Source organism: Mucilaginibacter sp. CAU 1740, assembly GCF_039839285.1.
GTDB lineage: Bacteria > Bacteroidota > Bacteroidia > Sphingobacteriales > Sphingobacteriaceae > Mucilaginibacter.
The window spans coordinates 1-57671 of record NZ_JBDOQS010000007.1 but is presented as its reverse complement, the minus strand read 5'-3'; the positions used below and the strand labels follow the sequence as shown (position 1 = coordinate 57671).

At 43.9% G+C, this 57671-nt stretch carries 36 protein-coding genes and 1 tRNA gene (1 of these 37 running past the window's edge); 11 read left to right on the top strand and 26 right to left on the bottom strand.

Translation table 11 applies throughout. The features are described from left to right. The 3 genes from AAFN85_RS16115 to AAFN85_RS16105 form a co-directional block, all read right to left on the bottom strand. Positions 1-1886, bottom strand: partial view of a glycosyl hydrolase gene (locus AAFN85_RS16115; RefSeq protein ID WP_347528628.1) — the 5' portion only. The gene continues 1396 nt to the left of window position 1, outside the view; only the first 1886 of its 3282 coding nucleotides appear in the window; it begins with the start codon at positions 1884-1886; its stop codon lies off the left edge, out of view. 191 nt (positions 1887-2077) lie between these two features. Then, positions 2078-2248 (bottom strand): hypothetical protein, encoded by a 171-nt coding sequence (locus tag AAFN85_RS16110; RefSeq protein WP_347528887.1) that lies wholly within the window; start codon positions 2246-2248, stop codon positions 2078-2080. A gap of 5 nt (positions 2249-2253) precedes the next feature. Continuing rightward, the gene (locus tag AAFN85_RS16105; RefSeq protein WP_347528627.1) at positions 2254-2640 is read right to left on the bottom strand and encodes an IPT/TIG domain-containing protein; all 387 of its coding nucleotides are present in this window, start codon (positions 2638-2640) and stop codon (positions 2254-2256) included. 317 nt (positions 2641-2957) lie between these two features. On the opposite strand from AAFN85_RS16105, the gene AAFN85_RS16100 reads away from it, so the two are divergent. Then, positions 2958-3221, top strand: a complete 264-nt coding sequence (locus AAFN85_RS16100) for a hypothetical protein (RefSeq protein ID WP_347528626.1) — start codon at positions 2958-2960, stop codon at positions 3219-3221. Between the two features lie 421 nt (positions 3222-3642). On the opposite strand, the gene AAFN85_RS16095 is transcribed toward AAFN85_RS16100, so the two are convergent. Together AAFN85_RS16095 and AAFN85_RS16090 are read right to left on the bottom strand one after the other, a co-directional pair. Further along, positions 3643-5076 carry an arabinose isomerase gene (locus AAFN85_RS16095; protein WP_347528625.1) on the bottom strand — a complete coding sequence of 478 codons (1434 nt, stop codon included), beginning with the start codon at positions 5074-5076 and terminating at the stop codon, positions 3643-3645. Positions 5077-5097: 21 nt separating this feature from the next. Continuing rightward, a complete protein-coding gene (locus tag AAFN85_RS16090; protein WP_347528624.1) occupies positions 5098-8076 on the bottom strand; it encodes a glycosyl hydrolase in 2979 nt (992 codons plus the stop codon). A gap of 794 nt (positions 8077-8870) precedes the next feature. Between AAFN85_RS16090 and AAFN85_RS16085 the strand changes: the two genes are divergently transcribed. Next, positions 8871-9755 carry an AraC family transcriptional regulator gene (locus AAFN85_RS16085; protein WP_347528623.1) on the top strand — a complete coding sequence of 295 codons (885 nt, stop codon included), beginning with the start codon at positions 8871-8873 and terminating at the stop codon, positions 9753-9755. 67 nt (positions 9756-9822) lie between these two features. Here AAFN85_RS16085 and AAFN85_RS16080 read toward each other — a convergent pair whose 3' ends face one another. The 3 genes from AAFN85_RS16080 to AAFN85_RS16070 are packed head-to-tail and all read right to left on the bottom strand — an operon-like array spanning position 9823 to position 15606. Beyond that, positions 9823-10893, bottom strand: a complete 1071-nt coding sequence (locus AAFN85_RS16080; RefSeq protein ID WP_347528622.1) for a hypothetical protein — start codon at positions 10891-10893, stop codon at positions 9823-9825. 58 nt (positions 10894-10951) lie between these two features. Continuing rightward, on the bottom strand, positions 10952-12496 hold the full coding sequence (locus AAFN85_RS16075) for a RagB/SusD family nutrient uptake outer membrane protein (protein WP_347528621.1): 1545 nt from the start codon (positions 12494-12496) through the stop codon (positions 10952-10954). Between the two features lie 26 nt (positions 12497-12522). Then, the gene (locus tag AAFN85_RS16070; protein WP_347528620.1) at positions 12523-15606 is read right to left on the bottom strand and encodes a TonB-dependent receptor; all 3084 of its coding nucleotides are present in this window, start codon (positions 15604-15606) and stop codon (positions 12523-12525) included. 644 nt (positions 15607-16250) lie between these two features. Between AAFN85_RS16070 and AAFN85_RS16065 the strand changes: the two genes are divergently transcribed. The 3 genes from AAFN85_RS16065 to AAFN85_RS16055 all read left to right on the top strand — a co-directional run bounded on the left by AAFN85_RS16065 (position 16251) and on the right by AAFN85_RS16055 (position 20458). Next, positions 16251-17063, top strand: coding sequence for a phytanoyl-CoA dioxygenase family protein (locus AAFN85_RS16065; RefSeq protein WP_347528619.1), 813 nt, complete (start codon positions 16251-16253; stop codon positions 17061-17063). A 63-nt stretch (positions 17064-17126) separates the two neighbouring features. Next, positions 17127-19622, top strand: coding sequence for a hypothetical protein (locus AAFN85_RS16060; protein WP_347528618.1), 2496 nt, complete (start codon positions 17127-17129; stop codon positions 19620-19622). Positions 19623-19636: 14 nt separating this feature from the next. Beyond that, the gene (locus tag AAFN85_RS16055; protein ID WP_347528617.1) at positions 19637-20458 is read left to right on the top strand and encodes a sugar phosphate isomerase/epimerase; all 822 of its coding nucleotides are present in this window, start codon (positions 19637-19639) and stop codon (positions 20456-20458) included. On the opposite strand, the gene AAFN85_RS16050 is transcribed toward AAFN85_RS16055, so the two are convergent. After that, the gene (locus AAFN85_RS16050; protein WP_347528616.1) at positions 20430-21338 is read right to left on the bottom strand and encodes an AraC family transcriptional regulator; all 909 of its coding nucleotides are present in this window, start codon (positions 21336-21338) and stop codon (positions 20430-20432) included. The two genes, AAFN85_RS16055 and AAFN85_RS16050, sit on opposite strands and share 29 nt — an antisense overlap. An 849-nt stretch (positions 21339-22187) precedes the next feature. On the opposite strand from AAFN85_RS16050, the gene AAFN85_RS16045 reads away from it, so the two are divergent. From AAFN85_RS16045 to AAFN85_RS16030, 4 genes are all read left to right on the top strand, one after another. Continuing rightward, a complete protein-coding gene (locus AAFN85_RS16045) occupies positions 22188-22871 on the top strand; it encodes a TlpA disulfide reductase family protein (protein ID WP_347528615.1) in 684 nt (227 codons plus the stop codon). 105 nt (positions 22872-22976) lie between these two features. After that, positions 22977-23570: a hypothetical protein gene (locus AAFN85_RS16040; RefSeq protein ID WP_347528614.1), complete on the top strand. Its 594-nt coding sequence runs from the start codon at positions 22977-22979 to the stop codon at positions 23568-23570. Between the two features lie 220 nt (positions 23571-23790). Beyond that, complete coding sequence (locus AAFN85_RS16035) at positions 23791-23937, top strand: hypothetical protein (protein ID WP_347528613.1); 147 nt, start codon at positions 23791-23793, stop codon at positions 23935-23937. A 5-nt stretch (positions 23938-23942) separates the two neighbouring features. Continuing rightward, positions 23943-26255, top strand: a complete 2313-nt coding sequence (locus AAFN85_RS16030) for a DUF5703 domain-containing protein (RefSeq protein WP_347528612.1) — start codon at positions 23943-23945, stop codon at positions 26253-26255. 240 nt (positions 26256-26495) lie between these two features. Here the strand turns inward: AAFN85_RS16030 and AAFN85_RS16025 are convergent, their stop codons facing one another. After that, positions 26496-27509, bottom strand: a complete 1014-nt coding sequence (locus tag AAFN85_RS16025; RefSeq protein ID WP_347528611.1) for a zinc-binding alcohol dehydrogenase family protein — start codon at positions 27507-27509, stop codon at positions 26496-26498. A 37-nt stretch (positions 27510-27546) separates the two neighbouring features. Further along, positions 27547-29055 (bottom strand): tagaturonate reductase, encoded by a 1509-nt coding sequence (locus AAFN85_RS16020; RefSeq protein WP_347528610.1) that lies wholly within the window; start codon positions 29053-29055, stop codon positions 27547-27549. 470 nt (positions 29056-29525) lie between these two features. On the opposite strand from AAFN85_RS16020, the gene AAFN85_RS16015 reads away from it, so the two are divergent. Beyond that, positions 29526-30536: a LacI family DNA-binding transcriptional regulator gene (locus AAFN85_RS16015; RefSeq protein ID WP_347528609.1), complete on the top strand. Its 1011-nt coding sequence runs from the start codon at positions 29526-29528 to the stop codon at positions 30534-30536. Positions 30537-30668: 132 nt separating this feature from the next. Then, the gene (locus AAFN85_RS16010; protein WP_347528608.1) at positions 30669-34352 is read left to right on the top strand and encodes an ABC transporter permease; all 3684 of its coding nucleotides are present in this window, start codon (positions 30669-30671) and stop codon (positions 34350-34352) included. Positions 34353-34953: 601 nt separating this feature from the next. On the opposite strand, the gene AAFN85_RS16005 is transcribed toward AAFN85_RS16010, so the two are convergent. The 15 genes from AAFN85_RS16005 to AAFN85_RS15935 all read right to left on the bottom strand — a co-directional run bounded on the left by AAFN85_RS16005 (position 34954) and on the right by AAFN85_RS15935 (position 56474). Further along, positions 34954-36306 (bottom strand): ectonucleotide pyrophosphatase/phosphodiesterase, encoded by a 1353-nt coding sequence (locus AAFN85_RS16005; RefSeq protein ID WP_347528607.1) that lies wholly within the window; start codon positions 36304-36306, stop codon positions 34954-34956. Positions 36307-36339: 33 nt separating this feature from the next. Next, entirely contained in the window at positions 36340-37371 is a 1032-nt protein-coding gene (locus AAFN85_RS16000; RefSeq protein WP_347528606.1) for a metallophosphoesterase, read from the bottom strand. Between the two features lie 54 nt (positions 37372-37425). Continuing rightward, positions 37426-38967, bottom strand: a complete 1542-nt coding sequence (locus tag AAFN85_RS15995; RefSeq protein WP_347528605.1) for a RagB/SusD family nutrient uptake outer membrane protein — start codon at positions 38965-38967, stop codon at positions 37426-37428. 18 nt (positions 38968-38985) lie between these two features. Then, positions 38986-42339 (bottom strand): TonB-dependent receptor, encoded by a 3354-nt coding sequence (locus AAFN85_RS15990; RefSeq protein ID WP_347528604.1) that lies wholly within the window; start codon positions 42337-42339, stop codon positions 38986-38988. 107 nt (positions 42340-42446) lie between these two features. Continuing rightward, complete coding sequence (locus AAFN85_RS15985) at positions 42447-43382, bottom strand: FecR domain-containing protein (RefSeq protein ID WP_347528603.1); 936 nt, start codon at positions 43380-43382, stop codon at positions 42447-42449. Positions 43383-43453: 71 nt separating this feature from the next. Then, positions 43454-44047 (bottom strand): sigma-70 family RNA polymerase sigma factor, encoded by a 594-nt coding sequence (locus AAFN85_RS15980; RefSeq protein ID WP_347528602.1) that lies wholly within the window; start codon positions 44045-44047, stop codon positions 43454-43456. A 229-nt stretch (positions 44048-44276) separates the two neighbouring features. Then, complete coding sequence (gene soxC, locus AAFN85_RS15975) at positions 44277-45512, bottom strand: sulfite dehydrogenase (RefSeq protein ID WP_347528601.1); 1236 nt, start codon at positions 45510-45512, stop codon at positions 44277-44279. A gap of 2 nt (positions 45513-45514) precedes the next feature. Continuing rightward, positions 45515-46099, bottom strand: coding sequence for a cytochrome c (locus AAFN85_RS15970; protein ID WP_347528600.1), 585 nt, complete (start codon positions 46097-46099; stop codon positions 45515-45517). A gap of 11 nt (positions 46100-46110) precedes the next feature. Further along, the gene (locus AAFN85_RS15965) at positions 46111-47367 is read right to left on the bottom strand and encodes a putative sulfate exporter family transporter (RefSeq protein WP_347528599.1); all 1257 of its coding nucleotides are present in this window, start codon (positions 47365-47367) and stop codon (positions 46111-46113) included. A gap of 30 nt (positions 47368-47397) precedes the next feature. After that, complete coding sequence (locus AAFN85_RS15960; RefSeq protein ID WP_347528598.1) at positions 47398-48843, bottom strand: NAD(P)/FAD-dependent oxidoreductase; 1446 nt, start codon at positions 48841-48843, stop codon at positions 47398-47400. Between the two features lie 14 nt (positions 48844-48857). After that, positions 48858-50471 carry a hypothetical protein gene (locus AAFN85_RS15955; protein ID WP_347528597.1) on the bottom strand — a complete coding sequence of 538 codons (1614 nt, stop codon included), beginning with the start codon at positions 50469-50471 and terminating at the stop codon, positions 48858-48860. Between the two features lie 25 nt (positions 50472-50496). Then, on the bottom strand, positions 50497-51858 hold the full coding sequence (locus tag AAFN85_RS15950; protein ID WP_347528596.1) for a DoxX family protein: 1362 nt from the start codon (positions 51856-51858) through the stop codon (positions 50497-50499). Between the two features lie 34 nt (positions 51859-51892). Next, positions 51893-51962, bottom strand: a tRNA-Phe gene (locus AAFN85_RS15945). 10 nt (positions 51963-51972) lie between these two features. Continuing rightward, complete coding sequence (locus AAFN85_RS15940) at positions 51973-53328, bottom strand: RagB/SusD family nutrient uptake outer membrane protein (protein WP_347528595.1); 1356 nt, start codon at positions 53326-53328, stop codon at positions 51973-51975. Between the two features lie 14 nt (positions 53329-53342). After that, on the bottom strand, positions 53343-56474 hold the full coding sequence (locus tag AAFN85_RS15935) for a TonB-dependent receptor (protein WP_347528594.1): 3132 nt from the start codon (positions 56472-56474) through the stop codon (positions 53343-53345). Positions 56475-57671: the final 1197 nt, after the last annotated feature.

The window sequence follows — 57671 nt, the reverse complement described above, 5'->3', positions numbered from 1 at the left end:
TCGGCCATGTTCACGTTGGCAACTTCTTTAAGCATTTGCCATTGCTCATCATAAGTGAGATCGAACGAAGTAAACGCCTCGGCTGCCACGCGCGGTTTACCGTAAAGCCTGGCTGCCGAAGCACAAGGCTTGATCGGCTTAAAGTTTAAAGAACCTACAAAACCGGGAGTTATTGGCTGCCAGAACTCGCACATGGGCACATCGGCAAATTTGTAGTATTCCATAATATCACCGGGGAATACATCGCCGGCAGATGTTTCGTAAGATACGGACAGGTTATTTTTCTTTGCGAGGGCCGTCATCCGGCCATAAAAATTATTAGTGAACAGATCATTGATCACGCCTTTCCAATCGCGCAGAAAGCGGAAAGTAGTTTCCTGGTCGGTTAATACATAACCCATCAAAGCAGGCAGCCATTTACGGAGCGAGTATTGGGTTCTTTGCTGAAATTCGGTTTCCATATTGGCGGTCCAGGTTTGTGATCCGCATTCCCAGCTATCCATGATCATACCGGTCAACAAACCGTTTTTTAACGGCCCTTCGCTACCCGACAGGCGACCAATATAACCTGCGAACTGCGCGTTTGCTCCATTGGCCGATAGTTTATCGCACTCCCAGCCGGTACCTTCGGGCGGAGCCGGACCGTTCTTTTTACCCGCATTAACATGTCCTACGCGGAGGATCGTCCACTGTCCCGGTGGCGCTGTCCATTCAAGCACGCCTTCGTCATTAACAAAACTGCTGATATCCCGCACTGTAATCGGGTCTACATAAGCTTTTTTATTCTGGCTGTATTGCTCATTGCTTGGCCCTACAGACCTTAACACCCAGGCAGCTTCTGTTTCCCAGTTATTTTCTTTTGCTGCCGATGAGAAATTGATAAAACTAAGGTTCATCCTATATTTATTATTAATGATAACCTTAAATTTTTTCGCCCGGATATCTTTTGAACACGCCAAAGAGAGCGGTACGTCATCCTGAAAATTACTTTGCGGCAAGTCTTTATTCAATATTTCCACCGATTTTCCATCCGGTGTTATCGCTTGTACTTTGATATTGATGGCCGGTTCATATGCCCATGTCGTGTTTAGGCTGTTTACGCTTGGCAATTGGATAGTGCGGATAACAACATCTTTAGCAAAAGCTACTTCAAACCAGTTAGGATGTTGTTTGGTAAAAGGGTTAAGTGCTACTGCTTTTTTTGATTTTCCAAGCAATAGATCTTCCAGCGAGGCGTCCCCGTTCCTTTTTACCGAAGCTAATTTTAAAGTATCATCACCCAGCGGCCTGGGGAAAGCCAGTACAGCAATATTTTTGTAATCGCGCCATTCTTCGTTGGATGGCTGCGGCATGGGTAGCTGCATTTTTATTTTGCCTTTAGTGGCTGTAATATCCTTGCGTGACCAAACAAGTTCTCGCATCGCGTTTTCTGGTTTGATCCATGGCCCTCCTGACATTGCCCAACCGGGACAATTCTCCATAGAAAACTTTAAACCCAGGCGTTTGGCCTCGGTTGCAGCATGTTTAACAGCATCTTCCCAAAGCGGACTAAGGCAGGTGATCTGCGGATCAACACCCGGCCATTTCCCGCCAAATTGGCCATGAAAAAGCGTAATGCTTGAAGTTCCTGCGCCGGCTATAGCTTCCAGATCGGCAGTAATACCCTCTTTCGCAACGTTACCTCCAATAAAATGGAACCAGGTTTCCGGATAGTAAACCTTTGCCGGCGTCATGAAGGCTATTTTATCCTGAGCACCAAAAGCTTCATTAAGCTGCTTTGACGACGGTGTGAAAGGTGCCACCTGCGCTGCCGATGGCAAAACACCTAACGAGATAAATGCAGAAGCAGCCAGTAAAAATTGGCAAAACTGTTTTTTGTTATACATACGCGTCATTCTTTTTGTTGATGAATGAATTGTTTAAAATTGGTATTCCAGGCTTGCTATTTAAATAACCCAGGTTGTAAGGATGGACAGCCATTTATTAAATCTTTTAAAGTTATCCTTCTCATTTTACTGTGCAACCCTTACCGTCCCCGTAGGTTTAATATCGCCCTGTGATGAGCTAATTAATAAGGTTAGTCAGGTTCATGATATCCAGAGTTAATATCCTGGTACTTGAAGCTTTGCCCGGTAACATCCTTACCATTAACGGCAACCTTTACCGCGCCTGTGCCCACATTGGCGGGTATCCCAACAACCAAAAGGGTATCCGTAGCGCTTGCTATTTGTGTGGTTTTCCCATTAATGGTAACTACAGCCGGACCGGCAGCACTGCTAAACCCGAACCCGATATACGTATATGCGCGCCTGCAGAACCGTTGGTAGGGCTTATTTTGCTAATGCTCAGATCCTGGTAGGTGTATTTGCCCACGGTTAGCGATGCATTGTCCAATTTAAGGGCTATATCGCCGCTGCTGCCTCCTTTAGGTGCACGGATCACCATTTCGGTAGCTGCACTGCTTACCACATCCACGATTATACCCGCAAAGGTAGCTGATATGCTGCCGCTAAACCTGCTGCCTGCCACTGTAACCAAAGTACCTTCGCCCCCGCTGTTAGGGTAATACTCGGTAACTTTAGGTTGTGGCGTTACGCCTTTATCCTTGTCTTTTTTACAGGCACCCAACAGCATTACCATAAGGCAACACACTATGCTGAAAAGCCTGATACTATATTTTTTCGTGTTGTTGATTTTTTAAATTCCTGGTTTAAAAAGTATATCGTGCACCCAGCTGTACTTGCGTTCTGGAGCCGTAATAATCAATACTGTAAAGCTTGCCCGCGTGGTGAACTGGTGTAGCGGGTAGCCGCCAGCGTTTTGCTGCGGAGGAAATTCCTGGCTATATCCGGGTAGCGCCGGATTTTGTTATAAAAGAATTAACAGACCCGGCCCAACGCACCGGTATCCCAAACAAACAGGAACTGGAATATACCGCAGATTGGGTAAAAAATCATATGACAGGACTTGATCCTGTACCATGCCATACTTCTACCTGCCTCATCGCTTTAAGTACCATTAAGAACAAGGAACTTGTGCTCGATTTTGCACCACCTTATGTGCCCAATAACAAAAATATTGTTATATACGGTACGGGATGGGCAGCAAAATTCATCCCGTTACTTGGACATATCCTGGCAGATATGGCCATTGATGGCAAAACCGATTATGATATCAGCCCATTTGCGCTCGGATATAAATATTTCAAGTCGCTTATGTAAATACGTTGGCCCGGGCTTCGCATGGTAGCGATCACATTCCAGCCTTTAGTTTGAAATAACTAAGCGGTAGCTTTGCCCAAACTGACCGAGGCACGGGTAATTGATATCGTTTTGTTCATCCATCAAAAGTCGGCCAAAGCATGGGAGAAGATGTTGCCTAATCGTGCTTTCTTGTAGCCGGATTACCGGATCAGGATCTTTCATTTTGGCTAAATCTTCAGCCGGTATGGCTACTCGCCCGCCCCGTTCCCGGCGACGGGCGCGACATAGACATCGAAAAAGCACGCCAGATGAATGTGAGCAACAGCGCGGTCACGGCGACGTGTGCCAAATAACACGGAGACCCGGACGACAGCTATAAAGGATATCAGCAAAACAATCTTTTTTTACAGCCCCCCAACGCTCAGGCAAGTTAACTTTATTAGCAGATCTTGATTGTTTCGACCTTTAAAATATCACCGAGTTTTTTAATTCTGGACGCCATGTGGCCCCGCCCGATGGCGCAATGATGAGCAGACCCCTGTTCATTCCAGGCTTCGGTGAAAGCGCGTGCTCCTATCTGGAATTTATAGCGGCTATTGGTGTTACCTATCTCCAAAATCGCTCCCGGAACGGACTCCCCTTCGGCAACTAAAAATTTCAATTTGCCATCGCCTGCTTCAACCACCGAAAAAAGTGTTACAGGTCCGTGGCTTACCGACATCTCTACTGATAGTCCGTTGCCTACTTTTCCATGATATACCTGTAAAGGTTTTACTTTGATCTTCCCTTCGGCTATGCGCGGATGGCAAGGGCCGTCATGCCCCATCAGCACCACATCATCGTTATAATCCATGGCGTAATACTCGGTAAACGAGCCGCCGGCACCGAAGCTATCCATAATCTTCATCGCCTGCGCGTTTTTGATCTCGTACTCGCCGGCAACGGGTACGTTTTTACCTGTTAACAACGAGTTACCTAAAATTACTGATGTAACCGTATTTTCATTAGCAGGGTTACCGCTACCTTTATGGTAATAAGCAAGTGAGCCTAATTGATGCTTATCAATCAATTTATCTAAAGCTACCGCGGTTTGTGCCGCACGATGCAGTTCGGCCGATGAGCAATCTTCCTGCACATCAAATTCCTGTTCAATTTCCTGTAATTTATCAGCTATTTCCTGTTCTGTAACTGTTGTGCGCAGACCGGAAAGTTCATCAACCTCTATCACTTCAATATGCCCGCCGAATGTTGAGCATTGCAGGGTAAGATCGGTGTAAATATCCATCATACCGCTGTAGTAATTCCCCATTACCCCCAATCGATTGTAGTACATAGTACGGGCAACACGTGCCGCGTCCAACCACTCTTCAACTTCGTTCCAAACATGCGAATCATTGTTAAGCATGCCTGTTACCTGGTAAAAGGCAATTTTATTGCGGTTGAAAACGTTGGCTATTTCAGGTACCGAACATGATGAGCAATGCGCCAGCCATTCGCCCGTCATGGCGGTGCGGTTACTTAAATTGTTAAATTTTTTGTAATCGATACTGGCCTCAGGCGATAAGTTGAGTACTATAACCGGCACATTGGCCTTTTTAACAACAGGTAATACCGTGGCCGATAAGGCATAGGTAGATACGTAAAGAAAAATAATATCCACGTCTTCGCGCTTAAATACCGCTCCCGAGTCAAAAGCCAATTGCGGGGTATCCACCAGGCCAACGTTTACAATTTCGGCATCAAAAGCGGCCAAGTGTTGGGCTACTGTATCAAGGTAACCGGTAAGGCGCTCCTTCAATCCATCAAACTGTTCCCAGTAAGCTTGTAACCCTATTCCGAATAAGCCGGCTTTTACCGTATTTTTTTTATACATCTGTTTAGTTGTGTTTCTGTTTTATTCTGTAACGATAGTAACCGGCCCTAACAAACCCGACTCAAACAATGGCGAATTAGCATTGTACTGCCGTGTTGTAGTAAAAGTATATCTACCGCTTGTGCGCGGTTGCCCCTTAAGCAGCCATGTGGGCCATTCATCGTTAACTATCCCGTCGTAAGGTTTCTTTTCATCGCCGATGAGGCGGTTGGGCCATAGGTTGGCAACTTCTATTTTTAGATCATTGCTGCCGGTTTTTAAAGCTGACGAGATCTCTATTCGCCATGGAGCTGTCCAAACTACACCGAGTTCCTGCCCATTTAGGGTGACCCTTGCCATGTTCTTTACCTTTCCCAGATCAAGGTAGACCTGACCGGTCACATTTTTAGCCACATCAAACTTTTGATGATAAGTGGCTATACCCGAGTAGTATTTTATTCCCTCCTCAGCGTTTTGAGTCCAGTCGGTTAATTTTTCAAATACAGTGTGAGCAGGGCCTCCGAATTTAGGATCGAAGCTTACATCCCATGGGGCACTCAAGGTCAACAAGGTTTTCGCTGTCGTCTTATTACTACCAGATGGCGCATGTTGATCATCTTTCGAAAAAACAACAAAACAGCTTTGATATGGGCTTAAATGAAGCGGAACGGATGTAGTATTTTTAACTTTTGCAAACTGCTTAACCTCTTTATTTTCTCCGGTAATTGCATCCCATAATTGCGGCGAGCCTTTTTGGGTACGGAACGTGGCCGAAACATCAAGATCCTGACTCGTTGTATTCGACACAAAATAAATATCCCAGTTAGCATCTGTACGATGGGTGTAGCGTAGCGGGCCTTCTGCCGTAAAATCTTCAGCTATATTTTTTGCTTGGAGGACGCTGGAGGTAACATCATACGAAGGATAAAGGTGATCTACCGATGTAGTAATATCTCCGCCCCATACGATGGTGCCATTACCGTAACGCCTGTATGTTTCTTTAGCAGGCGGCGTATTCGCTCCCCATAGGAGCTTCGCCAATGCTTTCACCTTAACATCGCAGTATGGAAAACCGACTAAACTTGGTGACCGTAACGGCGGATTACCCACAACGGTAGCCCCAAGTTTAACAAGCTGAGCTATTTTTTGAAGTAATTGCGGGGTTATGGCTTCGTATGCGGGCAGTACCAATATTTCATACGATGCCCCGCTCGGAAATACAACTTTACTGTTCTTAACTGTGGCCAGCATCAACTGGCCCGGTGCGCATCCGTCAAAATTATAACCTTTTCTGTCGCCTATGGTATCACCTTTAATAGCTGATGACGGCGGTACAAAAACATGCGGTGAACCTTCGGGCGTGAGGTAAAGTACATCTGCAACGGTACGGCCTTGCTGTAAAAGATATTGGCAGCGGGATACATAATCATGATAACCGCTAACCATTGGCCACCAGGTTTGGCTACGGTCCCAATGTACACCGTAAGGTCCCATGGTAGCGCCGGGCTTTAATGAATCGGGCAGGAACTGGTTTTGGAATGTATGATACACAAAACGGTTAATGCCCGCCGCAAAGGCCCAGTCGCCCTGGTTTTTCATAGATGTAGGGTGCTGTTTCCAGCCCTCGTTATCCTGCGCGGTAAATGCTTCCGCAGGCATAAGCGAGCGGCCCATTACGTGTGCTACCGATGTTGCCTCGATAACACTATAGGTTGAATTGAAGCCGAAATTTTTACTCCAAAACTCGGCCATTGGTACATCGGCTACACTACCCAGCTCCAGATCGGCAAGTGGGGTCATATCATACGGTTCGATAGAGAGGTTAAGATGGTTCTGCTTGGCATAGGCCTTAACATGTTGGGCGTGGTTTTCTAAAACCAATTCCTGCGATGTCTGGCGCAGGTCCCATAAAAAGCGTTCGCTCTCGGCCGGGCTACCCACTACCTCACCGGCGTATACCGGGTAGTATTTAAGCGGGTCGTAGCCCCGGCGTTTGATGAACTCTTTACGGAAATTGCCTGTCCAGTTTTGTGCACCCATTTCCCAGCTATCCATATGTAACCGTTTAAGTCCGCCTTCGATTTTAGGGTCAACCCCTCCTATCTTTTTCAGGATGCGGCCTACGTAATGATCCAGGTGGTAGTTTAAAGCGGTGGTATCAAACTTATCCGATTCGAAACCCAAACCGGGCACGGGTGCGGGGCGGGTAATAGCGCCGTTATTACGGCTACCGAAGCGCATTACCGTCCATTTACCCGCAGACGGCGACCAGCTCAATGTTCCATCTGCCTGTAATTTACCGGTCAGGTTTAAGATCCGGTCTTTTTTAATGGCCGATTTACTATCTGATTTTGCCGATGGCGATGGTAGATACGATTTCACCACGCCCGAACTAAACGGTGCGCGGTAATACAGTGCCTTTTCATCGTTATCGGCTATTTTCGGTGTAGCCTCATCTGCCGGGAAGGCCAACACTGCTACATCTTTATAATAAGCGTTCCATTCTTTTTTAAATTCGGTGGTCAGGTTGTCTTCGCCAAAAAAAGGTTTTTTAGGCGGCGGAATAGGCAATACTATTTTTTTATGATCGGCAGCATTAACGGTTACACTACTTGCTACCAAATGCTGCATAGATTGTTCTGCTTTTACCCAGGGGCCTCCACTACCCGTCCAACCCGGACCAATGCCTAAAGTTATCTCTATCCCCAATCGCCTTGCTTCCTTTTCGGCATGGGCAAAAAGATCCATCCATTCGTCACTTAAAAAATCAACTTTCCCGCGCGGAACGCCGACGTTTACTTCCAGGAATATCAGGTTACCTATCCCGGCCTGCTTCATCGATTCCAGATCCTTAGTAATGGTTTCGGCCGACATGTTGCCATCCATAAAGTACCAGTAAACACCGGGTTTGTAGCTATTGCCGGGATGAGCAAAGTTTGCTTTTAACTGTGCAACCTGCGCGTTGGCCGTTATAACAAACCATAAAAAGCAAATAAAGGCAGCAGGAGTTTTCTTAAGCATATTATCGATTACAGATTTAATTGTTGCATACCGGGTTCAGGTTCATTTCAAATGCGGAGATCTGCATAGCGCAAGTTATTAAGCACGATTGAATTTACGTCAAAACTCTGAACTTCAATAACTTCATTATTAATAACTAAACCTTTGATCAGTATTAAAATCATTGCTGCGCGTTAGTGTTTTTAAGGTTTACTTTTTAACAAGCCCGTTTTGCCCCCCTTAATAGAGTAATAGCCCATTATTAGACATAATACAAAATTATTGCCCACATATTTACTCACCCCGACTTCGCTACGCTCGTCACCCCTCTCTACGCTGCGCGTAAAGAGGGGATTTTTAGTTTTTTATTTTTCTTACCCTCTTTGCGGCTTGCCGCAGAGAGGGTGGTCCAGCGTAGCGTAGACCGGGTGAGTAATTGTTCGGCATGCCATCCAGCCATTTTTAGCCGCGTGTCAATTCATGGGCTATTACCCTTAATAGCGGGGCTTTGTATTGTTCCCGGAAAACAGGTCATATCAGTAAAACAAATTTATCTGTCCGCCCTATGCCATTAAATGGATGTTTTGATAAATGAAATACAGTTTTTGACTTAGCCGGGAGAGGTCGATTAAAAGAAAATTGACAGGTGATAACTAATTTGATATTTCATTTATATTTTTTGACATAACCGCAATATCGAGGATATTGATACTTTTTTATCATTAAATTAGTTGTTTGGTTAAACAAACCTGCGTTTTTATAAATTACCAATTAGCTGCCGGGCGCACCGGTTTGCTTATCATACCCGATAGGCCATGAACAATTTTTATAAATATTTACCCGTTAGCAAGGAAGATGAGAGTTGGGGACTAACCGTGTTAAACGCGGGTTGTACGCACATAGAAGCCACCAACACTTACCCTTTAAAGGGCCACCCTGCTCATCATAATTTTAACTGGAACAGTTGGCGCATACTACAGGAATACCAGGTGATTTACATCACCAACGGGCAGGGAATTTTTGAATCCGAAAACTTTAAACAAACAGAAGTTAAGGCCGGCACGGTGATTTTTCTGTTCCCTAATGAAAGGCACCGTTATAAACCCGACAGCCGCACCGGTTGGGATGAATACTGGGTAGGTATTAAAGGCCATATTGCTGATAACCTGTTACTATCCGGTTACCTCAAACCCGAAAACCCATGCCTGTACATTGGGTTTAATGAAAGTATTTTTAGCTTGTTCAATTGCATTATCGATAAAACAAAAACAGAAAAACCCGGCTACCAGCCTCTTATTTCCGGCGCGGTACTGCATCTGATAGGGAGCTGCCATGCCACATTAAAGCAAACTGCCGTTGAGAACAAGGAAGAGGAAGTGATCATTAACAAAGCGCGGTTGTTGTTCCGGGCAAATATCAGTAACCCCTACTCGCCCGAGCAGGCCTCACAGGAGCTAAATGTGGGATACTCATGGTTCCGTAAACTATTTAAAAACTACAGCGGTTTATCGCCAGGGCAATATTATTTGCAACTTAAGATAGATAAAGCCAGAGAACTTTTGAGTAACAGTAATATCCCGGTTAAAGAAATCGCTATCGAGCTTAATTTTGATTCGAGCTTTTATTTTTCGAAGATCTTTAAGGAAAAAACGGGTTTAACTCCCACTGATTACAGGAAAAGGAGTCAACATATTTTTTAACCTTGCGGATTTAAACCCGCTTTTAAATCTATTGAACTTCGTTTAACCTTCATCCTATTCAGCCTGCCTATTTTGTTACCTTCAACGGCAAATCTATCCAGGCTAAAGCAATATCCCTTCCCATATGACTGATGCTGTTACCACCGGCAGCGTCATAAAGCAAGGCGAGTTTGTTACCCGCTTTTATAACTGTTGGCATACCTATAGCGCCCTTGGCCCATTTGCAATTTTTACTGTCAAGAACTATCGCCTTGTTTTCATTATTCCACTTTTCAAGGTCTTTCGACCAGTAAACCCAGATTGCATCCGTATATTCTGTACCCTGAGCATTAATACCAATGTGATTGGTGAACAAATACCAGGTTTTACCAGCCTCGTCAAAAAACAAAGATGAATTTTCTACCTGCTCAGTTATCGGGAACAGCGGGGTATCAGTTATAAACCAGGAACCGTTCAGATTTTTAGTTTTGGCAAGGCCTAATGTGCGCTTGGTAGCTCCGCTACTATCTTGCGTAGATGCACTGAAAAACTGTAAGTAATAGCCCTTAAATTTCACAATATATCCCGGACTGGATGTAACCGTATAGTAGCTTCCTTTTTTTTCGGGAAACGGCACAACATCATACTGCTTTTGCCAGGGACCTTCAATTGATCTTGATCTGGCCTTCATGGTTAGGTATGGGAATGCAGGGATCCTGTTGGGTGCAGGTGTTGTATTGGGCGTACCCAGATAAAACATATGCCATTCATCTCCTTCTTTAACGATCCATGGTGATGAAGCACTTTTCGAGTCGGATCTTGTGCTATCGCCTAATACCAAGGAGGCTCCTTTTTTTGTCCATTTTTTTAAATCCTTACTTTCTGCAAGGCAGGCCAGCCATCCTGCTTTGCCGGCACCGTCATAAAAAAGGTAATAGGTATTACCTACCCTATTTACAATCGCCTCCCTTGCACCATACGTGTCACAACTGTCTGCACCATCCCCATGCCGCAACACCACGCCCTCATCAGTACATCCCATCAATCTATATTTTGCTACAGGTCTGCCGTCTATATAGTGTTGCTGTGCTTTGCCATTTTTTTGCAGTACCAATAACACGGTAATGATTAGTAATAAGTAGAGATATTTCGCTTTCATATGTTAACAGATAAAAAGACCAAGGCCGGTAAAATTTCCGGCCTTGGTCTTTTAAATATCAATAACCCGGATTTTGGGTAAGTTTATTATTTATTTGCAATTCGCGGAATGGGATAGCATATATAAGCCTGTTCTGCGTAACATTAAAGGTGCTTGGAAGCAGCCAGCCGTATAGCGCTTTCATTCTTACACCTTTTGCATTAAGAACATCTATAGCCATGTTGTTACGTACAAGATCCGTCCAGCGGTGATTCTCAAAAGCGAGTTCATGCCTCATCTCATCCGATACATTTTGCTTGGTTGCAGTTGTCAGCGCAGATAATCCGGCACGTTGTCTTACCTGATTTATATATGGCAATGCTTCCGCGGCCTTACCTTCAGCCACCAGGCATTCGGCAAGTAATAACAATGCGCCCGAATAACGAAATACAGGCCAGTTATCGTCCGTGTTATATTCAACCTGGTATGGCGGGTGAAGGTATTTTTTAATAAAGTAATTGTAGCCTACGCCTGTAGTTGGCTTATAATCAACAGGGCTTTTAACCGCGGTTATGGTCATTACTTCATTGTTGATGGTACCTTCTGCCACGGCAATTGAGGCAGGTAACCTTAGATCGCCTTTTTCATACGAATCTACCATTTCCTGCGTAGGCACATTCCAACCGCCGCTGGCTAAGCCACCACGGGCATTGGTTCCCCTCAAACCCAGAATAAATTCGGAATTGGTTGTTTTGGGTATAAAACGCCAGATAAAATCGCTCTGCTGGCCATCGTTACCTATCTTGTATTGTACTTCAAAAATTGATTCTTTACTGTTTTTGTTGGTAAGGTCAAATACCGCCGCATAATCGCTCAACAAGCCATAGTTCATTTTAGTTATATCGAGTAAAGCGGTTTCAGCCTTGGCATATTCTTTTGTCTGTTTGGACATATAACAATAGGCCAGAAGCATTTTCGCGGCACCCTGTGTTGCCCTTCCTGTTTGCGGAAACGTTTTGGCAACGGGTAATACCGGGATAGCGGCATTGAGATCGGCAATGATCTGGTTATAAACTTCATCTGCCGAGCTTCTTGGCAAAAATGCTCCGGCTACATCTGTTACTTCGGTAAGCTGCAGCGGCACACCACCGTAGTGCTGAACAAGGTCGTAATAATAAAACGCCCTCAAAAACAAGGCTTCTCCCGAAATCTGGTCCTTATCGGCCTGGGCCAGCGTTGATTTTTCAAGCCTTGTAAGTATAGTGTTTACTTTAGAGATGCCTGAATAATCATTACCGTACCTGTTACCGGGGTTATTAGGTTCCTGGCTCGAAATATTGTTGTCGATAAACTCGGCCATAGCTTCGGCGCTGGTAGATGTTCCCCTATCGGCCGAATAGATAGTAAAAAACGTATTATCAGACCTCATCTCGTCCATATAGATCCCTATAAATGCTACTGAACGAAGGTTGGTGTAAGCGCCTGTTAGTGCCTGGTTATATTGCGCCGCGTCTTTAAAAAAGGATGCCGAACTCAGGCTTGTTTGAGGAACAAGGTTAAGCGTTTCCTTTTTACAGGATACCATTCCTAATGCCCCTAATATGATGATTGCTAATTTTTTCATTTTGTGTATTTGCTAAATATTCGATACTAAAAACTTGCGTTTAAGCCTGCAGATAGAGTTCTCGGAATTGGGTAACCGGTAAAATCACGGCCCTGGTTAAGCCCGTTTAACCCGGCCAGGCCAGCCTCCGGGTTCATCCCCGGATATTTGCTGAAAATAAAGGCGTTTTGTGCGCTCAGCGTTATCCGGAAGCTTTTAAAGTATTTGTTATTTTTAACCGGTACGGTATAGCCTAATGTTATATTTTTAGCGGCTATATAGTCGGCTTTAAATACCTGCCTGCTGGTAAAATTCCTGAAATCGGCAGTGGTTCCGGCCCTTGTTCTTGGGTAGATACCGTCGCCCGGATCCTGCTCTGACCTCCAGCGGTTGGCCACGCCTTTTCGCACGTTAAACACCCCATCCAGGTTTTCGGTAGATTGGAATGAATCGTCGGCTATATCATTTCCTACAGATCCGGCCAGTACAATGCTCAGATCAAAGTTTTTGTAGGAGAAACTGTTGGTGATGCCGTAAACGAAGGTTGGATTAGGATTGCCAATATATGTACGGTCATAGCTGTCAATTTTTCCATCGGGTTTACCATCAGGACCGCTCACGTCTTTAAAACGGGCAGTACCCACCATAGCGGTCGCATCATGCGGTTGGGTGTCAAATTCCTGCTGGGTCATGTAAACACCGGTGTTGATATACCCGTAAAACATGCCTATGGGATGACCAACTGCGGTTCTGTTATCGTCCCAGTATTCGCCGTAGCCACCTATCGGCGCGTTGTTAGTACCCAGGCTTTTTACAATGTTGCGATCAAAAGAAATGTTGAAATTGGTATTCCATTTAAAAGCGCCGGTGAGATTTTTTGAACCGATGGTAAACTCATGCCCCCAGAAATCAAATCTGCCCACGTTGGATGTGATGCTTGAATAACCTGATTGAACAGGAATATCAATACCATACAACAAACCATCAGTTTTTTTCCAATAGTAATCATAAGTAAAAGAGATGCGGCTGTTAAATAATTCAAGGTCTAAACCAAGATCATAACCCGTAGTAGTTTCCCAGGTTAAGCTGTTGTTACCTATGCCGCTTAACACTTTACCAGGTGTTACCTGATTACTGAACACATAATTACTGGTATTAACAGATGCAAGGTAACTGTAGTCGCCAATGTTGTTGTTGCCTACCTTACCCCAGTTTGCCCTGATCTTTAAAAAACTGATGGGTGCAATTTTCTTAACAAAAGCTTCATCTGATGCTACCCAACCGGCAGATACCGATGGAAAGTTCCCATATTTATTATTAGGCCCGAATTTAGACGAACCATCACGGCTTAGTGCAAACTCAACAAGGTATTTTGAATCGTAATTATATTTAAGACGGCCAATGTAACGGATGAGCGACCATTGCGTGGCCCCTACATCGCCCAGTTTGGTAGTGGCAGCGCTTATCCATTGTACATTATCATCTGGAAATTGCGTTGCGTTTATAACACTGTTCTCGTACGAATATTTTTGCGCAGTATAACCTGCCAGGAAATCGATGTTATGTTTGCCACCCAGCGTTTTCTGATAGTTTAACGTATTTTCACTTAGCCAGGTAACAAAGCTGCTGGTGTTATAACTGCCGGTAGCTGGTTGTGGCGGCGCACTTCCCAAACCGCCCTGCGCTGTTGATGGCGTAAACTGACGGTTAATGCTATTATCAGTATTTACGTTGATGGTTGTTTTAAGTTTAAGTCCGTCAATCACCTTAAACTCGGCCCAACCGTTTGCAAGCACCCTTGCTGCCTTGGTTTTATTTACCCGCTGTGTAACTACCAGGTAATAGTTAGGATTTGGGAACATCCCCGGCTGTGAAAATGATATTGGGTAAGTACCGTCAGCATTTTTGTAATTTAACGTAGGGTCCATCAGGTAAGCGTTTTGGATAATGTTACGTCCGTTATCCAAACCGGGAACTACCTGGTTGTTACCATAACTCAATTCAAGATTAGCACCGAGGGTTAACCTGTCTGAAGCGGTGTAAACATTGTTGGTTCTCGCCGTAAATCTTTCATCCTGCGAGTTTAATATCACCCCCTGCTGTTTATTGTAGTTCAGGTTTACAGTGGTTTTGAGATCCTTGGTACCTGAACTGTAAGCCAGGTTATAATTTTGCGTTACCGCATTGCGCAGCAAAACATTAAACCAATTAGTACCTGTTTGTCCTATATACTGGGATGGATTTTGATAAACCTGCGGAACGCCGCCGGTATAACCTTCGTATTTTGCAGCATCTTCATACCACTCCTTTTTATACTGCGCAAATTCCTGGGCATTCATTAAGTCAGGCTTTCCTCGGTCTGGTACCGACTGAACCCCGGTGTAGGAACTGAAATCAAGACTTTTCTGACCATTTTTTGCTTGCTTGGTAGTAACTAAGATCACACCATTTGCTGCACGTGAACCGTATAGTGAGGCCGAGGATGCATCTTTTAATACGGAGATCGATTCGATCTCGTCGGGGCTTAAACTTTGCAGGCCGCTTACTGATGGAAAACCATCAATAACGATCAAAGGATTATTGCCTGCATTAATGGAGGCTGCGCCGCGGATCCTGAATGTCATTTCAGAGCCCGGAGTGCCCGAGTTTTGGTTGATTTGAACGCCTGCAAGTTTGCCCTGCAATTTTTGCCCGATATTGGCAACCGGCATATCTTTTACCTCGCTTGCCTTTATCGAACTAATTGCGCCTGTAACCTCACGCCTGTTTTGTGTGCCGTAACTTACAACAACTACTTCTTTAAGGTTTTGCGAAAGTGAAGCCAAACTAACGTCAATTGCTCCGGCATTCTGAACGGTAACAGCCTGTTCTTTGTAGCCAATATACCGGAACACCAGTACACCGCCAACAGGTGCGCTGATCTTGAATTTTCCGTTGATATCTGTCTGGGTACCCGTTGTGGTGCCCTTTAATGATACAGAAACACCAATTAAAGGCGCGGAGTTCACCGAATCCTTCACCGAGCCGGTTATTGCCACCTGTGCCCGGGAGAGCTGCGGGATACAAAACAGCCCCAACATAAAAAGGGCTACGTATCTCCATGATTTAAAAAGTAAACATTTTTTTTTCATAATTCTGAGTTGATTTGGTACTATTTAGATTGAAATAAAAGGCATAAGAGCGCCAGGCTATACGGTGACAGCTATCAAAAGCAGGAAATCAAATAAATACAGGAGGGGCTTCTTCTCTGCTAAAGACTAATATTTGCTCCTGGATAATTGGCTAAAACAAAACATCAGGGACTATTTGATTTATCTTCCAGAGCGTAAACCATTGCTTTAAAGTACATGCCCTGATAAAAGCCACGAGGTAACACGTTTTTATAAACAGGTATAAATTTTGTCATAGCAGAAAGATTAAAAGCCTGGTAGCTAAGGCTAATTTTGTTAATTACCCAAAAGCAGGTAATGGTGTATAATTGTTATTTCAAAACTATACCGACGAAGTAGCTTTTCAAATGCACAATTTGCACTTTAGTTTGTACTTTTTGACAAATCCGTCATTGCAGCAAAAAAGAGTTGGGGTATTAAACTGCTTTTGACGTTAAAACAAGCGGCGTAATGCCATTAATTGAGCAACCTGAGTTTATTGATGCTATAATATGGCCTGATAAGATTTTTGCCAGAAAGTACAAAAAAAACCGGATTGTGTATTAAACTGTCTATTTCAAATTGCGATAATTTTGAGGCCATAAACCAAAAAACACTAAAACTTTATGAGAAATGAATTATCGCCGCAAGACATTGCACAGTACCGCCGTGAAGGTTTTATAGTGATTGAAGATTTTCTATCGCCGGAAGAACTCGAACTTTGGCGAACCGCCCTTGATGAAGCTGTAGCTAAAAGAAACGGGAACAAAATGCCCGACCGCAAAGAAGTATATGGCAAAGGCGACGATGCGGATAAATCATACTACGACAACGTTTTTGATCAGCTGATAAACCTTTGGCAGGATAATGAAAAAATAAAAAAGATAATGCTTGACGAGCGCATAGGTAAAATGGCGGCCGAACTTTCAGGCTGCGACGGTATAAGGATCTGGCATGATCAGGCGCTTATCAAAAAGCCCTGGGCGAATCCTACTTCCTGGCATCTCGACACACCATACTGGTCGTTCAGTGATCGCAGGGCACTTTCCATTTGGGTTGCACTTGACGATGCCACTTACGAAAACGGGTGCCTGTTTTTTATTCCCGGCTCCTATAATCAAACAACTTTCGAAAACCCAGGCATAGGTAAAAACATGGGCGCGATATTCACCACCTATCCCGAATTTAAAACAAGCAAATCTGTCGCTGCACCAATGAAAGCCGGCAGTTGCTCTTTCCATAACGGATTAACCATTCACGGTGCACATGCCAACATGACGCCGGGTTATCGCCGGGCTATGACCTGCGCTTACATGCCGGATGGAAATACATTTAATGGCACCCCCAACATCCTGTCGGACGATGTGCTTAGCCGGCTTAAAGTTGGCGATTTACTGAATGACGACACGCTTAACCCGCTAATTTACAGCGCAACCTAAAAGCCGGATCAACTCATCATCATTTGCGCATTATTTATTAAATTCATTCCAAACACAGCCTGCATGTACCGAAAGTTAACCATAGCTGCTCTTATTATATTCCTGTTGCCAGGTATTTTGTACGCCAATACCAGCAATGGCATAAAGTATGATCCTGTTACCAAAACAATTACCATTACCGTACCAGATAAAAAGCTATCTCTCACGATCGATTGTGCGTCCGGCTGTATAATTAGGCGCCTATCTGTCAACGGTCGCAATACATTGTCGGCCAATGGCATCCAAACCGGTATTCAAACTAAAAATGGCGAATACTTATCGGGCGATAACAACCCCGATATAAAGGTAACAGAACGTGCGGGGCATTTCGTTATCACCGGCATAGGCTATGGTAACAACACTATTCATGTTACAGAAACCTGGGATTTTGAGCTAAAGAATAATAAGGTTTACTGGGGCATCACCCGGCAATATAACAACGCCGCGCTACTGGAGGATATGGCTTTCCCAAAATGGAGTTTCGCCGATTTATCGGTATGGAAAGGCGGGATTTTAGATAACGGCGGGATGGTATGGTGTAAATATCTAAGAAAAGTAAATGATACTTATGGCGTGCATACCGGCGGCGTAACCTTTTGGAATGATCAATCAGGAGATGGCCTGCGCATAAAACCGGTATTGCAGCCAGGCAGTTCAGTTGCCTCCAAATATTCCCACAGCGCTAAAAACGAATTTACCTGCGCGCAGATCATAACCGACAGCACATTGCAGCAGCGTTATAATTTAAGCCGGTTTGTATCGCAAAAAGCCGATGTGTTTGCCCCTTTTGAAGTAAGAAAGGGTGAAGTAACAGTTAGGTATGAATTGGAATATATAGATTATTTTACTAAATACTCGAGGGGAACGCTTACCGGCATCGATGCAAAATCGGTGCGGGAACTGCTTAACACTACCGGCAGGTATGGCGTAGTAGATAACAATATCGCTGGAGGCAATGGCTGGCTTACCAACTGGAAATGTATGCATGAGCCATTTTTTGCCCAGATTGGAATGGCATTGGATGATAAAAACTATACCCGCAACTTTTCAGCAACGCTCGATCAGGAACGCGACCAGGCCATGCTTCCGGATGGGCGGGTATTGTCGCGCTGGCACAATGAAGCTGGCGATGAAATTCCGGGCACTTACAATGCTAAAACAGGCTACTATGAAGCAATGTGGGGCTACACTGTTGACTCACAAACCGGCTATGTAATAAATGCCAGCGAACAATTTGATCTAAATGGGGATTTGAAATGGCTAAGATCCCACCAGGAAAGTTGTGAACGCGCTTTAGCCTGGCTGATAAAACGTGATGCGAACAAAAATGGCATCTTTGAGATGGTAAACAATAACATAGCCGAAAAGAAGGCCAGCGATTGGCTGGATATTGTTTGGGCCAGCTATGAAAACGCGTTTGTAAACGCCCAGATGTACGAAGCGTTGAAACTATGGGCCAATTGCGAAAAAACTTTAAATAACCCGGAAAAAGCTGCCTATTATACAGCAGTAGCGGAACGCCTTAAAACTGCATTTAACAAACCTATAGGGCAAGGTGGCTTTTGGTCGGCGGCTAAAAAACAATATGTTTACTGGCGCGACAATGATGGCTCGGTTCATGGAGATAACCTGGTAACACCCGTTAATTTCGCTGCAATAGCTTTCGGATTATGTGATGACAAAACGCGTATAGCACAGATCCTTGACCAGATAGAACAACGAACAACAAACGAACACTTATTTCACTGGCCGCTTTGTTTCGATTCATTTAAAAAAGAAGAAGTATCACCTGGTAACTGGCCGTTTCCAAAATATGAGAACGGCGATATTTTTCCTACATGGGGGTACCTTGGTGTACGTGCTTATACCGGATACAACAAAGATATCGCCTTAAAATATGTACGCAACATTCTTGCGCAATATCAAAAGGACGGACTTTCATCGCAACGATACAGCAGGATAACGCAACTTGGGCTTGGAGAAGATATTCTGGCTGGTATTTGCACAACAATTACAGGTTTATACCGCGATATTTATGGTATCCGCCCTAAATGGAACAGAATGGGGCTTGAACCAAACCTTACTGAGGCACTAAATGGTACCCAATTTTCTTACACTTTACGCGATACTATTTATCAAATAAAATTAAAGGTGAATAATTACACTGTCGGCACCAAGGCATTTTCTGTGAGCAGCAAGGAAAGTTTTGGAGTATCCGGAAGCGGGAATAAGCTAATTTATTACCATAACAATCAGGAGGATAAAACTTTACAAATAAATTCAAAATCATCGAAGCCTATAAAGATCAACGTTAATCTATGGGATCCGAAGCTAATTTCATGGACCGTATCATCTATAGACAGCTACAACTTTAAACTGAATGGGTTACTTGCCGGGGAAGATTACCAATTATCGATAAATAAGCAAGTTCGGCATATCAAAGCCAATAAAGATGGCTTTATCGATATAAAGCAAACCTGTACAAAACCAGTAAAAATCATGATCAAGAGGATCCACTAACCCTTTATTAACCAATGAAGGTAAAAATATTAAGCCCGTTGTGGGGTCATGAATACCTCCCGATAAGCGAGTTTCTTGATAAGATCAGAAATGAGGGATATGATGGTGTGGATACATGGATCCCGGAAAATAAAGTTGACAAGCGAGCTTTATTTGATTACCTGCAAAAACATAGCATGTATGTCGTAAGTCATCAGCACCGTGCTGAAGGCAGTACGTTTAAAGAATTTAAAGCATCGTATATCAAAAACCTCAACGAATGTGCAGAACCAGGTCCTTTACTTATCAATTCACATACCGGCAAAGATTATTTTTCATTTGAACAGAACCTTGAACTGATTGACGCGGCGCTCGAATTTTCGGCAAAAACAGGGATCAAGGTTGTTCATGAAACACACAGGGGTCGCTTAGGATATTCACCTCAGATGATAAGCGCGTTTTTTGCCGCCCGGCCAGCGTTCCGGATAACTGCAGATTTCTCGCATTGGGTCTGCGTAACTGAAAGTATGCTCGAAAATTTCTCAGATGCGCTTATCGAAGCCATCGACCGCAGTTGCCACATCCATGCGCGCGTAGGTTTTGAGCAAGGCCCTCAGGTGCCAGATCCACGTGCGCCGGAATGGGAATACGCGCTCAATAATTTTCTGAACTGGTGGGACCGCATAGTTCTGACGAATAACCAAAACGACAACAAGATATTGCCCATAACTACCGAATTTGGCCCCGAGCCATATATGCCCAAAATACCTTTTAGCGATAAGCCAATGGCAAAACAGTTTGAAATTAACTGCTATATGAAAGATTTACTTATTGATCGATATCATCCTTTTCGATAAAAGCTTCCCTGTTTTCCCGGTAATGCTTAGGCGATACACCATTCTTTTTTTTAAATAACTTTGAAAAATAGAACACCGATTCAAAGCCGGTTTGTTCAGCTACTTCATTAATATTCAAAATGGTAGTATCGAGCAGGTTTTTAGCTCTTTGTAAACGCAGGTTAAGGTGATGTTGATTGGGAGATTCGCCGGTTATCCGTTTAAAAGATTTACGAAAAGATGAATACCCCATAGGCAGTTGTTTCGCCAGTTTTTCCATATCCAAATTATCTTCGAACGACTCCTGGATAATAAATTTGGCCTTTGCTATCAATTTACCAACCGGATCATGAACATACTCATGATGTTGCACAACGTTGCTTATCAAGCCCAGTATCTGCATTGTAATTCCGGCAATTTGCTGCGGATAACCAGGTAATGAAGCCTGAATCAACTCTATCAACTGCCTAAAAAGGATTAGGATATCTTTGTTAGGCCCTAAAAAAACCAACGGGGATTGTTTGTCGAAGATATCCTGGGTCATTAACTTTTCGATATAATAACCGTTGAAACCTACCCAATATTCTTCCCAACCTACATTTGGATCGGGCCTGTAACGGTGCAAAACACCAGGGTAAAGAAAAAAACAAGTTCCGGCTGTTACCTCAGCAGGATCAGTTAAGGCTGAAGCATAAACACCTTTACCTTTTGAAATGAAAATAATGTAAAAATCATTAAGAATACGCCCCCTGTTCCAGGTTAACTCGTGACTTTGCGGATGTTCCTGATTAGGATAGTGATCATTAGGATCAACTTTAGAATACCCTACTGTAGTAACATATATACCCCACTTATCTTCAAACGGAGTTGTGTTTAAATATTTAAAATAGCTTTTCTGCAATTTTTTAATTTATATAGCGAAGCTATTGATCCACGTATGAGATTTCCCTATCTGAACTTCCTCAACCAGAAATATTTAACGGGCATTCCAAAAGCTTCGAAAATTTAATATTGGTTATAAAACAAGCTTAACCAATTAAATTGTTGCGACTATCCCCTTCTGTCTTTAACCGAAGTGAAACCTATCGAACAACAGAGTGTTCCACCAAATCGCCATGAGACTACTAATAATCTCATCGGCATATTTCCAACCAACACTACTAAATTATTTCGTTAAGATTTACCTTATAGATAATATTCGGCCAATAACATAGTTATTAGGTAATATTAAATAAATTTCCGCTTACAAACCTAAACAACCGCAATGACCTACTTTCTCAGAAAAACTATAGCGCCTCTCATTACATTTTTATGCATAGGCACGGTTAACGCGCAAATTCCGCCATCGATACAAAATTCGCTTGCCAAACTTGAGAGCTATAGAAATTTTAGCTATCAATCTGTAAATAAAATAAGAGATATGAGCGCCGATACCACAATCGCGCTTAATAACGAATTATTTTTAAAGGCCCCAGACGACAAACTGTTTGGCTATTTGTACAGTATAGAGACTAATCATACAACGGAGAACTTTCATAAAACAGATCTATATAATGGAAGAAAAACAATTATTTTATCAGTCGACGACAGTACATTTTTTGCCGCAGAAAGCCCCCATTCCCCATATTTCCAATCTATAATCGGCGAGTTAAGATCTTTAAAGGAAAATTATAGCCGAAAACCATTCGTAATAAAGCAACTTGCGGATACCGTGATAAATGGGGTACCCAATTCTCATACTATCGCGATAATGCGCGACACTGTAGATAACAATGAGCACTTGTATGTAAACAGGCATTACTACATTGATAAGTTATCTGGTTTGCCGGGTTTGATAACAATTACGGCAAGATCTTTATATAACGGAGCGATAAACAACTACTATAACGAAACCAGGTACTCCAATTATAAGGCAGATCAACCAAACATTAGCGTTGCAAATTTTGAAATACCTTTAAACTACAGGCCTCGCGGCGAACTACCTCCAGTGCCCTCTTTGTTAGATACCGGTATCGATGCGCCAGACTGGACGCTATTTGATGCTAACGGAAAAAAGCTAAGTTTAACACAGCTAAAGGGTAAAGTAGTATTATTGGATTTTTACTTTATCGGGTGTTCTGGCTGCATGGCCTCCATACAGCCACTAAATGCTATTTATGAAAAGTATAAAAACAAAGGCCTGGTGATTGCCAGTCTGTCCGAAAGGGATAGCAAGCGGGCAGTCCTTGAATTTGAAAAACATTACAGTATCAACTATGCAGGCTATATTAACGCGGCCGATGTAGTAAAATCATATCATGTTACCGGTTTTCCAACTTTTTATTTTATTGATAAGGCAGGAAAAATAAACAGCGCATTTGTTGGCTACGGTGATGATTTTCAACCAAAAGCAATGGCAATAATTGACACCTTGTTAAATAATACAAAGAAATAGAAAGCCAAATTGTAGCAGGAATATGCTTCGTTGCTTTAACCTGATCTACACGCTGCTTACTAACCAATATTTGAAATTACCCCTTATCATGATTCTTGCAGCGATATGAACAATCACTTATCACTTAAATTTACTTTTGTGATCCTGTTATTCTGGACTTTAAACATTGCGAAAGGATTTTCGCAGGAAAAAAAGTGGAGTAAAGACAGCTTGCTTACCTGGAACGATTTTAAAGGCACCGTTGATCCTGCAAGTGGTGTTTCGGCAATGACCTATTGCGGAGTAAAGTTCAGGTACCGCTATTTCGTGTCGGCAAACGACAGTACGTACACCGCTAAATTTATCGTTTATAGTTTTTTCACACCAGAGCGCTCCTGGTCGATGGTGGAACGGCAGTGCCCTCCTCTATTAAATCACGAACAAGTCCATTTTGATATCTCAGAATATTTTGCGAGGGTGTTGCGTACAGCGCTGGAAACAGCCCAATACACCAAGAATATCAAGGACGAAATAATGTCAATATTCAAGAAATATGACAGCGAACGCGAAAAGATGGGCTTGTTATATGATGAACAAACAAATCATGGCACTAAAGTAGATGTACAAAAAAAGTGGGATCTGTTTGTAGGAAAAATATTATCCAACAATACTCCCTGGCAACAGGTCCAAAATGATGAAATTATGCTTAAAGGCTTTTAGTATAAACATATTTTACCTTAGCAAGTTACCCTAACTCGCTATCCTCCTATTCACCTCTCCCTCCGCCTTCTGCGAAAACGAAAACATAAATTCTTCTGCCCTTTTTACCATATTCTCAGAACCGATAAAAATAGCCGTGCGCTGGTGATGTCGGTTCAGTAAACCTATCAATAACTTCAGGATCGCAGGAAAAGACAAAACCTTTTACCTCGCGCAGGCCATGATATCTGGCAGCGTAATTATTGTATCTTCACCATTGGTAAAAGAGCTGGTGGCCGTGCGTTATGCCTTTAAAGATTTTGTTGTGGGTGATGTGTTTGGCACTAATGGCCTTCCGGTATCTTCGTTCCGTACTGACGATTGGTAACCTATATGAAAAAACTTCTGCTGCTTTGTTTCCTGTATTGCAATATCGCGTTAGCGCAAAATAGAGGCATCGAACAATATAATGAGATCTGGACAAGTCAAAGCCAAAACTCGGGCCAATCAATGCCCTGCGGTGGTGGCGACATTGGTTTAAATGTTTGGGTTGAAAAAGGCGAACTGCTTTTTTATATTGCCCGAAGCGGTACCTTTGATGAGAACAACGCCATGCTTAAGCCAGGCAGGGTAAGGATCAAACTATCTCCCAATCCATTTGATGGCAATGATTTTAAACAGGAATTACAATTACAAAATGGCTCGGTATTCATCAGCGGAAAAAACGGAGATTTAAAGACCGAAGTAAAACTTTGGGTTGATGTTTACCGCCCTGTTATCCATATTAACATCCGCAGTAATAAAAATATTAAAACCGAAGCCATTTTTGAAAGCTGGCGCTACCGCGACAGGGATGTAAAAGGCCTTGAAAAAAACGAAGGCTCGTGGAAATTTGCTCCGCGCAACGATGTAAAAACACTGAAGGATAACATCGCTTTTAAAGGCAATGCCATACAGTTTTATCACCACAACCTCGATTCGACCATATTTGATGTTACTGTAAAACAACAGGGTATGGATGCAGTTAAGGAGCAAATGTTTAACCCGCTTAAAAACCTCACTTTCGGGGGCACAATGCAGGGTAAAAACCTCAAACCTGCCAGTACAACAAAAGGACAATATCTAAATACCGATTTTGAAGGCTGGAAACTGGAAAGTATCAAACCCTCCACCACGCAGGATATTGAGATCTACCTAAATACGCAACAAACACCATCTGTAAACGAATGGCAACAAGGTTTGGATAAAGTTGTTAAAGATGCCGGAGTTAATCGTAAAACGGCCTCGCAAAAAACAGCCGATTGGTGGAAACAATATTGGGACAGGAGTTTTGTTTACATCAATACCGATAAGGCTGCTAACGATACCCTCGCCTGGCAAACCGGTAAAAATTATCAGCTTTTCAGGTACATGCTTGGTTGCAATGCCTACGGGCAGGCGCCAACCAAATTTAATGGCGGCCTGTTTACTTATGACCCTGTTTTTGTGAATGGTGAATATGCTTTTACACCCGATTTCCGCAATTGGGGCGGTGGGTTAATGACAGCCCAAAACCAGCGGTTGGTGTATTTCCCGATGCTAAAAAGTGGTGATATTGACATGATGAAGCCGGAATTTGATTTCTATCTCCGCTCATTAAAAAATGCCGAATTGCGCAGCAAAGTTTATTGGGGACATAACGGGGCCTGCTTTACCGAGCAGGTAGAAAACTTTGGCCTGCCCAACAGCGCTGAATATACCTGGAAACGTCCTGCCGATTTTGACAAAGGCATTGAATACAACCCATGGCTGGAATATACCTGGGATACCGTTTTTGAATTTTGCCTGATGATGCTGGAAACAGAGCGGTATAAAAGCGATGATATCCACCAATATATCCCATTTATTGAAAGCTGCCTCACCTTTTTTGATGAGCATTATCAATACCTGTCGCGCAAGCGCAGCGCCAAAGCGCTTGACGGAAACGGACAACTTGTACTGTACCCCGGTTCGTCTGCCGAAACTTTTAAAATGGCATACAACTCCAACTCCACCATCGCGGCCCTGCAAACTGTTACCAAAAGGATGCTGGCCTTGCCGGATAAATATTTAAGCGGAGATGACCGCACCAAACTGGAAGGCTTTTTAAAGCGCATCCCCCCTATTACTTTTGGCGAGGTTGAGGGCCATAAAACCCTTACGCCGGCAAAATCATGGGAGCGGGTTAACAATGAAGAAAATACCCAGTTTTACCCGGTGTATCCATGGGGTATTTTCGGCCTGGGTAAACCGGGTTTAGATATTGCTATTAACACCTGGAAACTGGATACCCTTGTAGCTAAATTCAGGAGCGGCATAGGCTGGAAACAGGACAATATATTTGCCGCCCGATTGGGGCTTACTGATGAGGCCGCGAAGCTTACCACTTTCAAACTAAAAAACTCGGGCAGGCGTTTCCCTGCATTCTGGGGGCCAGGTTTTGATTGGACTCCCGATCATAACTGGGGAGGTTCGGGCATGATAGGCCTGCAGGAAATGCTGATGCAGGTTGATGATAAAAAGATCCTGCTGTTCCCTGCCTGGCCAAAGGATTGGGATGTGCATTTTAAACTTCACGCGCCCTACAATACTACGGTTGAAGTTACGCTGAAAGGTGGAAAAGTAATTAATATGAACGTTTTGCCAGCGGAAAGGAAGAAGGATATTGTACTGATGTTGGGGCTGTAGCCTGCTCTTTATCTTCCTGCCTTCGTTAGCAAACAGGAGCAGCAAGATAAAAAGCAGCAAAAACCTTTTGCCTTTCGGCTTCATCTCTCAAAAGGTACTTACGTTTCCATATCTGCAAACATATGGTTACCCTATACGTAACAAGGTATTAACCAGATATCGAATGCCCGTTATGCTGTGCTTTTACAATACAAAAAGCACAGCATAATATCATTAAACAAAACGCCCTCTTCATCATACTTATACCTCCACAATGGCTTTTATAACCCCGTTGGCCGGATCAAGCCAGCTTTCAAACCGATCTTTCACTTCATCAAAACTAACCCGGTGTGTTATGTAGGTTTGAGGATCAACAAGTCCCTTTTTCATCGAGTTGATCACGTGTTCAAAATCCTGCCGGGTAGCGTTTCGACTGCTCATCAGCGTGCTTTCGCGTTTATGAAACTCTGGATGACTAACAATTAATTCATCGCGCTGCAAACCCACCAACACATAGCGGCCGCCATGTGCTAAATATAAAAAGGCGTTGTTGATGGCCTTTTGATTGCCAGTAGCATCAATAACCACAGTTGGCATATCGCCATTAGTAATTTCTTTAAGCCGTTCGGCAATGTCTTCGCTTTTTACATTGATGGTATGTTCAACCTTAAGGTTGTCTTTACAAAAGGCCAGGCGGTGTTCATTCACATCGGCTGCAATTACATTAGCGCCTGCTATGCGCGCAAACTCCATAATGCCAAGGCCAATGGGGCCTGCTCCAATCACCAGTACAAACTCGCCGGGTTGCACATCGGCCCTGCGTACGCCATGCGCGCCTATAGCTAAGGGTTCAACCAGTGCCAGTTCGTCAAAGCTTAGCCCCTCGCCGTGTACCAGTAAATGATCCGGTACCTGTAGGTATTCGGCCATGCCACCATCGGTATGCACGCCGCAAACCTGGATATTAACACAGCAATTTGGTTTTGCCGAGCGGCAGGCAATGCAATGCCCGCAATTAAAATATGGTATAAAGGTTACACGCTCGCCTGTTTCAAAACCTTCGGCGTTGCCCGCGTCAACCAGTTCGGCGGCAAGCTCGTGGCCTAATATGCGCGGGTAACTGAAAAAAGGCTGCGTGCCTTCAAAAGCATGCAGATCGGTGCCGCAAATACCTATGCGTTTTATTTTGAGTAGCGCGAATCCGGGTTTAAGTTCCGGCACATCTGTGGTGCCGTATTCAAGCGTTCCGGGAGTTTTACAAGTAAGTATTTTCATTTTTGATTTAACAAATTTATAAAGAGACGCCCCTGTTTTACAGAATAAAATCATCCTGGCCATGTTTTACAGCGGCCAACTCAATATTCATCTGATTAAATTGCGCAATAATAGCTTCTGCAAAACCAGGCAAAGCGGTAAGGTCAGCATCCCAAAGGTTTCTATTTTTCAGGATGCTGTTAATAATTTCGGCATCGTTATTACCCTGCCATACTTTGCTGAAATAAGCAGCGTTGTCGTCAGTTACCACATAAGTTTCGCCATTGGCCTGCCCGGCATATTTGCCATCGGCAGTTTCAGATATCTGCATAAAACGAAGGTATGCGGCAAAACCCCTGGCAATTAACTTGGGTACGGTATTGTTTAACTTGTAATGGTTTAGTAACAATGGCACCACCCTCATTTTTATTTTGGTGGTGTACTGCATAGAAATGCTCAACCACTCATGCAGGATGTTAGGGTTGCGAAACCTATCCAATACTTTCTGGGCAAAATCTACGGAAACAGTGTCATCTATCTGGTACGGAATGGCCTTCCTGATCTCGTTGAGCATTAACTCACTGATGAAAGCCGTAAACTGCTTGTCACCCATGGCTTCTCTAACCGTTTTAAAACCAGAGAGGTAGGCAACCGCGCAACTAAGGGTATGCGTACCGTTAAGCAAACGCAATTTCAACTCTCTGAAAAGCTCGATATCCGGGGTTATCACAACGCCTTTGTCTGCTGCTGCAAAGGATAGCACTTTGGCTATTTTTTCATCGCCTTCAATAGCCCAGAGACTGTAAGTTTCAGACATAATGGCCAGGCTATCGGCATAACCCCGTTCCTGTTCAAGCGCTTTACTTACCTCATCAGTTGGCTTGCCCGGCACAATCCTATCCACCAACGAATTACAGAAGCTATTGCTACTCTCCAACCAATCCATAAACGCGGGTTCCAGTTTGTTAAGGTGGGCCAGTTCAAGCACAATGGCTTCCAGTTTTTTGCCGTTATCAATGATCAACTCGGTAGGGATAATCACCAGACCAGTATCTTCCCTGCCATTAAAGGCCAGGTAACGCTGGTACAAAACAGCCAGTAGCTTACCCGGAAATGATGTTGGCGGATGTTTACGGATATCTTCTTTAACCAACTGAATACCAACCTCGGTAGTGTTGGAAATAATTACCTGCAAACTTTTGTTACGGGCTATCTCCAGGATCTCCTCCCACTCGCCGGTTGCCGAAAGTACCCGGCTAATGGCCGAGCAGATCACCTTTTCGTTTACTTCAACACCATTATCTACGCCTTTTGAGTAAATTGTGTACAGGCCGTCCTGTAAATCGAAATCGGAAGTTGAGCCTTTGTCTGTTGATTTAACAACCGCTACCCTACCGTTAAACAAGCCCTGGCGGTTTGCTTTATCAATAAAATAATCGGGCAGGCCGCGTAAAAGCACGCCGGTACCAAATTGCAGTACTTTCTCTTCCAGGTCGAACACGTTAGCTGGTGGCAATTCGTTTGCCGGCATGTTGATCTTGTTCAGGTTATATCGTGATAATCTCATTTGCTTTGTTTTTTTTGAGTGGGTTTGTTTTATCAGCCAGCTTACCATATCGTTAGCCGCGCTAAAGTTTTCGTAGTCTGGCGGTAATTTTTTACCATCTACATATTCGTTATAAAACCAAGGATCGCCAACGACAAATACTATCCCCTTCCTTAAATAACTTGGGGTTTTAAGCCCCGACCATAAACACTGTCAACACAAGCAAAACTACTGTAAATAAAGGTGACCTGACCGCCTGCATACTGCTGTTTTTATAGTTTGATAATTTGGTTACGGAATAAAATCCTTAACAAGATTAAAGGCATATCTCTATAAAAAAAAGTTTTTAAACAACTAAAACCACGCAAACGTTCCCAGAAACGTTTGTGTAAAATTGGCAACTTATTAACGTGGGTATTGCCAATTTTAAAATAACTTAGCCTGCTCCAAATATTTTTACGGACATTAAGCATCCGATAAACAAACCAATTATGTTTGAATCAGTAACTATTAAGGATATTGCAAAAGCGCTGGGAGTGTCTGTATCTACCGTATCAAGGGCCCTTAACGGCAGTTATGAAATAGGTAGCGACACCAAAAAGCTGGTGCTTGAGTATGCCGAAAAAATAAACTACCGCCCCAACCCTATTGCCCTAAGCCTGAAAGAGCAAAAAAGCCACTCGATAGGTGTGGTAGTTTGTGAGGTTGCCAATGATTATTTTTCGCAGGCTATTAATGGTATCGAATCTATTGCTTATAACAGGGGCTATCATGTTATCATTACGCAAACCCACGAATCGTTTGATAGGGAGAACGCCAATGTAAAACACCTGCTTTCGCGGCATGTTGATGGGTTACTGGTATCCTTATCCGCACAAACAACTGATACGTCTCAATTCAAATATTTATTGGATAAAGGTTTTCCGATCGTGTTTTTTGACCGTGCCGCGCCCGGCCTGGAAACCCACAAGGTGGTGGCCGATAATTTTAAAGGCGCGTTTGAAGCTACCGAAACACTTATTAAGGCCGGATATAAAAAGATAGCCCATGTAACCAATTCAAACAACCTGCTAATAAGCCAGGAAAGGCTTGATGGCTACAAGGCCGCGTTACACCAATATGGACTTGAATTTAGCCCCGAACATGTAAAGTATTGCAACCACGGTGGTAAGATCATTGAAGAGGTGGAGATAGCAATTAATGAACTTTTAAGTTCGGTTACACGCCCCGATGCTATATTTAGCGGCAGTGATAAACTTACTATCAGTTGCATGGGGATATTAAAAAAACTTCAGTTAAAGATCCCTGATGATATAGAGTTGGCGGGCTTTACCAATTCTGACGTTGTGCAGCTGTTTGATCCGCCTTTAACTGTGGTACGGCAGCCTGCTTTTGAGATGGGCCAGGTAGCTACCGAGCTGCTTATCAAAACCATTGAAAGTAAATGGCGTGTTGAAGAGTTTAAAACCGAAAAAATGCCCCCGGAAATTATAATCCGGTAAGCGCTACTCACACACATCAATAAAAAATCAATACCAACAAATGTAGTAAGTATCCTCCTGCGAAGGTTATCTTGAATTTATAGTAACATTTTATTAGGTTTGAGAAAGCGATAAAGTACCTAAACTCAATTGATGCCCTTTACACTCCATATTACTTTTTATGATATTGCGTTTTTAGGGGCTGTATTTATCAGCTTAACGCTATCTGTCTTTCTATGGGTTGCACCTAAGGAAAGCCGACCTGCAAACCGTTGGTTGGCCGTTTTAATGATTACTGCTGCTTTGTGGATAGTGAGCGTTTTTACAGCCGACACCGGCCTGGCACAGTTTACTCCTTTCCTTAACTTTTTGCCGCTACGGTTTTCGATGGCCTTTGGCCCCTTGATCTACTTTTATGTACGCCAGGTAACCCGGCCCACTTACATCATTCGCCGCAAGGATCTGCTGCACTTTATCCCATTACTGCCGGAACTAAGCATCCAGGTATTTCCTGCAATACAAAACCTGGAAACCGGGAACGTTATTTATAACCAAATAAACGCTGTAGTACAGCTACTCGCGTTCCTTTCAGTTGCCATCTATTTATATCTATGCCATAAACATGTCTATCGTTTTTACCAGGAAAAACAATTCAGAGAGGGCGACCGCTACCGTAATGAGCTACAATGGTTAAATCGTCCGCTCGTCGCGCTCAGTGTACTATGGTTGTTGTGGATACCCTTTACCGCTGTTGATTATTTTTATTACGCTAACGGATCAAGCTTAAACAACTATTATGCTTTATACCTTCTTTTGATATGCATAATAATTTGGATGGCCGGTAAAAGTCATCTTAAAACAGAAATTACTGATACTGCCGATATTGCTATAAAACCGTTGTTGCCGATGGGTATGAAGCAAAAAGGCTCCTGGTTGAAATTGGAGATCAAACAAAAAGGATACTATCGCGACGCGGAATTGAGCCTCACATCCCTTGCTGAAAAACTCGATTTGCATACACATGAATTATCCCGGATAATAAATACAGTTTTCAAAAAAAGCTTTAACGATTTTATTAATGAATACCGCGTTCGTGAGGTTGCACAAAAAATGCAGGATCCTGCATATGATCATATCACCCTGCTCGGACTCGCGTATGAATCGGGCTTCAATTCGCAAAGTAGCTTTCATCGCATTTTTAAGCAGTTTACAGGAAAAACGCCTCTGGAATATAAAAACCACCTTCAAAAAGTTCTCCCATCTTATAACTTGAGAGGTTTTAACCAACCCATGCCGCTAATATTGAGCCATGCAAACCCTAAGGGGTGGACGCATGAAAAATTAACCGGCAATTATATGTTTAAAACTTATTTTAAGATCGCGTTCCGTGGGTTTTGGAGGCACAAGCTATTTACGCTGATAAATGTTATCGGTTTATCCATCGGTATCAGCGCCTTCATGGTAATTTACTTTGTTGTAAATTACGATTTCACGTTTGATAAATTTCATAAAGACAGCGACAGGATTTACCGCGTGGTTATGAATATGTCATTTCAAGGGCATGAAAACTATTCGAGCGGACTGCCTAACCCGTTGGCCGAGGCCATCAAAACCCAGGCCTCAGGAATAGAGAACATAACGCCGATACATGAAGTATCGCCTCCGTTTGTATATATCGACAAAGATAAAAAAACACAAAAGCGGTTTAAAAACCCGGACAAGATAATACTTACCGATCAGCAATATTTTAAGATCTTTAATTATGTATGGCTTGCCGGCTCACCACAACACGCGCTGGATGCGCCCGGTCAGGTTGTACTAACATCACAACAAGCCAGGCTTTACTTCCCGTCGTTATCATATCACGATATGGTTGGCAAAGTAATATCCTACGATACTATTAAAACTACTGTTAGTGGGATAGTAGAAACGTTTACTAAAAACAGTGATTTTACCTTTCACGATTTTATATCCATGAGCACTGTTACAAGCAGCAAAAGTTTATCTGCCGAGTTAGGGATAAACACATGGGACCGTATCTTTTCGGGATCGGAGGCTGTTTTAAAACTGGCGCCAGGCGCCTCGGTTCCTGCGGTTGTAAAACAGATCAATATAATCTTCAAACAAAACAATTCGCCGCGGCCCGGAGAAAAAGGGATTACAGACGCTGTAAAACTGGCTTTGCAGCCATTAGATGATATTCACTACAATCCCAACTATAATATTTTTAGTTTTTCATCACCAGCCAGCAAAACTACACTTTATGGGTTGTTGACCGCCGCTTGCTTTTTATTGTTGCTGGCATGTATCAATTATGTGAATTTAACTACCGCCCAGGCCGCTCAAAGAGCAAAGGAGATCGGGATCAGAAAAACACTGGGCAGTAGCCGGATACAGTTAGTGGTTCAATTTTTATTCGAAACGTTTTTTATAACATTCTGTGCGGTTTGCATATCGGTGTTGCTTGCGCCAGTTATATTAAAAATGTTTGCCGATGTTATATCTCCGGATATTCACGCGAATATTCTACACCCGGATGTAATACTTTTTCTACTGATTTTAATTATTGTGATAAGTATTTTATCGGGCTTTTATCCGGCAATTGTGCTTTCGGGTTATAAACCGGTATCTGTATTGAAAAACCAGGTGCAAGAAAACAGTAATAAAACACGAAACTCGTGGCTTCGTAAATCGCTTACGGTTTCGCAGTTTGTTGTTGCGCAGTTTTTTATAATGGCTACTATTTTTGTGAGCAGGCAAATTTATTATGCACTTCATAAAAACCTCGGGTTTAAAAAGGATGCTATCCTGGTTATTAATACGCCCTGGGGAACCACTAAAGCAAGCAGCAACCAGGTACTGCTTAGTGAATTTAGGTTGATGCCGCAGGTTGCCCTTGTGAGTTTAGGAGATGACCCGCCCTCATCCGACGTATATAACAGGACACGACTGGTTTACAACGATGAAAAAAAACAAATTGTAACAGAAGAAGTGATAGTTAAATCTGCTGATGAGAACTACATCAACATATACCAGATCAAATTACTTGCCGGCAGAAATCTAACCCAGGCTGATACCGGGAAAGCTACCATCATCAATAATACTTACGCTAAAATATTAGGATTTACTAATCCGAATGACGCTATAGGAAAGCAGTTAAACTGGCATGGTGCCAAGCGCCCGGGTATAACAATTATTGGTGTAGTTGCCGATTTTAATCAGCGGTCGCTTCATTCGCCCATCTATCCATCAATTATTTTGCCAGGTAATCCGATACACCGGCCTATGATGACGTTACACATTGCGTTAAACCCTGAAACCCCGGGCGGTAATGAGTGGAAAACCGCTATCGCAAATATGGCAAAGGCCTGGAAAAAGGTTTATCCCGACGATGATTTCGATTGCCATTTTTACGATGACACTATAGCCAGATTTTACGATCAAGAACAACACACCTCAACCCTGCTAAATTGGGCAACGGGCTTCTCGGTGTTGATAAGCTGCCTCGGCTTATTTGGCCTTGCCATTTACACCACCAATCAACGGGCAAAGGAAATTGGCATACGCAAAGTGTTTGGCGCAAGCGTTACTCAAATTGTAGCCCTGTTGTCTACAGAACTTATATCGCTCATTTTACTGGCCTTTGTTATAGTAACACCAATTGCCTGGTATGCGGTAAATAAATGGATGGAAAGCTTTGCCGACCATGTGGCTATTAGCTGGTGGGTATTTGTTATCGGCGGAGTAGGCATGCTGGTAATAGGATTATTTACATTAAGTTTCAGAACCATTAAAGCTGCAATAGCGAACCCGGTAAAGAGTTTGCGAAACGAATAACTTTACTTAAACGCTATCAATTAACAGGTTCAAAACTTCAGGCTATCCTTACAGCAAGGTAGCCTGAAGTAAACCTCCAAGCTACCTTTGCAATGGCTTTGACATAGGCTTTGCTCCTGCTTGCCAAAGTAATTTCGTAATTCACCGCTGTTTTCGGCATAGTTCCACCTCATCTGATCGGCTTTACCATCGCCGTTGATATCGGCAAAAAAGAAATCGGTATTGGCACTTTGCGATGTTCCGCGGAGCGAGTAGATGGGCCGTTGAATTTATTGCCAGTCTCCGAGTAATAGAACTTCAACCTGCCCGCATTTTTGAGGCTTACTATTTTTATGATGTTTAAATAGGATTTTGTTTGTTTTTTAGATATTATTTAAGGGCCGTTAGGAATAAGAAAAATGTATTACGTTTAACGAAAATGTCATTTCGATAGAGCAGGGCGGGAAAGAGCGCGCGGGCGAAAGAGAAATCTTATACGCCTTGTAAAGCGGCCATGTATCCGGTAAAGCATGGTGTAGAAGATTTCTCCTCACTCCTACGCACATGTCCCCATCGTTTGTTCGAAATGACATCCGTGTTTTCTTATCCCAAACTCATATCATTATTTAGCTTTTAATAAACCGGGATACACAACACCATCAATACTTTCCATCTTCAATCCCAGCAATTCGGCAACAAGGGGCGCGATATCTTCCTGACCTATCAGAGGCAGTACAGTACCTTGTTTAATACGCCTGCCAAAGGTTAAAAAGCCCGTTTGGATCTCTTTAAAATCGGTTGGCATATAACCATGGGTTCCACCTTTGGCGGCAGTTAATAATTCGCCTTTGGCAGTCGCGCCGAAGCAGATGCCCTGATAAGCGGCCAAAGCTAAAAAGGCGTTCGGATCGCCTTGGGCGGCGGCTATTTCCTGCTTGTTAAGTACGTGGAATAGCTTTTTTATACCCTGCGGAAGATCGGCAAGGGCTTTGTTCACTTTCTCTAAAGAGGCTTTATCTTTCGGATCGCGCAGGTGCAGGAACGCTGAGCCGCCGCTTTGCTGAAAATAGGCTTTCCAGTTTTCTTTATCGGCATCGTTGTACAAACCAATTTTGGCCAACACTACGTTGGGGTTAAATTGTGTATGGATATCAACAAAACCATGATCGCCGGTAATGATAAAGGTTGTGCTATCTTTTAGGCCCGCCATCTCAATGGCATCTATGATGGTTTTCACAGCAACGTCCACACCTACTACAGCCGAGAGTACTTTATCGCCATCGCGGCCCTGCTCATGCTGGTAATGGTCTGTAAGGCCGATGTGGATAGCCAGGAAGCCCGGTTTATATTTGCGTAAAATGTAGGCAGCCATCCGAGCTTTATTCTGATCGTTGGTGTAATCGTTCAATACTGCACCGTATTCACCTAATTTGCCTATCGCGTTTTCCTGGACCTCGTCAAATAGCGTTTTTGGGTTCGATTCCTGGTACAGGGCTTTAACTTCGTCTTTCTTTTCGCCTTTATCTTTAGGGAGGATCACATACTCGGGCAGGTTATAATCAATTGGCGCGCCAACGGTTACCGGCCAGCTTACACCGGCGGTAACTATGCCGGCGGCTTTGGCGGCCGTCCACAACGTAGGCACTTTAATATCTTTATAGTACCAAAACCATTTACCGGTTATGCCCAATGGTTCAACGGGTGTGTTATAGTAAATACCGTGCTTGGCAGGTAATACGCCGCTGATGATGGTAGTGTGTGAGGGATAAGTAACCGTTGGGAAACTCCCCCTCACCCCTTCTGCATACGAACCTTTAGCCATAGCCTGGCGTACGTTCACCATCCCCCACGATGGGTCAAGGTAAAACTCGGGGCGGAAACCATCTATACTGATCAAAACCACGTGTTTATCCTGCGCTTTTACAGTTGTAGCAGCCAGCAAAAGCAGTATAAAGCCTTTAAAAATCTTCTTCATTGGGTGTCGTATTAAATAGATTGATGTATTGTATTAGAATAACTGTACGGTAAACTGGCTATCGGCATCGGTTTCTTCAATCTTGGCATAGGGAGAAAATGTGCGCACGCTCAACGTATTATTTTTTACCGAAAATTTGTACAGGCGCATTAAGCCGTTGCCGCCATTTGTGCGGCTCTGATAATCGCTTAAAAATGATTTGATGGTATGCCCGTTGTAGGTATCAACCCGGTAGCCCTCGCCATTGTCGCCTACGTGGCCGCAAAGCATCATGAAAATATTGGCGTTGCCCTTCAACGCTTCGTAAATGGCTTTGCCTTCGGCATTGAATGGCGCAGGTTGTGAATTATTGCCTGTAATGGGGTTAAAGTGCAAAATGGAATGGCTTATAACGATAGCCTTGCGCGATGAGTTTTCTTTCAACACGTCATTAGCCCAACCATAAAGCTTAGCCTGATCTTCATTATGCGAATCAAACTCTAAAAACAAGGCGATAAAATCTACCCCACCTGCACTGAATAAGTCGTAGTGGCTATCATTATTTGTTCCGTAATGACCTCCATAATATGGCCTGCCCTCAAAGTGTTTTACACCAAAGTATTTGTTGTAATTGGTAGTTGTACCTGTTACCGCATATTGCGATGGATATTGATCATGGTTACCAACGCTAAGTCCGTACGGAATGCTTATTGGGGTTTCCAAACCATAAAGAGCAGTTTTGGCCAGGTACCATTCGGAGCGTTCGGTTATCGGGTTATCGCCGTGATCGGTGATATCGCCCATATGGGCTACGTAGGCTATATTTTCTTTCTGTTGATTTTGCTGGATCCAGTTGATCTGGGCTTTAAACATATCAAAGGTTCCACCAAGCTGGGCCTGGGCCAGGTAGTATTGTGTATCGGGTAAAACAGCAATGGCGAAATCACCTTTTTTCACCGCCGCCGGTTGCCCGGGGGTATTTAAAACTGTTTCAGGCTCTTTTTGCTGGGCGAGTACGCTGTTTACGGCAGCAAATTGCATGGCCAACACACCCGCGAATGCCGATATTTTGTATTTTGAAAGCATATGTATTCGGTTTAAAAAAAGGCAGACGGACATTTGTCCATCTGCCTAAAAAAATTAATAACCAGGGTTTTGAGTCATAGCTCCGGGATTCAGATCGATCTCCGTTTGCGGGATAGGGTAAAGCAGCTTATTGGTGGTTACGTTGTAAGTATCAGGAGTAAGATATGATACCTGTGTTTTCAGCGCTGCTCCAAAAGCATTCATTACGTCAACAGCTTTGCCGGTACGTACCAGATCGTGCCAGCGGTGGTTTTCAAAAGCCAGTTCTATACGGCTTTCGTGCAGGATAATGTCCCGTAGCTGCGATTGATCGGCAGTGGTAACAGGATCCAGTCCCGCACGGGCACGCACAGCATTAAGCGGTGTTAAAGGTGATTTACCTTGCTCGTTCTGTGCTTCGGCCAATAACAGCAAAGCGCCCGAATAGCGATAGATCGGGAAATTATCACTTGATCCGGTTATAGCTGCTATAGGCGTATGCACGTATTTTTTAATATAAGGCACGGCAACCTTACCGCCAGTTGGAGTATAGTTGATGATACTTTTGTTGGCCGAATAGGTGAACAGATCGCTTGCGTTATAAGTACCTTCGGCAATACCGATAGATGCGTCTAAACGCTTATCGTTAAGCTCGTACGAGTTGATGAGATCCTGTGTTGGGGTATTCCAGCCACCTGTAGCACTGTTATTGATAGCAATACCTGTTATAATTGATGTATTGGTACTACGTGGCAAAAAGTGAAACGTAAGCGGGTTGGGCGAAGTACCTACCAATGTACCTTCTAAGAACTGGATGTCAAAAACCGATTCTTTGCTGTTTTTATTGGTTGGTGTAAAAGCATCGGCGTAATTGGCATTCAATCCGTAACCCATACCGGCCATAGTGTTTAGCAAAGTTTCGGCATCGGCCCATTTCTTTTGGGTTACATAAACATCCGCCAGCAACATGGTTGCCGAGCCTTTGGTAGCCTCGCCGGTTTGTGGAAATTTGGCAGGGGCTGGTAATTCGCTGATGGCATCTTTAGCATCGGCCATAACCTGGGTATAGATCTGATCGGCAGTTGAGCGTGGTAAAAATGCTTCCTCAGCACTGGTAACCTCTTTCAAAAACAAGGGCACCCCGCCAAACAAACGCACCAGTTTAAAGTAATATAAGGCGCGTAAAAATTTAGCCTGACCATCTAAAGGTTGTTTTACGGCAGCATCAAAACTTGTTGTCTTCAATCGCTCGATAACGATATTGGTACGCGAAATACCGGTATAGCAGTGCTGCCAAACCGCGTTAACGTACGAGTTTGTTGAGGTATTGGTAAAATTAGGAATAGCCTCGCGGTAAAGGTAAGCCGTGCCCCTATCGCTTGGTTTGGGCTGATAAATGGTATTATCAGATCGCATTTCTGATGTGAAGTAGTCGTTCACCAACACATCGCGCAAAGGCGCATAGGCCGCTATAACGGCTTGCTTAAACTGATCGGGAGTTTTATAAAAGGTAACGTCGGTATATGAATCTTCCGGCGAAAGGTCAATATAACTTTTTTTACAGGCGGTAGCGCCAATCGCAACCAGGGCTAACAGTAAATATATTTTTTTCATCATGTTATGATTAGTATTCTATTATTTAAAACTTGCTGAAACACCAAATGAAACCGTGCGCGAAATAGGGTACGCGTTTTCATCAACACCAATACCTAAGGTTGGATCAAGACCGGCAAAGTTGATCTCCGGGTTCATACCCGAATATTTAGTCCACACAAAGGCTTGCTGAATAGATCCGTAAACGCGGATGCTGCGGATCAATGATTGATCATTCATGTTGAAACGGTAACCTAACGAGATGTTTTTGGCGGTCAGGTATGAGCCATCCTCAACCCATTGGCTGTTAACCGAACGGCCAAGCGCTGTTGTGCCGGTTTTGGTACGCGGATAAACTCCGGAACCAGGATTTTCCGGAGAGCGCCAGCGATCAGCAGCCGAAGCCAGCATCACACGCGAACCGTCGAGGTTGGTTTGGTACGCCCATTTGGCGGCGTTTAATATTTTACCGCCTACAGAGAAGGCCATATGAATGTTCAGGTCCCAGTTTTTATATGTAAAATTATTGGTTAAACCACCAGTGAAAGAAGGAGTTGGATCGCCGATGAAGGTACGGTCGTTAACATCATCTATCACGCCGTCGCCGTTAAGGTCTTTCATTTTAAGTGTGCCCACATCTGATGCGCTGCCGTGTTTGGCCGAATTAGCCAGGTCGTTAGCATCCTTATACAATCCCAACCACACAAAGCCATAAAACTCGCCTAAGTGATGCCCTTCCTGCTGACGGAAATAATCGGAAGTTACGGTGTTGTTGCGGCGGATATAGCCCGGGCTAACCAGGTCTTTGATCCGGTTACGATCGATAGAAACGTTTAGGTTGGTACTCCACTTCAGTTTACCATTAAGGTTTACGGTGTTTAATGTGAACTCATGGCCCCAAAGGTTAATTGCGCCAACGTTATCCAAAAGGCTGCCAAAACCCGAAGCTACCGGAATTGGGCGCTGCATGATCAAACCATCCGATGTTTTATGGTAATAATCGTAAGTAAAGTTAATGCGGTTGTTCAGGAAAGATGCGTCAAAACCAAAATCCAACTGTTTATTACGCTCCCAACGAAGGTTCCTGTTGGCCAAACGATTAATGGTTTGCCCTACTACAGATTGGCCGTTCAGCTCGTAAAAATACTGACCAATGGTAGCCTGTGCCTCATAATTATTGGCGAAAAAGTTGTTACCGGTAATACCATAGCTGGCGCGTAGTTTTAACAGGCTAAGCACGCGAAAACGCTCCATAAACTTTTCATCGCTAACTACCCAACCAGCCGAAACTGAAGGGAAGTTACCATAGCGCTCGTTGGCTCCAAAACGTGATGACCCATCACGGCGGATAGCACCCTGTAACAGGTAGCGGCCTTTGTAATTATAATTTATGCGAGCAATGCTCGATAATAATGAGTAAGCACCATAACCGCCGCCGCCATTTGATAAAATTGTTGCCGCGTTTACATACGGGATATCATCGCTCGGAAAACCCAAACCAGTAACGCTACCATTAGTGCCACTATATTTTTGCGCAGAGTAACCTACCAATGCTTCGATATTATGATCGCCGAATGACTTGTTGTAAACCAAATTGGCTTCGGCAGTGTATGATCCATTATCGGTAAAGCTATTTGTACCGGTAGTTTGACCAGCTGTTGAAGTCACCACACCCGACTGGAAATATTTGCGCGATTCATTCCCTTTATCAATAGCCACATTAGTGCGCACGCTCAATCCTTTTAAAAACTCATAGTTTAAATAACCATTGGCAAGGATGCGCGTGGTTTTATAGTCATCATTGGTTAAAGTAAACTGTGCTAATGGATTAATATAAGCCACCATGCCAGGCGAATAAGTATCGCGGTTAAATGTACCATCGGCATTGTAAGGGGATTTTAACGGACTTGCCTCAAAAATACGTTCGAACAATCCACCTACACCATCGGTGCTTAAACGGTTGTTGTGATCTAAACGGTAGCTTGGTGCCAGGTTAAATCCTATTTTCAACCTGTTATTGGCCGAAGTGAAATCCTGGTTGATCCTGGCCGAAAACAATTGCGTGCCGGTATTGATCAGCACGCCATCCTGTTTTTGATAACCGATCATAACGGTAGATGTCGACCTTTCGCGCGCGGTTCGTACCGTGATATCATAGTTTTGAATCGGTGCGCTACGGGTAAGCAATTTATACCAGTTAGTGCCCTCGCCATATTGTTCCGGGTTTAAATATTCGGCAGGGGTAGCTGTAGTATAGCCTGGTTCATATTTGCGGGCATCGGCAAATTTATCATTCATGTACTGGGCAAAACCTCGGGCGTCCATCATTTTAGGTACAAGCCCGTCGGGGATCTTTTGCACACCGTAATTGGCGTTAAACTCCACTTTAGCGTCGCCGGGTTTGGCATGGCGGGTAGTGATCAATATAACGCCATTAGCTGCGCGCGACCCATATAACGCTGTAGCCGAAGCATCTTTTAAAATACTGAAACTTTCAATTTCGGCAGGGTTAATGTTGTTGATACTACCGGTTATCGGGCTGCCATCTATCACAAACAGCGGTTGGTTACTGGCATAAAAAGATGCCGCACCGCGAATACGGAACTCCACACCACGGCCGGGCTGACCGCTGCTTTGCGCTACCTGCACACCCGCTGCCGTACCCTGCAACTGCTGAGCGAATTGCATAACAGGCATGTCTTGTAGTTTAGATGCACTCAATTCAGTAATTGAGCCGGTAATTTCTTTCGAGCGTTGTTTACCATAACTCACAGTTACCTCTTTAAGCTGGTTACCACCAACCAATGTAAAGTTGATAGATGCGTTTTTATCGCTGTTAACCTTAACATCTTTGATGGTCGATTTCTGGTAACCTAAAAAAGTAGCTTCAACGGTGTAAACACCTTCGGGCAGGCTTAAAGCGAAAGTACCATCAGCACCTGCAATAGCGCCATAGTTGGTTCCAACTACTTTAATTGTTGCACTTGGCAAAATTTCTCCGCTGTCGTCAACTACCCGGCCGGATAGTTTGCCGATAGCGTATTTATAAAGGATAATGGTACCGGCGTGCTCTTTAAACCCCACGCGGGTATCTTTAAAAAGCTCGGTCAATACATATCCCAACGATTGGTTAACATAACTAACAGATGTAACCAGCTTGTCCCTGAGTTGCAAATAATCTTCATCATAAGCAAAAACAACATTGGTTTGTTGCTGTATTTGCCTAATAACGGTTGCCAGGTTTTGCTTTTTAGCACTGATGCTAACGCTGGTGTTTAGCCCCTGGGCCTTGGTAACGGTTGCTTTAACAGTTACCAGTCCTATAGTAAGCGTAATGCAAATTAATAAAATGGTAATGCGCATAAATTGCCTCCATAACTGTGTACAGAAATTCATATTTTTATTGGCTTTGTAGTTTTTGAAACGATTGCTTAGCTTGGCAGGCGTGGGTGGCAGCCCATTGCTTGCCTTTTTTATATATTTTGTGTTTGTGTGCTGAGTATTTAGTAGATAATTATCTGGTTGCCCTCCTTTCTGTAGTGAGTACTATGTATTTGGTTTATCAATAGCAGGGTTTGATCTGCAGGTAAGTTTTGTTTAATGCGGATGGTGAAACGAAAGCCGCTAACTTTATCATTGCCTGCTTTTAGCTGAATGCCTAATTGATTTTTCACCACTGTAGCCAACTCGGCAAAGGAGGCCTGTTTCAGATCAACATAACCGCTTTTCCAGCTTTGGATATCGTTTATATCAACGTCATGTGTATTTGAAGTACCAGCTATTCGGTCGAAGCTCAATTCCTGGCCGGGAGTTAGCAGCGCGAGGGTTTTATTTCCTTGCGTAACCCCTACCTTGCCGGTAGCAACTACCACCTTAATAGCCGGAAGATTTTTATAAGCGCTGATATTGAACGACGTGCCTAATACCTGTACATTCACCTTCTGCGCATGCACTACAAAAGGCTTTTTAGCATTGTGCACCACCTCAAAAAAAGCTTCGCCATTATCCAGGTATATTTCGCGGCGCTTTTCATCAAACTGCTGCGGGTAACGCACAATGGTTGATGCGTTAACCCAAAGTACCGAGCTATCAGCCAGTACCAATCGTTTGATCTGGCCTGCATGGGTTTGCAACGTGGCGTAAACAGTTTCTTGTTTTTTGTTTAGGCTGAGGTAGCTTATCAAACCAATAGCCGATATCAATAATACTGACGCGGCAACGCTTAGATAAGGCAGCCAAAGTTTTTTAGGCTGAATAACCGGCGGTTGGATAACCGAACCGATGCGCGATAAAAGATTGTTCTTGATATTGTCCGACAGGTTGAACCGGTTGTTTTGCGGGTACGATTCGTACCAGGCTTCAACCAGCGCCCGTTCGGTTTCGTTGGCGGTACCATCCTGGTACCTTTTTAGTAATTCCCTGAATTTATATTTATCCATCTTGACGTTTTCAGCATTAAGTCGCTGTAAACGGCCGGAAGTACTTATAAATTAAGTTATGTTTATGTTAATTATTTGTAAAGTAGCGCCAAAACGATGCTAAAGTAAGCGGCGTACTTTTCAGGATGTTTTTCTTTGATGGCGATGCGCAGGCGGCGCAATACCTCTGAGATATAGTTTTTTACGGTTTGCTCGGCCAAGCCCAGTTCGGCGGCTATATCCTTAATGCTATAGTTTTCGGTACGGAGGTGATAAATTTTCTGCAGCGTTTCGGTCATGTGGCTTACCTCATATTCGAGCGTTTTCTCCATCTCGTAGTAATCAGTATGATCGGCAATGGCGCTTTCAAGGATATTGATGCGCTGCAAGGCATCCTGAAGCCGCAATTCGTTTGTTTTTACCGAACGGAAGTGGCTCATCACGCTAAACCTAACAGCACTTAAAAGATAGGCTTCAAGTTGGGTATGGATAGCAATGGTTTCGCGGCGCTGCCATAGGCTAATAAAAACCTCCTGAACAACATCCTGCGCGGCATCCTCATCATCAAGGCGCGACATAGCTGCTTTAAAAAGCTTTTTCCAATATCGGTTAAAAAGCTCATTGAAAGCATCATGGTTATGCTGCTGAATGCCTGAAAGTAAAAGCTCGTCCGAAAGTTTTTCCATAACCCGATACAAACTTAGCTATCCAATGTTAAGAAATCTTTAAGGATCATGTGCCAAAAGGCATTATAAACTATGATTTATTATCTATTTGAACTGATCAGGTATTCCTTGCGTATGGAGGTGCTTATGCTTTGAGTGGCGGATAGCTATATTAGAGCCTATTTAATAAGTACTCCCAGGAAGGCAGTTCACGGTTAATAGCCGCTTTGAGGCATTACATTCTAACAACTTAATTTTTCTCAGGTTTAAACACCACGCTACCGTCTTTTTTAACCCTCCAGGCCGTTACCGGGTTCATGTGGTAACCACCGATATCTTTGCCCCGGGCATTGATCAATTGTTTTAGCGTGGGTTGAGTATATCCTGTTTCATCTGTAACCCGGCTCATAATTTCCGTTTCAGCGCCGTCCCACTGCCATAAGTACCGGAAATAGGTATGGGCTTTTTCCAATATGGGGCCTTGTAAGCGGGCTTCATTCCAGCTTTTACCGGCGTCGGTACTTACTTCAACCCTGGTCACTTTACCTCTGCCACTCCAGCCTATGCCACGGATCTCGATCCAACCACGCTCAACTTTTTGCGGAAAGGATGGATAAGTAATGATAGAGCGCGCATCCATTTCAAAGCTGAACATCCTGATCTTATCCTTAACCGGATATGTATATTTAGAGGTTTCTTCGCGGGTAAAATAAGGAGCATCAGAAATTTCTATCCGTCTGAGCCATTTTACATTGGTGTTCCCCTCCCATCCAGGTAGCAGCAACCTTGCCGGATAACCTTGCTCCGGCCGTATCGCTTCGCCGTTTTGGGCGTAAACTATCATGGCATCATCCCAGGCTTTATGTATGGGGATGCTTCGGGTAAGCACGGCGGCATCTCCGCCTTCGGCCAAAAACCATGTTGCTTTTGGGTTAACCCCCAACTCGCGAAACAGGGTTGAAAGCATTACACCCGTCCACTCACTTTGGCTGGTGAGGCCGAGAATCTCCTGAACAGTCATTTCCTCTTTTCCGGTGCGGAAATTACCTGCGCACTCAATAAAACAAGTGCGGGTTACAGAAGGAAAACGTTTCAGATCGTGCAGGCTAAACTTCATTGGCCTATCTACCATACCATGAATCAATAGTTCGTATTGATTTGGATCGATAGATGGTACGCCGGCGTGATGACGCTCAAAATGCAGATCGGACGGAGTGATGGTGCTGTACAGATCCTGCAAGGGGGTACGCGATGAAATATCCGATGGCTTTTTAACCGGATTTTCAAACGGTGAACGCGTACCAACTTTACCAGGCAACGGGCCGGGTTGTTTGGTAGGATCAGGAACAGCAGGAACGCCAATCTGTACATATTTTGCAAACACAGATGTTACAGGCAATATAGCCGTAGCCAAAGCACCGCCCAGCAAAATACGGCGACTGATCTTTTTTTCGGTTGTTTTTACCGGCCTATCCTGTTGTTCCATATTTATTTTACTTCAGGGCCGCCTTTGCGGTCGTCAACAATAAAAAGTTTCTGCGCCGGCATTTTTACCTGCGGAAGTGTATGCGCATTCATTACCTGGTTTGCTGCAATAATTTTGTTTTGATTAAGCAGCCAGGCGCAAAGGCTATACACTTCATCATCAGTAAGCGAACCGGGGGCATTGTAAGGCATAGCCCTGCGCACATAATCAAATAAGGTAGTGGCATATGGCCAGTAATTACCTATAGTTTTGGTTTTGCCGCCGCCAATTACCAACGGTGGACCGGGTAGTTTAACACCTTTTATCTCCTTACCATCAGCGGCGTGGCAGGCCGCACATTTATTGGTATAGATCACGGCCCCCTCTGTAATGTTGCCGCTACCTGCGGGCAAACCTTTGCCATCGGGGCGTACATCAATATCCAGTTTGCCAATTTCCCGCTGAGTAGCCGTTTTACCATAGCCGAAAGTTTTTGGCCATTTCGGCTCCCCCTTAACAGGCAGCCAAAGCCAGATCACCATCCCAATAATGATGATCAACCCGAAAATAAGGGCATGGCTTCGCCTTAGCTTTAACTTTTTCAGCATAATAAAACCTGTTAAAACAATACCAGCGCTATGGCCAGCGTAATGAAAATATTAAAGGTTTGCGCTATCAGAAACGCGTACAAAGGCTTTTTGCTATTTTCATTAAACAGATCGGCAAAGTTGGTTTCCAACCCAATGCTGGTAAAAGCCAGCGCGAACCAAAGTCCCTGTAAATTTTTCAAACTATCTTTTACCGTAGCAGCTGCCGATGGCGGCAGGAAGAATGAAAACAGCAGCGATGCACCGATAAAACCCAGTACAAATTTCGGGAAACGCTCCCAGATCACTTTAAGTGTTGGTTTGGTGTCTTTATCTTTTGCCGATGGATGCTTGGTGTACGTCCAGTAAATAGAGATAGCAAAGGCCGCTAAACCAAGCAATACGTTTTGCGAAAATTTAACGATGGTACTGATCTTCAAAGCAGTTTCGCCAACTAACGAACCCGAGGCTACAACTGCACCGGTGGTATCGATACTACCACCCAACCAGGCACCTGTAACCGCCTGCGAAAATTTAAAGTAATGGGCGATGATCGGCATAAAGATCATCATGGGGATGGCCGTGATCAATACCATTGAGATCACGTAGGATAATTTTTTCGAATCACCTTTAATAGCTCCGGCTGTAGCTATGGCTGCCGATACCCCGCAGATAGATACGGCGCTTGAGATCATCATGGCTATCTCGTCGTCAACTTTGAGTTTTTTACAAACCCAATAAGCAAAGTACCACACCGATGTCACCACCAATAAAGCCTGGATCAAACCTAATGAGCCTGCTTTTAAAATATCGCCAAAAATAACGCTGGTACCTAAAAGCACTAAACCTATTTTTACAAACAGTTCGGTTGATAGTGACGACTTTAACCACTCGGGCAGTTTTATGAAATTGCTGATCAGTAAACCTAAAACCAGGCTAAAAATTACAGCCTCAAGGTTAAGTGATTTGGCCTGGCTGCTGCCCGCCAACACAAGCGCCAGTATGGTAACGATATAAACCAGGGGAAAACCAAGCGCGTAATTTTTTATCGATTTACCGGTAATTAAAGCACCGATACCTCCGATAATAGCTACAAAAACAAATTGTAAAAGTATTTTAACCAGGTTTGTAGAACCAAGTACGGTACCGGTTAAATCGGCTCCGGTTTTCCAGCCGAAAGTTGGTACAGGTAAAAGCAGGCCTGCCAGCGACAGGATAATGATCAGGGAACCTAAAATAACTACTGCCCAATCTTCGTGCAGGGTTAGTTTAGTAGTGGTGGTTGACATAATTAGTAGTTTTTATGAAGTGATAATTTGTTATGATTTTATACTGATGTTAAACACATCTTTTAGTGCGCGTTTAGCCGAATGATAGCCGCACATGCCATGTACCCCGCCTCCCGGCGGCGTTGATGACGAACAGATATAAATACCCTTTGCCGAAGTACGGTAAGGCGAGCGCCGCAATACCGGCCGCGTAAACAGCTGGCCGATATCGATAACCCCGCCGTTAATATCCCCACCAATGTAATTGGGGTTATAGTTTTCCAGCTGGCGGGTATTGAAAGTATGCCTGCCGATGATGCGATCCCTAAAACCCGGGGCAAAACGTTCTACCTGTTTTTCGATAATTTCAGTCATATCCTTGTTCGATCCATTGGGTACATGGCAGTAAGCCCATCCTGTATGCTTGCCTTCTGGCGCACGGGTACTATCGAAAATACTTTGCTGCGCAACCAGTACAAAAGGCTTTTCGGAGTGCTGACCATCCCAGATCTGCTGCTCGCCGAAGGCTATTTCGCGTAGTGTGCCGCCAATATGTACTGTTCCAGCCAGCCTCGCTCCTTCTGCGGTAAATGGAATTGCTTCATCCAGCGCCCAATCTACCTTAAAAACCCCCATACCATATCGATAGCGCTCCAATTGCCATTTGTACAATGATGAAAACTTATGCCCGGCAATTTGAAGTAATTGTTTCGGTGTGATATCAAACAGAACAGCTTTAGCAGATGGCAATTGATCAAAAGCGGTGATATAGGTATTAACTTCTATCTTACCTCCTATCGATACAAAATATGCAGCCAAAGCATCAGCTATTTTTATCGAACCACCTTTAGGTACCGGCCAACCTTTCAAATGTCCATTGGCCATCAGCACCAAAGCAATAGCCGAGGTAGTTAAATTGGTTAAAGGTTGAATGCTGTGCGCTGCCATCCCGGCCAAAAGACCCTTGGCGTCTTCGGTTTTAAAACGTTTGGCCAAATGGATTGACGATGTCAAAGCATCCAGTCCGAAAATCGCCAGATCAACCGGGTGTTTCGGGAAGGTAAGCGGGCCTAAAACATCTGCCGCCAAACCCGGCCATGATTTTACTATGTGAGCCATTAACTTGATATAGGCATCCCTATCGGCACCCAATCCGTCTGCTGTTTCGATGATCGATTTTTTGAGCACCGCGGCGGTGCCGTTATCAAGCGGATGTGCCGCGGCAACTTCCGGGTAGATATATTCTAAGCCGAATTGCTCCAAAGGCAAAATCTCAAAAAAGGGTGAACCGGCCGCCAGCGGATGAATGGCTGAGCAAACATCATGTTTAAAGCCCGGCAGGGTAAGCTCTTCGGTACGCAGACCGCCGCCAATTTTGTCCTTGCCTTCCAGTAATAAAACCGAAAGCCCGTGTTGCTGCAATAATATGGCCGCGGCAAGGCCGTTTGGCCCTGAGCCTACTATTACTGCATCATAATCACGTTTTTCCGGTTTCATATAGGTATCTGTTTTTAGTATTTGCCCGCAACCAATTTGCTATCGGTAAGCGCGTATTGGCGGTTCACGCGGTCAAGCACAATATACACATCATTTTTCTTGTCGTCTTTACCGGTAAGCACAATGTGTGATCCCGTTGCATCGGCCGTATAATTTAGTATCATATGCGCCCGTTTGCGTTTATCTTTTAACTCCTCGGGTACACCACGTTCGCGGCGGGTTGATTGTGCCGCAGGGTCTATAGCCGTTACCTCGTTACGGATATTTTTCTGTGCTTCGGCCGGTATAAATGATTTGGCAATTTTATTATTGCTTCCTTTATCGCCGCCACGGCCTCCGCGTTTACCTTTACGCTTGCTCTGTTCTGGCAATTTATCTTGTAAATAAAGCACTTTATTCACGGTATCGGCATCGTAATAAAATACCCTTTTACCACCAGCCACGCCAGTAAGCTCGAAGTTACGGTTGATATCGCGCATTGGCGAACCGCCACCGTTTGATAGATCAAGATTTAATGGTTTGTTAACGTTAAAGGTTAACGACGACCATTTTTCGAACGTAACGCCCTGCCATCTCACCGAATCCAACGGCGAATAAGGGATATCCTGTCCATTCAGTTTAAACTCGCTTACGTTATAATTACCGCGCAACTGTTTCACACCGCTGGTACCCGGCTGTTTGTAAGGATCATATTTAAAATTTATATACTGCAAATAATACAGCCAAACCAGGAAAATCCCTATGGTCCCCGTTTTTAAAACGATGCGAGTAACCCTCAACCATTTTTGGGTAAAAACCGGGATCAGTACCGGCGGTACAGTAAAGCGTTCTTTAACTATCAGGTTATAAACCGGCACAGCATCATACCATAATAAAAATGCTGAAAACAGCACAAAGTACGAGGCATAAACGTGCACTCCGCCATCATAGGCAAAGTTTACATAAGTGATATCGCCCAAAGCCCCTAACAGCAAAATAGCGCCAAAAGTGGTGGTTTTGCGGAAGAAGAGCATGGTGCCCGCGGCCAGTTCCACAACACCTGCAAATACCTGGTACCATGGTACAATACCTACCGAAAGCCAGTAGATTTTTTGGGCGGTAAGATCGCCAAAATGGGCGTTCAATACACCCAACGATGGATAAGGCATTTGAACCGGGAACAGCTTTGTAAAGCCGAACCCGATTATGCCTATACCTGCCCTGTACCGCACCACCACGCGCAGCCAGTAATACAGGTTATGATATTGCTTGTTCTTATTGTCGATAGCCGTCCAGATAAGGCCGCCTACAATACCAATAACAAGCGCTTCAACCCAATCGATATAGCCTAACAAGTTATATGCAGGGTTTTGAAATTTGTAAATGCTTGGCGAAAACCGCGCTATATCATACAGATCGCGGTAATGCAGATGGAACCAGTTGATGGTCACCAGGTTATTCCACCATTCGCCCGTTACCGGGATACACATAATGATGAAAAAGATGAATGCGATACGGAAAGCCACACGCTGGGTAGCAGTCCATTCTTTGTGGGTGGGTTGCTCCTTTACAGGTGCAGCCTGCTGTTTCTTATTTGGCGAGGTCTCGCTGATCTCGCCTGCCTCCGGAGTTATTACGGTTGTTGCCATGATAAATATGTTTGAAGGAGTACGTTTAAAGTTTTAATGCTTTGTTCCTGCCATGGGCGGCCTGTTGCAACAGATATTTTTTGTTTACCTTATCCAACTGCGCGTATACAGAATCACGGTTATGATCAACACCTGTCAGGGTGATGGCACCGTTTGCAGATCGGGTGTAGTTAAGCGAAAACTGATCGGCCTTGTAGTTGCTGTTCCTGTTTTTAAGCAGCAAAACATGCTTAACCGTATCGGCCACATAACTGTAATAAGCACGACCGGTTGTGCCATCAAGCTCATACTTACGGTCGTCATTATTCCTGCTGATCTCTTCGGTAACAGATGTATCAGCTTTAAACCTTTTTAATGAGCCAATGCTGATGGTATTCCATTTTTCAAAAACAACATCATTCCAGCGCGAGCTATCGGTTTGCGAGTATGGCAACTGTTTGCTGTTGATCCTGAAATCGCTCACGTTGTATAAACCCGCTGCTCCGGCTAAGCCTTTAGCTTTTGGATATTGGTAGATATCGTGATGATAAGCTGCATAGGTTTTATATCCGTACAGGAAAACAAAAAAGAAAATGAACAGGCTTTTCAACACCAAACGCGATGTACGCCATTGGCCACTTAAAGATATTTTCACCGTGTTGGGCGCTGTTGGTTTGCGCAAAGCAACCAGGTTGTAAATGCGCAAAGCATCATAAGTGGTTAAGAACAGAGCTATGCTGATGAGATAAAGCGCATAAAGGGCTTCGCCGCCATCGTAAGCGATATTGGAGATGAACACGTTGCCTGTAAACACCAGGATAATCACCGCCCCAAAAGTTGTTGTTTTGCGGAAAAGTAATAACACGCCAACAATTATCTCTACCAAACCCAAAAACGATTCATAACCCGGCACAATACCTAAGCTTAACGAAAACAACTTCCAACGGTTAAAATCACCGTATGATGTATTCAAGTTGCTGATAGATGGCAGCGGCGATTGCAACGGGAAAAATTTGATAAAGCCGTAAGCGATAATGCCAATGGCCAAGCGGTAACGCAATATCACCCGAAGCCAGTAATAAAGCTTATTGTAGTTATCACTCTTTTTATCGCGTAAGCTCCATACAATAGCGCCGATTAAAGCAATCACTGCTATCAGCGCCCAATCGGCCAGGGTGCCTATGCCCCAGGTGTCTGGTGTGCTGCTGCCCGATATAAATTGCGGCGTGTAGCGGCTGATGTAAAAAATATCGCCAAAGCTCAGGCTGCCCCATTGAATGCGGAACAGGTTGCTGAAGTACTTCCAATCTAACGGAAGGGCCTGCAGCACAAAGTAAATGAAGAAGAAACGAAAAGCTGCCTTTTCATATTCCTTCCATTTGGTTTGGTTGGTGGTTAATGTGCTCATTTTTTATGTTTTTAAATTGATTTCTTTTTAGAAGACGCCGGGGGCAGATTCGAACCGCCCTACAAAGTTTTTCAACCTTTACCTCCCCACTCAGTCACCCGGCTTTATTCCTTATTAATAACCAGGATTTTGCGTTAGCGCCGGATCAACATTCAACTGATCAACCGGGATAGGCAATACCAGCTTGTTAACATCTGTTACACCCAACACAGCCGCAGCCCTGCCGGTGCGCACCAGATCAAACCAGCGATGGCCCTCTAAAGCAAACTCGATACGGCGTTCATTTTCAATAGCCAGTAAGATATCAGCCTGCGAAGTAGCTGTTGTTGCTGTTAAACCAGCACGGTCACGCACGGTATTCAGATCTGCCGCGGCGACATCAAGCTTATTTAACTGGGCGCGGGCCTCGGCACGAATTAAATACTCTTCAGCTATCCTGATAATATAAGCCGGATCGGTAGCCGGGCTGCGGTAGTACAGGTTACCATACCATAAACCAGCCGATGTTTTAGCCACCAAAGCACTCCGGTTTCCACCTATTGTAGCATCGTTAACCAGAGCTAAAAATGCCGCGTTTGGAGCCCATTGGCGGGTACCGCTATTGGCAGGCGGTTGCCATTGCCCGCGGTGACCATTGGTGTAGGTAGCGCTATAAGCCAATTCAAAAACAGATTCTTTAGTACCAACCGCATTATTGGCAAACCATGCACTATATGGCTTTAGTAAGGTATAGTTTTGAGTATCGCCCAATACAAGTGTGGCATAGCTTTCGGCGTTGGTCCAGTCTTTTTGATATAGATAGTACCTCGCTTTTAAAGCGTAAACTGTTTCTTTGTTTGCCCTTACCGGGTTTTGTGTTGTTGGTAGCGGCAATAAAGGCTCGGCGGCGTTCAGGTCACTTAGCACTTGGGCATAAGTTTGTTCAAGCGAGCTGCGTTTAATGCCGTTTTTATCTGTGGCCGATATGGTTGGCGTGGTCACAATTTGTACACCGCCCCAGGTGCGGGCCAAATCAAAGTAACATAACGCCCTAATAAAGTAAGCTTCACCCAGTAACTGGTTCTTTTCGGCAGTAGTAAGCGTGGCATCAGTAACACCCGGAAGTTTAGCAATTACATAATTTGCACGGTTTATGGTGGTATAAATAGCCAGCCAAATGCCTGAAACAGTAGCGTTATCAGCCTTTACATTATGATCGATAAATTGTTGTACGATAGATTGTGAACCCGTCCATTGCACATTATCGCCGGATAAATAACCTACCGAAACAAAGTTTACACCGTAGTAATTATCGGCAGATAAAGCCCTGTAAATACCACGCACGGCGGTTTCGGCCGATGCCCTGTCGACAATAGTTTGCGAATCTGATACCGAATCTTTAGGCTGCACATCCAAAAACTTTTTGCAGGAAGCCATCGCTACAAGTGATAAAACGGGGATAGTATATTTTATAGTTTTAAATAGTTTCATGATCGTTATCCTCCTTATAAAGTAATATTTACACCTAACTGAACTGAACGCGGCTGTGGTGGTGTACCCAGGTCAATACCCTGTACATCCTGTCCGCCACCTACATTAGATTCCGGATCCGGACCGGTGTATTTGGTGAATAGCAGCAGGTTGGTGCCTACTACATAGAAGCGAAGTGATTGGATATCGATCTTTTGTGTGAGCGACTTAGGCAGCGTATAACCAAGCGTTAATGATTTTAGACGGATAAATGAGCCATCTTCCAAAAAGCGGCTGTTTTGTTCCAACGTATAGTTATTGCCATAGGCGGTTAAGCGCGGCACATCGGTAATATCGCCCGGTTTTTGCCACCTGTTAAGCTGACTGGCAAATATTACGCGGTTAGCATCGCGGGTACCTCCGCCTTCGCCGAAGAAACGGTTAAGATTCAACACTTTATTGCCTTCTTCAAAGCTGAACAGGAAGCTGGCATCAAAGCCTTTATAAGTAATGGTATTGCTTAAGCCACCAAAGTATTTCGGTAATGCATTGCCAACAATTTGCCTGTCGGCGGTGTTGATCACGCCGTCTTTGTTCACGTCTTCAAATATGGCGTTACCTGTTTGCGGATCTACGCCCAATTGTTTATACATCCAGAACGAGAACATCGAATAGCCCTGCTGCATCCTGATCCAATCGCGGCTGTACTGGTTGATAGGTACCGGTAACGATTTGATCTTATTTACGTTGCCCGAGATATTGAAACTGGTGCTCCAGGTAAGATCCTTAGTTTTGATATTGGTTGAGTTGATACTTACCTCATAACCTTTGTTGCTTATTTTACCTACGTTGCTGTAGTACGAGCTGTAGCCAGTGATCTCCGGAACAGGCAATTGCAATAACACGTCACTTGTTTGTTTCGAATACAGATCGACAGATAAGTTAAGACGGTTATTCAATAAACCTAAATCAAAACCAACGTTAGCCTGCGCGGTACGCTCCCATTTTAGGTTTGGATTGGCAAGCTGTTGCGGTGCCGTACCTGCTTTATCACCGCCTGTAGTGTTATCAGGATAGCCTGCTCCACCGCTCCATAGGCCTTGCGCGGCAAAGTTGTTGATGCCTGCCTGGTTACCGGTAACACCATAGCTGGCGCGCAGTTTAAGATCGCTGATGGAATTTAGATCCCTTAAAAAACTCTCTTCTTTAGCGCGCCATGAAGCACCTATAGAAGGAAAGTATCCCCATTTATTATTCGTACCAAATTTTGACGAACCATCTGCCCTTGCGCTTAACTCCAGGTAATACTTACTGGCGTAGTTGTATGAAATACGGGAGAAGTATGACGATAAGTTAGCCTTTGTCCAGGTTTGGTTGGCTGTACGGGTTGATGCTGATGAGATATCAGTATAAGCATTATTAGGAAAGCCTGTTCCCTGTGCCGATGTAAGCGCAATGATATTGCTTTGCAGTGTATTACCAGCCACAACGTCCAACGTATGTTTATCGCCAAAAAGGTGGTGATAATTTAAAGTTTGCTCATTGATCCAGGCTGTGCTCTGTGTGATAGCTGATGTTGCAAGGCCGTTGGTTGGCGATGCGCCTAATTGTGTTTTATCATTCCAATATTCAGATTCGTTGTAGTTGTTATAATCAACACTCCAGCTTGAGCGGAATTTTAAGCCTTTCAATATTTCTACATCAGCATAAACGTTGCCTATATAGCGAAGACTTGTGGTGTGTACGTTATAATTATCGATGAGTACCTGCAGGTTATCAAAGCCTGCGTAACGGGCAGGAGTACCATCGGGATTTGTTTCGGGCAAATAGGTTGGTGTATGTAACGCCGACTGGAACAAACCGCCCGCAGGGCCATCACCCGCACGGGCCTGGTTACGGTACGAACGCGAAATGCTGTTACTTGTACCCACCTGTACCCTATCGCTTATACGCTGATCAAGGTTTACTTTAAAGCCTAAGCGGCTAAAATCTATCGGTTTGATATCAGCCTGCTGCTTGGTGTAACCTGCGCCGATGTAGTATTTGGTATCTTTCGAACCACCCTCTAAAGAGAGATCATAATTAGACAACAAGCCGGTACGGAACAACTCGCCCAAACGGTCATAAGTTTTTTGATCAGATGGTAAGCCCCTTGGTGCAGGCGAAGCGGTTGGGTTATCATCAGCTGCACGGAACGGCACGTATTTGTAGGTGTTCATTCCGGCTGCATTACCTGCGGCGGTAGCATCTGCTTCCGAGTTACGGTAAAACTCATTTACAATTTCGGCATGTTGCGGGCCGGTGGTTAACTTCCATAACTTATCCTTCGGTTGCCAGGCCAAACCTTGCGATACGTTGAAATTAACTTTTGGTCGGCTGTTGTAATTACCGCGTTTGGTGGTCACTATTACAACGCCATTTGCACCGCGTGAACCATAAATAGCTGTAGCACTGGCATCTTTCAATACTTCAATATTTTCAATATCGTCTGGGTTGATATCAGCAATTGGTGATGTTGCCCTGCCACCGGTGTTAACCGTTTGCAGACTGGTGTTATTTAAAAACACACCATCAACTATATAAAGCGGATCATTGCTGGCATTAATAGATGTAGTACCACGTACGCGAATAAACACACCATCGCCCGGTACGCCGGTGTTTGAGTTGATCTGCACACCCGAAGCTTTACCTTGTAGTTGTGCATCGAAACTGGCTACGGGAGTTTTCTTTACATCATCACCTTTTACGGTTGATACAGAGCTGATCAGGTCTTTACGGGTTCTAGTACCATAACCTACTACCACCACATCATTCAGTTGTTGCGGGATCGGTTTCAGGAAAATTTCGATGGGGCTACCATTAACTACAATTTCCTGCTGCTCATAGCCAATAAAACGGATTATTAAGGTGTAAGGGAATTTTTGGCCGGTTACAAAATCAAAGCGACCTTCGGCACTGGTTGATACAGCGTGGGTAGTGCCTTTGATAGATACTACAGCACCAGGTAAAACATCTTTGGTAGCGGCATCAAATACGCGGCCTTTTAAAATTGAGTTAACTGTTGCCGGTGGCTCCTGCTGGGCTGCTGCTGCAAAGGGCAAAAAAAACAGGAGCAGGAAAATATATTTAAAAAGTACAGTTGTGTTTTTACGGATAAATATTTCCATATTTAACGAGGTTAAAATAAATGATCAATGCGTTTACTTTAGCTCAGATGCAAACCGGCGGAGTGATTGGCGTTACGTTGCTGGTTTGTCATTGCCAAACCCGGTAAGGCTTCCTTGCCGGGTATTTTTTTATCAGTTAGGGGTATTTTTTAGTTCATATGCTGTGTTAAGTGCCTTAAAATTTAAATCGCATTTTTCATAGTGATGCAGGGCCGGTAGGTACCCGCTATAATCATTTTCAACAAATAAATAGTGTTATTTACAACAACAGCAAATACATGCGTTTGGAGCTGTGCGCATTTGCTGTGCCTGTTCTGGAAGTACTGTGGTGGTGGTAAAAGAAGTGTTCATCACTCTTGTTTTTTTAATAGTACGGCGACAAACATAAAGCTTTTCAAATAAACTACCAAATCCATAGACTTTATATTGTATTTGTTACAATTGTTACACGTAGTTACACTGCATTTTATATTCTCAGCATCCTCACCTATCAAATTTAGATTTTAGGCTTTATCAAGTTTAAATAAAGCTTGGGTCTTTTTGCTGAATTCAGGGAAACAGCATTATTATTTTCTGTCCATTGCATGAAGTACCGTATATTGGATATTGATTCTCTGTAAAGCAGGGACAATTATAGAAGTATAAATAGCTTTTTAAGTGAATTTGAATAAGATATTATAAATAATTAGACTTATTGAATGAATAAAAAAGAAATAGACCACAAAAAATAAATAATATTATTAAATACTACCAACACTGTAACCATATCGATTAATATTCTCCTGATTAACGGAGTAACTGAGCATGTTTTTTCTGTATAGTTTGCGATTGATTGTACTCTTGACAAAGGGAAGATTTAGCAAACTTGACTTCCTTAAGAGAGGTTTGGGAAAAGATTAGCAGGCCCGCCCTGTACAGTTTGGGATTGCTTCGTGCCTCGCAATGAAGATGGGAGAGATTAGTTCTTAGCGCCTTAGCCACCCTTGCGAGTTTAACCCTCGTGAACTATCTGCAAAAAAAAACTTTGCGTCTTAGCGCCTTTGCGTGCTTAATCTATACGTCATGCAAGGCTTCGGAAAAGTATGTAAACGCAAAAAGCCTTAGTTGTTGACTAAGGCTTTGCATTTGTTACACCATTTAAGGCGATAAAGATCGGCACCGACCTACTCTCCCACGTTTTACCGCAGTACCATCGGC

Excerpts from the sequence above, each read along its gene's own strand:
- AAFN85_RS16105 (WP_347528627.1), bottom strand. The coding sequence starts at position 2,640 with ATGGTAATGCTGTTGGGTGCCTGTAAAAAAGACAAGGATAAAGGCGTA.
- AAFN85_RS16100 (WP_347528626.1), top strand. The coding sequence starts at position 2,958 with ATGACAGGACTTGATCCTGTACCATGCCATACTTCTACCTGCCTCATC.
- AAFN85_RS16095 (WP_347528625.1), bottom strand. The coding sequence starts at position 5,076 with ATGTATAAAAAAAATACGGTAAAAGCCGGCTTATTCGGAATAGGGTTA.
- AAFN85_RS16090 (WP_347528624.1), bottom strand. The coding sequence starts at position 8,076 with ATGCTTAAGAAAACTCCTGCTGCCTTTATTTGCTTTTTATGGTTTGTT.
- AAFN85_RS16085 (WP_347528623.1), top strand. The coding sequence starts at position 8,871 with ATGAACAATTTTTATAAATATTTACCCGTTAGCAAGGAAGATGAGAGT.
- AAFN85_RS16080 (WP_347528622.1), bottom strand. The coding sequence starts at position 10,893 with ATGAAAGCGAAATATCTCTACTTATTACTAATCATTACCGTGTTATTG.
- AAFN85_RS16075 (WP_347528621.1), bottom strand. The coding sequence starts at position 12,496 with ATGAAAAAATTAGCAATCATCATATTAGGGGCATTAGGAATGGTATCC.
- AAFN85_RS16070 (WP_347528620.1), bottom strand. The coding sequence starts at position 15,606 with ATGAAAAAAAAATGTTTACTTTTTAAATCATGGAGATACGTAGCCCTT.
- AAFN85_RS16065 (WP_347528619.1), top strand. The coding sequence starts at position 16,251 with ATGAGAAATGAATTATCGCCGCAAGACATTGCACAGTACCGCCGTGAA.
- AAFN85_RS16060 (WP_347528618.1), top strand. The coding sequence starts at position 17,127 with ATGTACCGAAAGTTAACCATAGCTGCTCTTATTATATTCCTGTTGCCA.
- AAFN85_RS16055 (WP_347528617.1), top strand. The coding sequence starts at position 19,637 with ATGAAGGTAAAAATATTAAGCCCGTTGTGGGGTCATGAATACCTCCCG.
- AAFN85_RS16045 (WP_347528615.1), top strand. The coding sequence starts at position 22,188 with ATGCGCGACACTGTAGATAACAATGAGCACTTGTATGTAAACAGGCAT.
- AAFN85_RS16040 (WP_347528614.1), top strand. The coding sequence starts at position 22,977 with ATGAACAATCACTTATCACTTAAATTTACTTTTGTGATCCTGTTATTC.
- AAFN85_RS16035 (WP_347528613.1), top strand. The coding sequence starts at position 23,791 with ATGATATCTGGCAGCGTAATTATTGTATCTTCACCATTGGTAAAAGAG.
- AAFN85_RS16030 (WP_347528612.1), top strand. The coding sequence starts at position 23,943 with ATGAAAAAACTTCTGCTGCTTTGTTTCCTGTATTGCAATATCGCGTTA.
- AAFN85_RS16025 (WP_347528611.1), bottom strand. The coding sequence starts at position 27,509 with ATGAAAATACTTACTTGTAAAACTCCCGGAACGCTTGAATACGGCACC.
- AAFN85_RS16020 (WP_347528610.1), bottom strand. The coding sequence starts at position 29,055 with ATGAGATTATCACGATATAACCTGAACAAGATCAACATGCCGGCAAAC.
- AAFN85_RS16015 (WP_347528609.1), top strand. The coding sequence starts at position 29,526 with ATGTTTGAATCAGTAACTATTAAGGATATTGCAAAAGCGCTGGGAGTG.
- AAFN85_RS16010 (WP_347528608.1), top strand. The coding sequence starts at position 30,669 with ATGCCCTTTACACTCCATATTACTTTTTATGATATTGCGTTTTTAGGG.
- AAFN85_RS16005 (WP_347528607.1), bottom strand. The coding sequence starts at position 36,306 with ATGAAGAAGATTTTTAAAGGCTTTATACTGCTTTTGCTGGCTGCTACA.
- AAFN85_RS16000 (WP_347528606.1), bottom strand. The coding sequence starts at position 37,371 with ATGCTTTCAAAATACAAAATATCGGCATTCGCGGGTGTGTTGGCCATG.
- AAFN85_RS15995 (WP_347528605.1), bottom strand. The coding sequence starts at position 38,967 with ATGATGAAAAAAATATATTTACTGTTAGCCCTGGTTGCGATTGGCGCT.
- AAFN85_RS15990 (WP_347528604.1), bottom strand. The coding sequence starts at position 42,339 with ATGAATTTCTGTACACAGTTATGGAGGCAATTTATGCGCATTACCATT.
- AAFN85_RS15985 (WP_347528603.1), bottom strand. The coding sequence starts at position 43,382 with ATGGATAAATATAAATTCAGGGAATTACTAAAAAGGTACCAGGATGGT.
- AAFN85_RS15980 (WP_347528602.1), bottom strand. The coding sequence starts at position 44,047 with ATGGAAAAACTTTCGGACGAGCTTTTACTTTCAGGCATTCAGCAGCAT.
- soxC (WP_347528601.1), bottom strand. The coding sequence starts at position 45,512 with ATGGAACAACAGGATAGGCCGGTAAAAACAACCGAAAAAAAGATCAGT.
- AAFN85_RS15970 (WP_347528600.1), bottom strand. The coding sequence starts at position 46,099 with ATGCTGAAAAAGTTAAAGCTAAGGCGAAGCCATGCCCTTATTTTCGGG.
- AAFN85_RS15965 (WP_347528599.1), bottom strand. The coding sequence starts at position 47,367 with ATGTCAACCACCACTACTAAACTAACCCTGCACGAAGATTGGGCAGTA.
- AAFN85_RS15960 (WP_347528598.1), bottom strand. The coding sequence starts at position 48,843 with ATGAAACCGGAAAAACGTGATTATGATGCAGTAATAGTAGGCTCAGGG.
- AAFN85_RS15955 (WP_347528597.1), bottom strand. The coding sequence starts at position 50,471 with ATGGCAACAACCGTAATAACTCCGGAGGCAGGCGAGATCAGCGAGACC.
- AAFN85_RS15950 (WP_347528596.1), bottom strand. The coding sequence starts at position 51,858 with ATGAGCACATTAACCACCAACCAAACCAAATGGAAGGAATATGAAAAG.
- AAFN85_RS15940 (WP_347528595.1), bottom strand. The coding sequence starts at position 53,328 with ATGAAACTATTTAAAACTATAAAATATACTATCCCCGTTTTATCACTT.
- AAFN85_RS15935 (WP_347528594.1), bottom strand. The coding sequence starts at position 56,474 with ATGGAAATATTTATCCGTAAAAACACAACTGTACTTTTTAAATATATT.